We start from the raw sequence: 57,671 nt of genomic DNA, 5'->3' as shown, positions 1-57,671 counted from the left end.
CTCAATCGCTTTTGCTATAGCTCCCGGCATCCGTTCTGCTGCGGGCGTCAGCACAACATCCGCACCATAAGCCTTTAGAATATTGATTCGTTCCTTGGTCATATTATCAGGCATGACAAGAATCGCTTTATACCCTTTTGCCGCGGCATTCATCGCTAAGCCTATCCCTGTATTTCCACTAGTCGGCTCAATGATCGTCCCGCCCGGCTTCAGCAAACCTGCTAGCTCGGCTTGCAGGATTAGATTATAAGCTGCCCGGTCTTTTACACTGCCACTTGGATTAAAAAGCTCCAGCTTCACGTATAGTTCTGCATCTTGGGGGCTAGTCAGCCGATTTAATCTTACAACCGGTGTATTCCCAATCAGCTCTGTTATATTGTTAACCACTAAGGATGTCATTTTAGAGCCTCCTTCATTTCTGTACCTTCCATTATTGTAACGTGAGCAGCACCTCCTGTCGATTCAGAACCTTAGTTTCTGCAACCTGAAAACAACCGTCCCCCACGAAAGCGGGAGACGGCTGTTCAGTACTGGCAGCATTTATTTTTAAGGATTAACGTTAATCGTAAAAGTAGACGTATTATTTTTAATATTCGTTACCGTGTTGGTAATCTTCAGATTGTTAAAGGTGGCTGACCCTCTGGCAGGACCTTGCCCAGCCTCAGCCGCTTCATTTACCCAGATGCCCACTCCGGATTTGCTGTCAAAAGCATCTCCACTCTTTTGCGCACCGGAAATTGTGACATTCGTGAAGAGGGTATCTGTCACTGGGAATTGCGGCGTGGAGCCGACATAGTTGGTCTGGAACATGATGCCATGATAGGTTGGATCAATGATATCCACATCACTGACACGAATGCCTTGGAATACCTTAGAGGCTGAGAATACCCAGATTGCCGGGAAGGTCTGTGCACCCCAGAAATGTCCACCTGCACGAACAATGGAAATATTCTCAAAATTCGTTGTCGGTGAAGCGCCAAAGCCGTTCATTGGATACCCGAAGTCAAGTGAGCTGATCGTAATTCCAGAATAGCAAAGCGTGTCAGCAATATAAATGTTGCGGAAGGTATTGGCATATCCGCCATAGACGGCTACACCTGCTGCCCGCCAGGTCAAGATTGAAGTGAGATTCTCATAAATATTATCCTTCATATCTGCACCACCGGAATCAATAGCCGAAAACAATGCAAAGCTATCATCCCCTGTTGCCCGTGCCTCAATATTGGACACGAGATTATTCGTGCTGCCATTCGTCATATTGATGCCGTCAGCGAAGGTGTTGCGGATACGGGAGTTTTTGATCACCATGTAATCCGTATTAGCTCCCCAATACATACACACCTGATGTTCGGTCCAGATGTTATCGATCGTAATATTTGCCACATTGGAGAAATCAAATACTTTACCCGGGCCATCAATACGTGATGTGTAGTTCCCAAAGTAAGCAAAATTCGCAAAAGTAGAGCCGTTAGCGGTATCGCTTGCCCGGAAACCGATATCCGTATTCTCCTGATTCGTTGGAGCGTAAAATCTCGTATACCATGGGCCCGCACCAATGATCTTCACTGCTTTTCCATAGACCTGAAATTTACTGGAGGTCTGATAGTTACCGGCTGGTAAATACACACCTACGAGATTTCCGGTCGTATCCATGCGTACTTTATCTAGCGCATTTTGCACATCCTGATGTGTAAAGCCGGCTGGGACCGTATATTTGGCCGGATCTGGATTGGCAATCGGTGATACCTGCTCCAAACTGATGAAATCAATGGCATACTGCGAGGTATTTGCCACATCCTTTTGCAGTCGAATCGTACTACCTTTCGGAATCGTGCTGTCGAACATAATGTTAGCTTCATCATAAATATGCCGCGGAGAACCCGCGCTTGGTGAATTGCCGGGACTTATCTCTGAACCGTACAGCCATGCATATTTAGAGGTCAGATTAATCGCCTTGGTATAAACTCCGTTCACATAGATGTTCAGTGTAGCATTCGTACCGTCTCCACTCGCCGAATCTGGAATGGAGAAGCGGGTGACCAGTGTATTAGTGTCAGCCTTAGTAGTGAATTCTACATAACTGCCTGTAGTATTCAGTGTGACTGCTCTTCTGCCTGAAGCCTCACCCGCAAGATCTCCAATGGTCCGATTAGCAGTAAGCTTCACAGCCCCGCCACCAATCACACCCTCCTCAGCCTCATACATGTCGTAAGGCATATTGGCTCCACGACCTACAAAAAGAGACTGTGTTTGAATATTATTGGCCTGTTTAACTGGCAGCTCATTAGTGTCTACGGCAATTTCCGTCTTCACAGTATATTTGCCATTAGCTGCTGTCCAAGTGCCAAGACTAACAGGAGGCGCTGTTACTCCACTGCCAATCACGCCGTTATAGGTTCCAGTTAAGGTTTGGAGTACAGCATTCGTAGTAGCATCCAGAACCTTCAAGGTTATGTTATGCGCACCCCCTGCGGATGCTGCTGTCCCTTGATTCTTGATTGCCACCGAGAAGCTGACCACATTGCCGCCTGCTGGATTGCTTGGTGTCCAGCTAACAGGGGAAGCTACTAGATCAGAACTGGATACGGGAGCAATAATAAGAGAATTTGGGCTAGTGAAGCTGTTATTGCCTTCGTTCAATTCAATAACCGTATTATTCTCGTCAACCTTTGCAGTTAAAGTATAGGTAGCAGCATCCTTTGCGCCCATATTTAAAGTGACGTTCGTAGATGCGCCAGCCGCTAATGCCCCCACTGGGCTAGTGCCTACAAGTGTGCTGCCCAAGTAAAAATTCACATTAGTCGCTATGGAAGCTAACGTTCCAAGGTTTTTTACCGTTGCATTTAAAGTAATGGCATTGGTCTCTACTGGAGCTGAAGGTGACCATGTAAGACCGGTTATCGCCAAATCCGGATTAGCAGCTGGTGCACCCATCACTTGGAATTCAGCGATTTGTCCAGCGGTTGAACCAGTATTGGTGGTAATCTTCAACTGTACTTCACTAGCCGTGGCCGTTACCGGAATAGTGACCGTATTGCCAGTTGCCGGATTAAAAGTATACACGGTTGCTGGCACAAGACTAGTAAAGGCTGTTGTATTCTGATTATGCCCAAGCACTTGAATAGTCTGAGTACGTGTGGACCAGGCCGATGATGGATTCAGTTTGAGGACAATGGATGTAATATCGGCATTACTACCCAGGTTTACAGATAATGTATTGGGATAACCTCCTCCTGCTCCTTCCCAGTAAGTAGTTACATCACCGTCATTCGCATTTGTAGGAACAAAGGTAAAGACGGAAGAGGAAGCGTTGATGCTTTTGTTCAAAGCCAGATTGGAACCCGCCCCAGGCGTTGGTGTAACTGTTGGTGTCGGGGTCGGTGTTACCGTTGGAGTTGGTGTAGGTGTTACTGTCGGTGTTGGCGTAGGTGTTACTGTCGGTGTCGGTGTTACCGTCGGTGTCGGTGTTACCGTCGGCGTTGGGGTAGGTGTTGCCGTTGGTGTCGGAGTTGCCGTCGGCGTTGGCGTAGGTGTTGTCGCAGAAGCTGGAGTGACGTTCAAATTATCTAGATTCACATTTCCAGTGTCTCCTGCATCGTACTTATAAGTAATCGTGTTAGCACCAGCATTCAGAGCCAGCGTCTCAATCTTTGTTGACCAAGTATTCCAATTGGCCAGATTCGCAAGTGAGGTTTGCTTAATTTTAGTTCCATTCACATAAACACTAATGGTTTTTGTACTGCCTGATGCATTTGAAAATCTTAATGTAGCATCATAGTTACCAGCAGAAGCCACATTAACGCTAAATGCAGTCGCAGCACCTTGATTTAGGTAACCATCAACAAATCCTGTACCTGTATAACCTGTATGATCCGTGTTAACCTTGGCACCACCGGATAATGCGGCATTCTCCGCTTCATATCCTGAGGATGGAGTTGTAGTTGTATTACCATGAACCTCAAATTCCGCTAACTGTGCTGCTGGCCAGACCGTATTGGATGTGAAATTCAGTTTAACATATCTGATATTCGCAGTTGTAAAGCTGATGGTCACTGTATTGGAATCACTCGTTGGATTAAATGTATAATTGGCGGAATCTACTAAGTTATTGTAAGTTGCATCATCTGTACTTCCTTGCACCGCTAACGTTTGAGTTCTTGTTTCCCAATTCGTTGGCAGCTTTAGTACAACCTGATTCACGCTGCTTGCTGCCCCTAAATCCACTTTAATCCATTGCGGAAAAACACCGCTTGCGCTCTCCCAATACGTTCCTTGGCTGCCGTCATTAGCATTGGCTGCTACGTATACATCACCGAAGGAGCTTGAAGTAATAGTCTTCCCTTGGGCTAAATTCCCCGCGGCTAAACTCACCGAGGGATATAATCCTAACTGACCTACAAATAATATAACAATCAAACAATAAAGTACTGCCGTCTTCCCGGTAAATCTTTTAGAAGCTGCTATCATTGAATAACCACCTTCCAAAATTTTGTGGAGCTATGCAGCAGAAAGGATGCGCTTTCAAAACAGTAGTTTTATAGACATTCGCCTCCTACATTTGAAATGATGGATTACGGATACAAGCTAACTAATAACGCTAATAATATAAGTTATAGGTAGATGGCCGTCGATGGCGATTTCTATGCTTTGTATGTGGAATATTACGTTCAACCAAAAAAAGCCACAGAGAGGTCAAGGGGACTATATTGCCCCTTAACTCTCCGAAGCTTCGTGTTATACATTAAATCTAGCTACCAACCCTTGCAGTCCATGCGCCATTGTACTTAATTCACTTGCAGAGGATGCAATTTGTTCGACTGAAGCCATTTGCTCTTGTGAGGCTGCTGACACATGCTGAGTACTCGCAGCGGTTGTTTCCGAGATTTGCGTAACGTTACGAATTGACTCTACAATCTCATCCGCAGCCGCCGTAATCTCCTCCACGGCTCCAGATACTTCCTGAACCTGTTCGGCGAGTGAATCTATAGATAATCGAATCTCACCGAAGGAACGTCCCGCTTCCTCGATAATCTCCGTACCTCCCTTTACTTCACGCATGCTGCTCATCATCACCTTCATGGCATCATCTGCTTCACTTTGGATCCCAGTCGCCATTTCTGCAATTTGATTGGCGGATTCCGCGGACTGCTCTGCCAGCTTACGGACCTGATCGGCAACCACAGCGAAACCTCTACCTTGTTCACCAGCACGAGCTGCCTCAATCGTCGCATTTAGGGCCAGCATATTCGTCTGCGAAGCGATTCCTTTTATGACTCCTACAATACTGCCAATCTCCTGAGATCGATTCACAAAACCTTGGACTTGCTGTGATAAAGATTGTATGGAGTGATTAATCGATTCCATTTGCTGCCCAGCGGCCTGAAGGGATTCATCTCCTGTAATGGCAAATGCCGCAGAGCGATGGGAGGCTTCCGAAATGTCCTGGACACTGGCAGCAATTTGGCCGATTCCTAGTGATATTTCTGAGATTGTAATTGTATTGGTCTGCAAATCATTCATCTGTTTGGCTGTTCCGGAAGCGACTTCACCCATAATATCCGATATTCGTTCTGTGGCGCCTGCCGTCACTCCACTATCTGACCTAAGCTTTGTAGAGGAACTCGCGAGACTATTTGCTGATAACTTCACCTGTTCAATCATCGTGCCCAGATTATCTGTCATTTTATTAAAGTTAAACGCCAGTTCACCAATCTCATCTTTAGAACGAACACTTAACTTGCGCGTAAGATCGGCATCCCCATCTGCAATTTCCTTCAACTGAGTGTTCACATCACGAAGCGGTTTAATAATTCGTCCAGAAATTAGCAGCGCAAGGATCACCGCGAGCACTACCGACAATCCGGTCACACCAAAGCTAGTAATCAAACCGTTATTACGATGCGAATTTGCCAGGCTTTGTCCATTCTCTATTTCCTCCATGAGCATGTTCTGAAACACAATCTGAGATTCAATCATAGCGTCTAATGACAGGTTCGTGAATTTCTTCTGCGCTTCCGGGAAGTTGCCTTCCTTAGCTAAGGCAAAAGCTTCCTTCAGAACGATTAAATAATCATTCCATTTGCTCTTCAGCTCAGCTACACCCTTTAACTCAGCTTCACTTAATCGGGCATTCTCCAGCTCTGTAATAGCATTTTCAATCAATGGGAGCATTTCTTCATACTGCGCCAGATAGGAATTCCGCTCATCATCTGTGTTGCTCATCACATAACGAGCACCCAGCTCATCTGCGGTACGAATCTTATCCGTTAAGCCTTGAACAAGTGACAGCTTGTCCCAGTTACGATTAACCTGATCTGTCAATTGGGTAACCTTCCCCTGAAACAATGTGTTTCCGGCTATCGCCACTAGAAAGACTATGATCACAGCAGTAAATCCTAAGACTATTTTCCCACGGATACTTTTCACCATCGGTTTTCCTCATCTCTATATGTATGTAGGTCTATTTGGTACTTTTATCCTACTAGCTCTCCCTTAAGCCTCTCTGAATTTGAACTGAATGTTTGCTTAAAAAAACAAAAAGACCCCTATTTCCGGCCGAGGGCAGGAACTAATGGTCTTTTGAGATCTTTTTATTCGTATAAATTTCCGTTAGCCAGCTCTGCCAGCTTCGATTCATCCAGTACGCTTAAGCGTCCACGATTTCGTGTAATGATTCCTTCATCAATAAAACGCCGTACGATTCGATTAAGATGCCGATAGCTTGTACCAAGCAATTCTGCTGTCTCAATAAGACTTGAGGTCCGAATCTCCTCCACCCGCCGGTCACCATTTTTATCCGCGAACAAAGACATTAAATAACTGGCAAATCGATTCTCCACAGGATACAACAGGTTAAGTGCAGAGGCTTGACCGAGCGTATGCAATTTGTGACTAAGTTCTCCGACGAGAAAACGTAACAACGCTGTGTTTTCCTCAAGCTCTCTCAGGAGTAGTCTTCTCCCTGCAAAAAGAATCAAGCTCTCACCCACAGACTCCACTTGATTCTTAACAGGGAACCGGTGAAGCAGCTCTACATCCCCAATCACAGATATCGGATTTGTAAACCGCACCAGCATAGATTTGCCATTTGGCAGCAAGGTCTGGATTTTGAGCTTGCCCTCAACCAATATGAACATCCCATCCAATTGATCGCCAACCAGACACAGCTTTTCTTCATCCGCGTAACGTCTCAACTCCATTTTATGCGTTACCAGCGGGCTAAATATTCCGTCCAGACCGTTCTTCACTGCCAAGGCACGGACAGCCTCACGGTCATTTATCGTCTGCATGTAGTGCCCCCTCTATTGTTTGCTCCAGTGTAATTTAGAATACCCCACAAAAAAAGGACATATGTCCTTTTTAATGAGGTTTTCCTATGACACTTTACATTACAACAGAATCCACACAATAACGAATCATATCTACCTTCTGATCCTGCAGCCAAAATTCAATACTCCGATGGTTGATTTTATCCACGTATCCGATAATCTCAGCCCCTTGCTCCCCTCTTTTATAATAAGAAGTGCCATAAGCCTTGATCACTTCGTCTGCTGAAGCTCCAATATGAATATCTCTTGCCGTACTCATCGTATGATCGGAATAGACGCTAATTAGAATGATCTTATCATCACCACGTGCTGTGGCTATTGTTGTCTCGTGACCCAGATCATAATACTGATACCGCTCTATATCATTATTTGGCTTAGGTTCCCTAGCGATTGAATCAAGGCTTTGAAGCAGCTGAATGCCGCCCAGACTTTCCTGTTCAAGATGGGTGCTGGAAACACGCGAGTAATGATTTTGTTTGGGCGCATTGTATAAATAGATATGATAGATCCCGTAACTTAAACCTACCGTAATAAAAATAATGATAAATGACCAGCCTCTTTTAAATGGCTTTTTCCTCACTGACCTCACACCTTCTTCTTACCTTTACTGTGCAAAATATTCAGCCAGCTCACGCTGCGCCAGATATTGCGGGAAATTAAACGACTGCCATGCCTGCTCACGCTTATTGAGTTCTCTCCATTCATTCTTTAAAAAATCATCCAGCATCCCATCTTCCTGTTCACTAAACTTTATCAGAGAAGGGATGACCTCCGGAGATAAACGGACCAAATAATTGGCATCCAATTTACCACTTGCCGCATAACGATCCATATTTTTATTAGCGATAATAACATCCATCCCGATATAGTTCATGACGACGTAGGAGATCAAGCCCAGCACAATATAACATTTCGCCAATGGCACACGCTGAACAGCTATCCGTAAGGCTGCAACCACCAACAATAAGCCCATAAATATCATAAATGCATGCACTAAAAACCGAGTCGTGGTATAGCCATACACCTCTTCATAAAGAGTCAGACGGGTATAGGCGGAATATAGCATAACTGTCGAGCAACCAACCAGAATGTAGAGCAGAACATTAATAAATTTTTGCAGCCCTCCACTTCTTTTTCCTTCCGACACCAAAGCCAGCAGCAAAATCACGAAATTAATCGCAGCCACCATAATCAGCTCAAAAAATCCACTACGTGCGTAATCAGCATATGAGCTGCCCTCTGGTAAAATCCCTTCCCATGCTCCAAACAAGTAAGAAAACTGTACGAAAACAAACAATACATATACCGTGTTAATGGCTATAAGAATCGTCGTCATAATTATCGGATCCATTTTAAAGCTTACAGGCGCCAGCACTGGACCATATTCCTTAGGCTGCATATTCCAGTCATAGATTTTCGAATCCACATACCCCCACACTAAGCCGAACAAGCCCATGCCCAGCAGGATAATCCACAGCACCCGCACAAAACTTTCCCCAAATGAAATCCGATCCAGCACATTCGGCAGCGCCAGCAGTACATGATGAAACACTCCGTCCGCTGAGGACAGCAGAGTAACTACAACCAGCAATATTGGAAAAGAGATCGCAAGTCCTATCAGCACTTTCCCCATAACCTGCTTACGCTCGTCCTTCATTTTACTGCCGCCAGTCCTTTTAATGATCGTAAACACAGTGCTCCAATGGCGGAAATTCTGTGGAAGCACATGCTCCAGCGTGTTCCCCACTAATCCAAGCCGGCTCCAAGCCGGCCGTTTATCACTAAGCAAATAAGTCATATGTAATAAAATCAACACCGGGATCACCAGCAGGTTCAGCCCAAAGAAGAAAAAATTATGAAAGAATAAATAGGTTAATGAAAGTAGAAATATCGCTCCAAACCAGAAGTAACTGAATTTGTTGAGCTTGCGGATTTTAGCCTTGGCATAATAAAGCATGAACGCATAGAACAGACACACAAAGATTGGATACGATAGGCCCGCCAGCTTTCCATAAAATAAATACTGATGAACTATTGCCAGTAAGAACGCCGCAAGCAAAGCAGCAAGCGATCGATTAAGCCTAAGTCCCGTTCCCGTTTCCATTTCCATTTCCTCGGTCATGGTAATTACCCCCATTTTCTTACTTTCTGATCCTTATTTTACGTGATAAAATAAGAAAAAAAAGAGAAAGAATTTATTTATAATTTCCTATTTTCCGAGAGGAACCAAAACAATGAAGCTGCATAGCCAATTTTTAAAGCTGCAATCTCATTTTGGGGGAGCCACAGAAATCTCAGTGACGATGGATGAGTTGGCATTGATTTTCGGCTGTACACACCGCAATGCCCTGCATATTGTGAATAAAATGATGTTGCAGGAATGGATCAAATGGACGCCTAAGCGTGGGCGGGGAAGCCGCTCTTTGCTGCAATTTCTTGTTCCCTCCGAAGAAATTGCCCTTCAATCCATGATGCAGGCGATTAGCCGCAAAGATGTCCACAACGCTATAGAAGGCATCAAAACCCATGCCAGCTCCACCTCACTGCAGGATACACTGCAGGGTTGGCTGCTGACCTATTTTGGGCATCATTCTGAAATTCGTAGTGACAAACAAATTGATACTCTCCGGCTGCCTATTACCCAGCAGCTCCATACCTTCGATCCGCTCTATATGAATCTGCTGGCAGAGTCATTTGTTTCCAGCCATGTTTTCGACGGGTTAGTGAAACGAAGCGGTGAACGGGACAAAATTGTTCCCTGTCTGGCTCACGCCTGGGAAGTCGATGAGAGCCGGACGCTCTGGACTTTTTTTCTGCGCAAAGAGGTGTTATTCCATCATGGAAAAGTGCTGACAGCCAAGGATGTAGTCTATTCCCTGGGACGGTTGATGCAAACCTCTAAACGGACACTCTATAGCTATATTTTCAAAGAAATCCAGCGGGTCATCGCATTAAATCCATCCACCGTTCAAATTACGCTTAAGCAGCCTAATGAACTATTTCTGCCATTTTTGTGCACGAGCAGAGCCGCAATTGTACCGCGTGATTTAGAAGGAATGGATGAGCAGAGCTTTGGCCGTAGACCCGTGGGGACTGGCCCCTTTAAGGTTGTGGATATGACCGAGGACACTTGTGTGCTGGAGGTTTTTCCTTATTATTTTCAAGGACGGGCTCATTTAGATCGGGTTGAAATCCTTTATGTCCCGTGGGATACCGAAACGTCATCCTCTGATACGGGTTCTGCTTTTCACGTGATTCAGAATCCCTCATCCGCCAGTTCTTCGACCTGGAGCCGAATTCATTCGGAGTCTTCCATTCGGAAATTCGTCACCTGCAATACGCAAAAAAAGGGACCGCTAAGCGATCCCCTGCTTCGGGCAAAAATAGTCTCCTGTTTAAAAGACGATTCAGCGTCCATCGAGCAAGAAGCGATAAAAGATCAAGAAATCACGTTGCAAATCTCTACGATTCCACAATATGCTGGCGATGCTGATTTTATTGCCACTAGACTAGAGCAACAAGGTTATAAATGCAATGTCATTTCCGTGTCTCCAGAGGAATTTAAAGGTCCGATTCGGCTGGAATCAGACCTGATTGTTTTCTCATTATTCCGTGACGAGGATGAACAACTTCGTTTGTTTGATCTATACCTCACACTCTCTAAGCATATTGAACCGCATACTAGAGCGGATATTGAAGGCTGGCTGTATACCATCGCGCGTGAACCTAATCCGGTGGCCCGAGCGGAAAGTTTCAGTATCATCGAGAACCGTCTGATTGAAGAGCACCACCTACATATTTTGTATGAAAAACCTACTCAGACTGCTTATCTCCCTTCTGTCCGTGGAGTTAGCTTCAATAGCCAGGGTTGGGTTGATCTTCGTCATGTCTGGTTTCCGCCACTGCTCTCTAGCAGCACGAATTGATCTGCTTGAAATAAAAAATGCGGAAATCCAGAGCTTGCGCAGGATTTCCGCATTTGCGATAAAGCTAATTATAAAGCTGCTGTTTTAGTCGTAGCTGTAACTGTAGAAGTCCCTGCATCCCACTTCACATCCATGTTCAATCCCTCGGAAATAAATCTTACCGGAACCAGTGTCCGATTTCCGATAATTTGCGGAGGAACGTCGAGTGTGAGTGCTTTGCCATTGATGTAAGCAGTCTTGCTGCCAATGGCCATTACGATCGTTGTATTGTCTTTTACTGCGGTGATTTTCTTAGTCGTTTGATCCATGGTTACTGTAGCACCCAGAGCATTAAAGATTGCATTCACTGGCACCAGCACCCGGCCATCCTTATTCACAGGAAGCTGATCTGCAAAGCTGACCGCTGTTCCGTTTAAAAGTACGGATATTCCCTTAGTGCCCGTCGTGTTCGGATTCGTTGTTGATGGTGTTGTAGTTACAGAGGGAAGAGGTGTGACGTTAAGTCCTAGCTGGCCTTGCAGATTAGCGAGTCTGTTCAGCGCAAAGGTCATAATCGAACCTGCAGCCATTGTGCCCATACCTTGTCCCCCGCCTCCAGCGTTACCTGTTGGAGGTGTAGGATTACCATCAGTCGCAGTCGCTGTATTATCAGGACGTGCTGGCGGTGTCGTTCCATCCGGAGGTGTCATACCCTCCATCCCTTCAGGAGGAGTCATGCCTTCCATCCCAGCTGGCGGAGTCATTCCTCCACTACCACCCATTTCACCTGTTGCTGAATAAGTAACATTACTTTCAAATTGTTCCATGGTATAAAATTTGGTTGGGTCTGCTTGAACGTAAGGTTTGATTAAGGTAGCCAATTCAGTAATTCTGCTCTGAATTCCTTCCAAATAATCAACCAGCTCAGATACATATTTCAGGTATTTAGTCTTATATTCAGGCACTTCCAACAGATTAGCAATCATTGGGACCTGATCTAAACTTATCCCAAGCGTTGGATTATCAATTGATGCAGTTACTGCGTTGGTATTGGCTGCAAGGGTTGTTGCCGATGTAGAAGTTGTGCCCGCAGCAGCTGTTGTATCTGTTGTACCTGTTCTGCCGCCTCCGCCACCAGAATACCCGTTAAAGGACATGTTCATATCCCATGGAAGTACACTAAATTTACCGGATGCATCCCCGTACAACATATAATTATGACCTTTATCCCCGTTATAGCTGTCATAGTTACCCAATACAGCATTAGCGGCAATATACTTCAGTGCCGAATCCACATCTAGCACACTTTCAATAGAACCCTTCTCACCGGCAGGCATCTCATTCAGCACCTTGATGAAGTTCTTTAACGAAGCTTTATCATCTTCTTTACCTGTATCATAAGTTATCGTTTCGTAGTCACTGCCTTCTTTGTACTGCAGATAACTTTTTTCTTCTGTATCATACAGAACACCATCGTCATAATTTTCTCCATAGGTACGTTCTAGATAGCTATCATCTATCGCTTCCACACCTACATAAAAACCATATAATTCTCCGTTGATATACAGGTTGGTGAACACAGTCAAAGGTGCATCCACACCAACAGAACGAAGCGCTTCGTAATGTAAATATTCACGAATATACGAAGGGTCCGAGAAATTATTGTTCAATACCATTTTATCAAGACCAAGTAACGTTTGCTTCTTATCATATTTATCAAATTTCAGCCGGAAGCTGTATCTATCCGAGTCTGTCATACTGGCTACCGATTTTAACGTCAGATTCCCTTTAGTAGAAAATCCAACATTTTCAACAACATTCCCGTCAACTTCAACCTTAACTTTTTTGTATTCTTTTTCGAGGGGACTTGCTAATATACTTTTCCAATCCGCATCATCAATCGTTACTTTAACATCAATGATTCTGTCACCCGCGAACAGGGATTCATACGCTTTCGTTACACCTGCATCCGCCGCACTAACTACGGGCGTGTTTCCAGCAACACCAAACGCCGTTGAGACGATAGCAAGACTTAGTGTAGCTGCCATGAACTTTCTCAGCAAATTTTTCTTCTTCACCATGTGTAATCCTCCTTGAAGTACAGATTTATGTTTTCGCAGTTCAAGGAGATTGTAAAATATGAATCTGAATATACGCTGAATAGCTTGTCTATGCTTTGCCAGGTAGGCTGTTTATCAGCCCTTTGCCAATCAGATTAGCTGAAACTGGCGGTTTTCCGATCTCTCTAGCCCAGACCGATAATTGCCCGACATGATGAATCTCATGAGCAATCACATGGCGCATTACCTCACCCCAGGCATCAGTCACGATCCTGCCATCCGGAAGATGATCCTCAAAAATCCTCTGCTCCAGCCCCTCATGCCAAGCCGTTACAAAGGGTTCCACCTCTGTGTGGAATTTTGCATCCAATTCTCGTACTTGCTGCAAAGTCTTGTACCGCTCAAAATCCTCTTGGAAATCCGGCTTTCCTTGCAATACTTAAATCCAGCTCCACTCCACATCAACAATGTGAAAAAGCGTCTTAAGAATACTGCCTACACCACCTATACGTGTTGCGAGCAGCTCCTCCTCAGAAATATCTCCACACCACTCATACCATTGTTCACGGACCATCCAGTTATATTTAAAAAATGTATGCAGGTTAAAAACCTCCTAGAAAGTTGTGTGCTTTTTAATGGGAGCTTAAATGTTTTCGGTATCCCTCCACCTTTTCATCTCTATAACCTAACGATTCATAGAACACATGCGCTTCCTTCCGCTGCTCACCGGAGACTAAAATGATATAATAGCAGTCTCTTTCCCGGGCCGCTTGTTCAATGGCGTTCATAAGTTTTTTGCCAACGCCTTTACGGCGTGCCCGCACTGAAACCACCACATTCTCAATCACCATAAACGGTTTGCAGTCCCCCACTAAGTCCTGACACACGATCCCCATCAAAGACCCTAGTAACTCTCCTTCTACAAAAGCACCCAACAGGATGTAGCGGTTATCCGCCTTGACCCCTTTAAATACTTCTTCAAGCCTATTAAGGTCAGACGGTTTATTCATCAGCTCTTGATATAAATTCCCCAGTTCAGAAAGGGATTCCATTTCTATTTCTTTAATAACAACCATGATTGTTCATCCTGCTTTCTTTTAAATTAACAGCCCTGCTCATACACATACAGTCCACCATTCCGTGGATGAGATATACGCTTTCCATTATAACCTCTTTGGATCAACTGCTGCGCCAACACCTTCATAAAAGCTCCATGGGTAACTACTAACACATTTGCTGATCCAAAATCGCGTTCTAAGCGCTCGATAACTGCTTGTGTGCGGAGTAATGTTGCGGTTCTACTCTCTGACTGTGAGGAATGCCCATAATACCAAGCCATCCGCCCCAGCACTAACCACATAAAATGATGCAGTTTAATTCCCTTCAGCCAAGTTGCAGCAATCTCGATTTCTCTTAACTGCTCCATATATATAATATTACCAGAGTAGATCAGATTCGCGGTATGTATGGCTCTAGGCAGATCACTACTGAGACACACATCCCAAGCTTGCTCAGAGCTTCTAAACTGCCCGAACTTTATATCAGATTGATCATATGCTTCGACCCAAGCGTTAAAATTCTCCCCAGATATTCGTCCGCGCCTCGGTTGATTGTCCACTTTAAAGTGCCTCACTAAACCTATCTTCATTGAACTACACTCCTATTTGCTTAGACATTCAGAGCCCCTTTTAAATCTATGTATCGCTTATATCCATTTGTAAATATCTCAGCACGATCTCAACGCGCTCTCCAACCGATAAATCTTCCTCTATTCGTAAAATAGGACATTCCAGTGTGGACATCCATTCCTCATGCAGCACTTTGCTCCTGACTTCAACTCCAGCAACATCATATAATGCCGCCCACTCCATAAAGGTCTGATATGCTTCGTATTTACTTCCTCCAGGCAAAATATGATCACCATATCTCTCGTACTCTCTGGCTCTTAATCTATCTAAACGAATTTCCGGTGGAAGTCCTAGAAAAATAACCAAATCGAATAATGGTCGAAGGCCATCTCCCCAGCCACATACCGCACCGCTTAAAATCCAAGGCTCCTTATGGGTCAAATCGCTTGTAAGTTTCGCTAATCGCGCATTGACCTCACGCTGCTTAGTGAATTTATGCTCCCAAAAATAGTCGTCACTGTCTAACTGTACATGTGGCAACACTTTAGCTAATGCGTAACCTAATGTACTCGTTCCTACGCCTGAGGCTCCCATAATATGAATTCTTCTCATACATTCCCCCACCTTTAAGTGGATTTAAAGTTGCAATTCGGGCAATTTTCCTCCAAATATAAAAACAAATAGACTGCTCTCTAATGAAGCAAAGCAGTCCATTTATCGTATAGATCTTATTCCGTTATAGCTGCTACGTCTTTAGGAATCCGGCGTGCTGCATCCGTGGATATAGCTGCTTGGATTACTGCCAGGCGGACCTGTTCAACTACTTTTTCGTTAAAAATACTTGGGATGATATATTGCTCATTGAGTTCATCCGGATGAACGACCGATGCAATGGCTTTTGCCGCAGCCAGCTTCATTTCGAGATTCACAGTTCTAGCCCGGCAATCAAGTGCGCCACGGAAAATACCCGGAAAACATAACACATTGTTGATCTGGTTCGGATAATCACTTCTGCCTGTCGCTAGGACACGAACAAAAGGTTCTGCCAAATCCGGTTCAATCTCCGGTGTAGGATTAGCCATCGCAAAAACGATGTTATCACTGGCCATGCTTTTGAGATGATCCACGGTTAGAATCCCCCCACGGGACACCCCAATAAAGACATCTGCCCCTCGTATAACCTCCGTTATTCCACCCTCAATTCCCTCAGGATTGGTTGCGGCAGCAAGCTTCTGCCATTCCGGATTATCATACTGGAGATCTTTTCTGAGAACGCCTTCACGATCAACCGCATAAATATAACGCGCGCCCGCTGCCAGCAGCAGATTACATATGGACACCCCAGCCGCCCCAATACCCACAACAACAATCCGTGCATTTTCAATAGATTTATTTACAACTTTAAGCGCATTCAAAAGTCCTGCAAAAGCCACCACGGATGTTCCATGCTGATCATCATGAAATACCGGAATGTCCAGCTCTTCCGCAAGCCGGCGTTCGATTTCAAAGCAGCGTGGCGAGCTTATATCCTCTAAGTTTATCCCTCCAAAGCCAGGAGAAACTGCTTTTACGATATTGATAATTTCATCCGGATCTTTGGTATTTAAGCACAGCGGAAAAGCATCAATGTTCGCCAATTGCTTAAACAGCATCGCCTTACCTTCCATGACAGGCATAGCTGCTTCCGGGCCGATATCCCCTAGTCCAAGCACAGCAGTGCCGTCCGAAACGACTGCAACTGTATTTCTTTTCATCGTCAGAGAATAAGCTTTTCTGGGATCTTCAGCAATCGCCGTACATACTCGGGCTACCCCCGGCGTATACACTAAGGATAAATCCTCCCGATTTTTAATCGGCATTTTAGGTGTGATTTCAATTTTTCCGCCAAGATGAGCCAGAAAGGTCCGATCCGACACGTTGATTATTTTAATTCCCGGCATCTTCGATAATATTGAGATAATATCTCCATTAGCTGCGTCTTGCACATTCACTGTTATATCTCGGGTAGTGACATCCTTCCCTGCACGTATCACGTCAATAGCAACAATATCTCCGCCAGCTGCGGCAATTCCTGAAGCAACATCGCCAAAAGATGCAACCGATTTCCGAATTTCGAGCCTGATAATCATTGTAGTCGCAATCGACATGAATTAGCCTCTCTTTCTTCAATCCTATTATTTAAAAAATACTATACTTTCCCATTTAAACATATCTTCCGCCTATTAACTAGATCAACGAAAAATTTTTCTTCTTACAGTATTCCCATCCGCACCCGACCCAAATACATCAGGTATGACAGCTACGGGCACAGAGCCATTTTTCCCATAAAAATAAAATTCATCATAATCTTAAGTGTATGTAAGCATAAACAACCGTAAGCTCTTCTACTCTTCATTACCTTTTCTGCATGCTGTAGAGCATCCTGCCGATTCCTTTTCTCCACTAACCCTTTCTAGTTGTTCTCCTTCACTAAGGTCTGTACTGCTCTTCTAGCAAAACAACCTTACCTTCTACAAATGTCAGATGGAATAATCTATCCATTAGCTCTTCGCTAATAAAACTCGTATAGTCCACTTGCTGATGTCTCGCCCCGTTTAGTTCAGCTATAGTTACATCAGGCTCCAGCTTAACCCGCTTAATTTCTTCGCTTGCGTTTCGGATATAGAATCCATTAGGCAATGATTCGGGTTCTAGTACACCATCTTCTTTAGCTGCAATTTCTGCCGCCTCTCCACCGAACCATTCCACCTCATCCAGATCCAGATAAACCGTATTCCCTTCTGTGATAACGCCCTTTATAAAAGCTAATTTTTTCTCCACTTGCGGTAACTTATAAATAATTTTTTTCAGTTCCTCCACACTCTCACCCTGCACTCCGCTCTCAGAGTTAGATTGGATTGAAATCTCACCTATAGTTTGAACTAGCTCCTTGGTAGTTGGGTTAGTCTCTTTTGGTGGCTTGTTATAAAAAGAATATCCATTAAAACCAAGTGAGACTAATGTGATACCCACTAAGACTGTAACCCTTAAATTTTTCCATTTCATAAGCTTCACCCTCTATCACGTGATTTAACGGAACCTTAATAAACAATTGCGCTATATCATAGACAATCACTAGTTGACCGGGCAGAATAAATATTATATACATGTCTTACCTATAACGTAGTTGAAGGAGCTCACACTTATGACAGAATCATTTCAAGCGTTAGTTGTCGACAAAACAGAATCATCCTTCTCCGTAGCTGTTAAACCGGTTACCCTAGAGGATCTGCCAGCTGGAGAGGTTGTAATTAAGGTTGCTTACTCCAGTGTAAACTATAAAGATGGTTTAGCCAGTATTCCAAACGGTAAAATTCTAAGAACATATCCCTTTATTCCAGGGATAGATTTATCCGGTATTGTGGTATCTTCCACAGACGAACGGTTTCATAAAGGGCAGCAAGTCATTGCGACAGGATATGGTGTTGGCGTATCACACTTTGGTGGCTTTAGCGAATACGCTCGTATTCCCGCAGGTTGGATCACTCCTCTTCCCGAAGGCCTGACGCTTAAAGAAGCTATGATCTACGGTACTGCAGGACTGACAGCCGCCTTATCCATACTGGCCCTGGAAGATCATGACGTTTCCCCGGACAAAGGCAAAGTACTTGTAACAGGCGCTACCGGCGGTGTAGGTGGATCTGCTATTGCCATGCTTGGCGCAAAAGGGTATAGCGTAGTGGCAAGCACAGGTAACGCCGAAGCTACCGATTACCTTAGAGGTATAGGAGCCGAAGACGTGATTTCACGTGAAGAGGTCATTGGCGGCGCCAGCAAACCCTTGGACAAACAATTATGGCAAGGCGCAGTAGATTCGGTGGGTGGTGACACCCTTGCCGCAGTTTTGAGTAAAATCACCTACAGAGGTTCTGTAGCTGCAAGTGGCTTAACCGGAGGCACTTCAGTTCCAACTACAGTACTTCCGTTCATTCTTCGGGGTGTTAACCTTCTCGGCATAGATTCCGTTGAATGTCCTGCAGACCTTCGCCAGAAGGCTTGGAAACGGATGGCGAGCGATCTGAAGCCAAGTCAGCTGGAGAACCTCGTGGATCGTGAAGTCACGTTAACCGAGCTACCGCAAGCATTGGAAGATATTCTACAAGGAAACCTTAGAGGAAGAGTACTTGTCCGTTTATCCTAGGTTTAACAACGAAACCTCCCGGAATCTAGAGTTCCGGGAGGTTTTTTTAGTTTACTCTTGGTTATTCGGATATTGGTAATGCGGCTGCTGCTGTACATAGGGTTGTTGGCGATAATGCTGATCATAACCCTGCGTATAGTACCCTTGCATCGGGTATGGCTGATAATTAAAGGCTTGTGTAGCTGGAGGCATTTGTGAAGATATCGGGATGGGTTGTGCCTGCATATGAGCGTATGGATTCATATTTGGCTGCATATTAGGATGCATATTTGGTTTAACATTGGCTTGCATATTTGGAGCCATATTAGGGGCCATATTAGGAGCCATATTGCTGCTGCCCATTACTTTATCTTCTTCGCAGCAGTCAGCAGGAGGGCCGATGAAGGTTCCAGGCTTGATTGGAGCTAAAGCTTCTTTTACCTTAGCTTCATTTAAGCAGTAAGTATGGGCTAATACATTTGCCGGGGTTTTGCTAAGAATATCCGAACCTAAGATAACCTCAGGAATAGGTGCGTCAAAAATCGCGAGTAAATGTGTATTATCGACAGTAGCTATCTCATAATGCCACCAGCCTTGCGGCACATTTGCCACTTGACCCGGACAAATCGGAAAATGCAGAAGTTCATTTGTGAACGGATTGATTAAAGACACTACCGCTGAACCGCAGATACAATATACAAGCTCTGCAGCATTTTGATGATAATGAGGTTCAACCACATTTGATTTGCTAAGAAAAATATCCAGCAGTGATATGTTCTCGAGCGTATTCAATTGTTTAACCGACAGCAAGTTAATGAAGTTGTTGGCATCTTTTTTAAAAAGTGTATTAGTGTTCACATCAAAAGTAAACTCTGTATTGGGGGACGTATAGTCCATGTATGAAGTCACTTTTTTTCCTACCTTTCTGTTGCTATAAATTTTTGCTTTCCCTAAACACAAGATATGCGTTTGCCTATGCCTAGGTGCGGAGATTCACTACTCCTGATAAAAATTCATCTTTCTTTTCTAAACGGGGCATCCTCTAAGTATTACACTCTCACCCCACATAGGAGGCACAGTATGAAATCGATTCGCACAAAAATAGTGTTAGCTTTATGTATCACTGTCTTTACAATTATGGGTTTCCACCCTATGAATCTTAGCTCCACAGTTGAGGCCGCCAATAACAAAACAGCAGCGAAACAGGCGCCTCTTACATTCGTTCTAGTTCATGGGTCTTGGGCTACTGCTGGTTTTTGGGATCAAACGGCCGCCGCACTTCGCAGCTTAGGACACACCGTCTATACTCCGGAATATGCCGGACATGGCGGGGACAAAAACAATAATGTAACGCATGCGCAAATCACACAGTCTGTTGTCGACTATATCAAGCAAAAAGACTTAAAGGATATCATTCTGCTCGGACATAGCTTTGGTGGTTCGGTGATCCAAACCGTCTCTCAGGAAGTACCGGATCGGATCAAACGTCTGGTATTCTTCGACGCCTTCGTACCGCTGGATGGGCAAAGTGTGGCGGACCAATTTCCAGCTGATTCGCTGAAGTACTTTGAACAGCTGAGAGATACTTCCGGCAATAACACCATAACGCTCCCTTTCCCTCTTTTCCGGGATACATTCGTCAACACCGCCAGTCTTGCGGAAGCGCAAGCTTTTTATAAACAAGCTCCTCCTGAGCCAGCAAGTCCACTTTTCGAAAAGCTTGATCTCAAGAAATTTTACAGTCTCCAGATCCCTAAAAGTTACCTTTATCTAACGGAGGACACCGCGATACCGCAAGGTCCATACGGATTCCACCCTACACAATCCAGTCATTTAGGCGTCTTCCGCTTCATCGAGGGCAAAGGAGATCACATGACCACCGTTCGAACCGAACCCAAAATGCTGGCGGAATTAATGGTGAAGGCGGGAAGAGATTAGTCGCTTAACAGCTGGATAATCTAGGTAGCTGTTGTGGCTTGAGCTGGGGTTTTTGGCGCTGAGCTGGTGACGTATGCTACACTCTGTAATGCAAGCTGGGCTTTGTGATGCTGAGTTGGCCTTCCACTCTGGGTTGAACTTTGCGACTCTAAATACGCTAGAGCTTGGCGGGGATCGGACCGAGGAGCCCTTATTTTCATAATTCCGGCGATTTAGCCGTGCTATCGGACTCAGATGCAGCTATTCACCCAAATGTACTCCTATATTGCGTGATTTCAGGGGAATAAGAGCCATACAGTCCGAAACTCTCGCCAGAACGATCATAATGCCAAAATAGCTGCAATACGGTCCGTAACGATCTGTGAAGCGAGGTTTCTTAATTAATCACCAACTTAGGCTGATGATTTGTGACGCTGAGCAGGCATTGTCACTCTGGGCTGAACATTACCACGCTGAGCTGGCCTTGCCACTCTGAGCTGAACATTACCACGCTGAGTTAGCCTTGCCACTTTGAGCTGCACTGTCTCTCTGAGATAGCCTTGCTACTTTGAGCTGGCATTGTCACTCTGATTTGGTCTTCCACGCTGAACTGAACATTACGACTCTAAATACACTAGAGTTTGGCGGTGATCGGACCGAGGAGCTCTTATTTTCATAATTTCGGCGATTTAGCCTTGCTATCGGACTCAGATGCAGCTATTCGCCCAAATGTACTCCTATAATGCGTGATTTTAGGGGAATAAGAGCCATACTGAAGCTAGAATAAAAAGTGGACAGTAGTTAACAGACTGGCGATAATGAGTCCACGGAGGTGTGTTCACATGGGAGAACATCGACAACGGTATAACGAAGAATTTAAAAAACAGACAGTGCAGTTCATTCAAGAGCAAACAAAGACAGTGGGCGACTTGGCGGAAGAGCTCAACATCCCAAAAAGTACCCTGCATCAATGGATGAGCCAGTATCGAGAACTAAAGAATGAACCGGCGGCTAGCATGGATCGAGTACGGGAACTCGAGGCACAGTTGAAAGAAATGAGCCGTCAACTTCAAGAAAAAGATAACAAGATTGCCGATGTGGAAGAGGAATTAGCGATCGTAAAAAAAGCAGTGCACATCTTCAGCAAACCAAGGAACTGAGATTCCAGTTTATTGAAAAACATCGCTCCGAGTTTCTCTTGGAGAAGATGTGCATGACCCTACATGTGTCACGGAGCGGGTACTACAAGTGGCGGACAGAAAAAACCAGTACGCATATGCTTCGTAAGGCTGCGATAATGAAGCGAATTCAGTATCATTTTACAGACCATCAAAAGCGGTATGGGAGTCCGAAGATCACCCGCCTGTTACATCAAGAAGGTTATACCGTTACCGAACGCACGGTGAGTGTGTACATGCGACATATGAAACTTCGCTCCATTGTCTCCAAAACGTATCGGGTACAGACCACTGACTCCAATCATGACCATCCGATTGCCCCGAATACGCTGAACCAGCAATTTAAAATACGCAAACCCAATTCAGTATGGGTTACCGACATTACGTACATTCCTTGCCGGGGAGGGCGCTTGTACCTGGCTAGTGTGATGGACCTTTGCACGCGCGAAATCGTGGGGTGGCGTTTGGAGAACCATATGGAAACTAGCTTGATTTCGGGCGCTTTACAAGATGCCTACGAAGCTAAACAACCGGAAAAGGGTCTATTACATCACTCCGATAGAGGTTCTCAATATACTTCTCATGAATACACGAAGCAGTTGAAAGCGTATGGCATGGAGTCCAGCATGAGCCGCAGAGGTAACTGTTATGATAACGCCTGTATCGAGTCGTGGCACAGCATTTTGAAAAAGGAGCTCATTTATTGTAATCCGCGATTCAAAACTAAGGAGCAAGCCTACCAGACACTTTTTCAATATATTGAGTTTTACTATAACCGCAAGCGAATGCATGGCGCGCTGGGGTATCTTTCTCCAGTTCGTTTTGCTGAGCAATTGACTAGAATGTCTGTTGCGTGACTGTCCACTTTCTTGACAGAGGTCCATACAGTCCGAAACTCTCGCCAGAACGATCATAATGCCAAAATAGCTGCAATACGGTCCGTAACGATGTCTGAAGCGCTGTCTCTTAAGTAATCAGCAACGTAGGCTGATGATTTGTGACGCTAAGTTGGTATTGTCACTCTGGGCCGAACATTGTCACTGATGATTTGTGACGCTGAGTTGGCATTGCCACTCTGGGCTGAACATTGTCACTGATCATTTGTAGAAAAACAGACCACGTGGACTGAACGATGTGCTTTCGAATCAAAAAAAGAGCAAGCGTATGGGAACCCCCTACTACGCTTGCTCTTTTTCCTATCCATAACCAACCTACTTCCTAGGCAATCCGCCACGCGGCAGCTCGGGGTCCGATGTCACTCCGTTAATCACCCAGCTATTCTTCTCTTGCACAAGTGAGATTGTCAAAAGTATAGAAGGTGCTGGTCCACTTGAAGTCGCAGTATCCAAACGCATTTCTATGACCTCTGAGTTCTTGTTAATTATCGTTTCTTTAGTGACCTCGTAGTTCGTGATCCAAGGGCTGGAGACACCCGTCACCCAGTTTAGTTCGACAAACCGCGGATACATAATCTTTTTGAAATCTTTAGAGAAGATCGAATACTGAATCGAGGCATTCCGATGCTGTAATCCGAACCCGTATAGCTCTGATGCTTGAATTGCAGAAGGTAATATAATGCGCCTAGACTCCGGAGCTGGCTTGGGCATAGCCGATAACAGTTCTCCATTAACGTGAGTCATAGTAACGGGAGCTGATGCACCCATAGCCATTCCCGGCAGAAGCAACAATCCCGCAATTAGGGCAGTCGCCATTTTCATTTTGCTAATTAGAATCACCTCATTCGTAGCCTGTTCACTACATGTGAATTGAATCTAATTATTCCCCCACTTCACTCATAAATATGTACACTGTTTCCAAATCCACCAATAATGTATACCTCAATGAATTAAACTGGTAATATAAAATACAACGATACTACACAATCATTAATTCCATTAGATTTTTATAGGAGTGTTCCCATGAAAAAAATCTTAAACATTTGTCTAGCAGCAGGCCTGCTACTCACTCTATCCGTCGCTACCTTGAATACAGCTAGCGCAGAATCCAAGGTCAAAACCTACAAAAACTGCACGGAGCTAAACAAAGATTACAAAGGTGGAGTTGCCATTTCCAGCTCAACCAAGAACAAAGGCGGCAAAACGAAATACAAACCCTACGTATCGAAAGAACTCTATAATGCCAATAAAAAAAGCGACCGTGACAAAGACGGAATCGCTTGTGAGAAATAGGCTTAGCCTTGCTCCACTATTTGCTTGAGTCTTAGATCCGGCGTGAAAAAGAGTCGGTAGCTCAGTACACTGAGCAGCATACTCGTTATGGCAGCAGAGGCAGTGAACGAGAACACAATTAATATCTGATAACGAACAGCTACTACAGGATCAGCGCCCGCGATGATCATTCCGGTCATCATTCCAGGAAGTTGAACAAGCCCAACCGTCTTCATACCGTCGATGGTAGGAATCATGCTGAATTTTACAGATCTTTTTCTAACTTCCTGGACCGCCTGTGGGACCGTTGCTCCAAGAGACAACAACGTTTCAATCTCCCCTTTGCTCTGCTGAATTTCATGCTTGATATGGTTAATGAACAACCCTGAAACCACCATAGCACTGCCAATGGTCATGCCGCTAATCGGAATGATATATTGTGGCGTAGCCTCAATGATATGTAAGCTGAGCAGAATGCCCATCATGAGCAGTTCCATAGTAGCAATCGCCAGTCCAATTCTCCAGACTAATCCGCGCAAGCCTTTGCCTCTTTTGGCTGCATTCCATGCGGCTACACTGATCATAAAGAGTATTATCACAATTACATAAATGACCTGATCCGATTTAAAAATAAATTGCAGCACATACCCCACCGCAAGCAATTGAATGGCCGACCGCACTGTGCCTACAATGATATCTTTTTCCAGTCCGAGCTTTTGCCACACGGAGACCAACATTGTCCCTAATACAAACAGAAGCGTGAAACTTAGTGCTGTATAACTCATAACAACGACGCTCCTTCCGAAGGCCGAACGAACCTTTTAGCCAATTCTTCCGCAGATTCAGCAAAAAAAGACTCGCTCACATGCTGTTCCAACCTGCCTTTTCCCATAAACCATGTAGTTGTGCTTATTCTGCTCGCCTGCTTAAGATCATGAGTGACCCAAATCATCGAAGTGCCTTCTTCCTTATGCCAATCCTCTAGTAGCTTCTCAACCATTTGAGTGCTGTTAACATCGAGCGAAGCGGTGATTTCATCGAGCAATAATACCGTAGGTCGGAGCAGCAAGGATCGAATTAAAGAAATCCGCTGCTTTTCACCACCCGAACAATCTGCCGCTTTTTTGCTTAAATCCAAATGCTCCAGCCCCAATTGCCCAATTAGTCGCTGCACTAGTTTAAGATCATAAGGTTTGTCATGCAGTCTGCTGACAGTTCTTAAATTATCCTCCACACTGCCAGACAGCATGACCGCTTGTTGTGCTACAAACCCTATTTTCATCCTCCATAATCTCGCATCCATACTTTTATATGAAGTCCCATTTACCAACATATCTCCCTCATCCGGAGCATCCAAGAGAGCCAGGATTCTAAGGAGTGTACTTTTCCCTTGGCCAGAGGCACCAATCAATGCGATGCGGTCCGATTCAGCTATGTCTGCGGAGATCTCCGAGAAAAGATATTTCGAAGTTTGGTCGTTACTTTTCCAATTAAGTTTTGCAAGTCTCTGAATCTCAAAAATACTACTCAATCCCCTACCTCCTAATACCATCCGCTAAAATAGCATACCGTCTAGTATTATAGCATTTCAGCTATAAAAAAGAGAAAGACATCCAGTTTCAGGACGTCTTTCCCTATTCGAACTATTGCATTTTATTGATTAAAACGGGCCACAACAAACACCGCAGGTGAATTCCAATAGATCGTCACTTCATTCGTAGAATAGCTAAGCTCATGATCGACAAAGCACTGCGCAGCTGGTTTTCCTTGTAAATGCTCAACTACGTATTCATCATGCAGCCCACGATCTGGCCCCCCTGACACCAATCCCGGCACCGGATCAGCCACATGGTCACCTACAGAAGGGCGATGATGCGGATTCATCACGGCATGATCCCCAAACCCGGTAACATAGCTGATATCCAGAACGTTACGCCCCATCAGATAATGTAGATGATCTAAGGCACAGTCCGCAAAACCGGAGTCTCCACTAAAATATTCAGCCGCCAGCAGCAGCATTGCATTGTTCATTACTAGCATATTGCTGCCCCAGATATAGTCCTCCTCTTTTAAGGAGATCCTATAGCCCTCCTCACGACTCTGTTCCGCTAATCGTTGTGCCTCAGCAACAAGCCCTTCTTTTAACGAGGCATATAAAGCACGGTCTGCTTGCTCCTCACCATTTAACAGATAAGCAATAGTGCCATAGCCCCCCATATCACCCCAGCCTAAACTGTATTTTGGAAAAGCCAGCTGCACTAGCTGCAGAACAGCTTGATGATATTCCTCTTTCCCTGTCGTACGATACAGCTCCGCCGCTGCCCAATACCGCTCGTCCTTATCGACTCCATCCCCGTATTCTCCAGTGCTAATCTCAGGCGGATTCGTAAAACCGGGTACATCTGGATGCTGTACAAGCCATTCCCATGCTGCCCCCGCAGCATCCAGACATTTCCGCGCATAAGCAGCATCAAAAGGCTTGTACACTCTTGCAGCCATAGCCATAACACCAGCAAAATCCCCAGTTGCAGTAGCAGATATTGGTGAGAAGTACAGATCTGCTGTATCGTCCTCAGGCATAACATCCAGACCAGGAAAGCTTAACGTAGTCAATTTATGGTATACACCACCTGTTGCGGAGTCTTGCATTTTAAACAACCAATCGAGCTCCACCTTGCATTCCAGCAGCACATCTGGCGTAGATCCATCACTTTCAGGCAATGGGATAGCGCTTACAAAAGCCGAGGGATATAATTCATAGGCAAGCAGCATATCCGCGATAGCTTTCGCACCGGGACCGCTATATTTTCCATAATCACCTGCATCATGCCAGCCACCCGAACAGTCTAGTTGAAGATCCGGTTGCCCATATACAATCCCTTTTGCAGTATGGCACGCCTTGTGCTTCCAATCTCCAGCATATTCTTCAGTCAACTCAACGCCACAGCGATAATAATAGAAAGCTTTCAGCAAGCCCTGTTGAAGCTCATGATAAGGCTGATCTGAGATTGTAAAGGATGCCGAAGCTACACCCTCGCTCTGCTCAATCCGATATCTTCCCTCAGTATTGACCTCCGAGAAATCACCTGTGTGCAAAGTTACTCCACTGGCTTTATCAAATCTTCCAGCATCTGAACTACCTTTGAACACAATAGTCCCACTATCAACATCAACTACCTGAAAATCATGCTCAGTACCTGTAAATACTGCGATCTTTTGTCCATCCAGCGGATATCCGATTTGATTCACAGTAATGGTGCGAAGTGTACGCTCGCTCATCTTCATTCTCCTTTTATGTAAAAATGATGAAGCTAAAGTAACCATTCTCTTCTAGTTGAGAATACTCTATTCTAGTTATCTATGGCAATGATGTATACAAGAAAAAAACCTAGAGTCACCCGAAAGGAAACGGATAACTCTAGGCGGACAAAACAGCTTATTTGTCGTCAAGCAATTTAATAAAGTTAGCTGGAAGTGTGAACTGCTTATTATGAACCACTATACGGCGAAGCTCTTCCTCGAAGGAGCTAAGATCATCTTCATCATCGTCTTTAATTTCCTTTATATCCCGGTGCAGACGCTCCATTTGCAGATCAAGGGCATGAGCGGCATCCGCCGCATTTTTCAGTTCACGAGTCATACTCTCAGGTACTGATTTATTATATTTATAAAAGATTTTATGTTCGAGGCTTGCCCAGAAATCCATAGCAATGGTACGAATTTGAACTTCTACACAGACAAGCTCCTGACGATCGGACATAAAAACAGGGACTTGAATCAGCAAGTGAAGACTCTGATATCCGTTAGGTTTAGGGTTCTTAATATAATCCTTTACCTCAAGGACCGTTAGATCATCCTGCTTCTGAAGCATCTCACTAACATGATAGATATCAGAGATAAAAGAACAGGTGATCCGCAGACCAGCGATGTCTTTAATACAATTTTTCACTGAATCCAGCGATAATTCACCATTTTTGCGCAGCATCTTGTTCATGATACTTTCTGGAGACTTAATACGCGATTTGGTATGTTCAATTGGGCTGTAATCATGCAGAGACTGAAACTCCTGTTTTAGGATCTCAATCTTCGTTTCCATCTCATCCAATGCAAATTTATAAATTAACATGAAACGAGTGATATCGTGCTTAAGCTTCTTAAATTGTTCGATTTGATTCTCGGGGGTCATTATCTCATTTCTCCTCTTGTAGCGTTTCTCTATATTTATCATAGCCAATCCACTAGTGAATTTCAAATTCAGCGGTAATGTAGCCATAATCCAAACCTACACTTCGTTTGATTACGTACCTTTTGCGCCGTGAATCCGCTTGCGAAGTCGCTATAGGACCCAGTTGACCTTATACACAGTATAATCCCATAATCGGGATGCTATCGGACTCCATAATCGCTATTGGCAAAAAAAACACAAAATATGAACCTCTTCATAAGAAATAACGTCACTGGAGTCCGAAACCCTGCTCAAACGGAGATAAACCTAAGAACCAAACCCATGATGCCCAAGAAACTAAAGTAACCCAAATAACCAAACTAGCCAAAGACCCTCAATATGTTACGGACCGTATTGCAGCTATTTGCGCTTTTTGGTCATTTTTACAGAAGTATCGGACCGTATAGCTCTTATCACCATGTAACAGTGCTGAATCGGTGTGGTTATGAGTATATAGCTGCAATATAGTCCGATAGCTCGCCTAAAACGTTCGAAATGGAGAAATAAGGTCATCTGAGTCCGAGCGGTAAAGGTCATGCAGAAACTAATGCCTGATGTCGGTTGGTTTACGTCCAGGAACACAGTCTACCCGAGTACCCGATCATTAAACTGAAAGTTTCATTATTCAGTTGAGCTGTTTCCACTTTTGCTCAAGCGTTTGCGGAACATACTCCTTCAAAAGAGTCAAGAGTTCCAACGGCTCGTTGGATACGTTTAGCAGACTTAGATGCGAAGAATTAGAGAAGCCTTCTTGGATACTGTTATGTATCAGATTCATCAGAGGATCAAAATAATTCCTGATATTTAGAACCCCTACCGGCTTCTTGTGTATGCCAATTTGTGACCAGCACAAAACCTCAAAGAGCTCCTCATACGTTCCAAACCCTCCAGGCAAAGCAATAAAGCCATCTGCCAGCTCTCCCATTTTTGCTTTACGGCCATGCATATCCTCTACTTCTATCAACTGCGTTAACTCTCTATGTACCATTTCCCCATTAAATAATCCTCTAGGCATTACCCCGATTACCTCGCCTCCACCATTCAAAACAGCATTAGCGACTTCACCCATTAATCCGATTTTTGAACCACCGTAAATTAAACGATAATTATGCATAGCCATGTAGTTACCAAGTTCAACAGCTTTAGCTTTATAATCCTCATGCACCCCTAAATTCGATCCTGCGAAAACACATATTGATTTCAAAATCTCATCTCCAAACTATATATTGATAATGTCCGCTATCTAATATACTATATGTTGGAGTATAAATCATGTGATAGATTAAGGAGTGCTACATAATATGGAAATTAATGATGTGCAGAAATGGATTAATCATTTTTATGGAGAACGAGGCTGGACTACTTATGGTCCTTTTATAAGAGTCGGATTCTTAATGGAAGAGACCGGTGAAGTCGCTCGAGCTGTACGCTCCTATGAAATCGGCAGAGATCGACCGGATGAATCGACTCGTACTCCAGAGCAACTGAAAAACGACTTGATTGAGGAAATCGGGGATGTTCTCGGAAATATCGCATTGTTAGCCGACTTATATGGCATCACATTAGAAGAAGCTTTTACTGCACATAAAGAAAAATTAGTGAAACGATTTAATTCCTAGGGACGAAGTAATCCTAAAAAAATAGGACTACAATCGGCAAGACCGAATTGTAGCCCTTCTTTATTTTACTCTTTAAGCCCTGTTAAGCTTTACCGCCTAAAGTATGATTCGAAATGGCTTTGATTATTGTTTCCCAATCATCCGGGTGGACTTCGTGGCCCGTTCCTTCCAGGGTTAGAAGCGACGCATCAGGAATTTCCGCCGCAAGCGCCAAGCCATGCTCTATAGGAAGCACCGTGTCTTCTGTGCCGTGGATAACCAAGGTAGGAACCATGATATTTTTTGCCTTGCCCTCGTAGCCGTCATCCCCTGTAAGAAGAGAATGATTAAACATGCTAAGCAAGTTGTTGGCACGTTTTATTTCCAGCCTTACTTGTTTATACGCTCTTTTCTCATCGAATTTATGTTTTGAACCACAGAGTATGCCGGAACCTGAAACCAAATAATTGGCTACCTCTTCCTCATTAGACCAATCCAGTGTTGCTCCATTTGCATGGAATGCGAGGATCCGCTCATCCATAGGAGGCAAGTTCCGATCATTATCGTCAGATTCGAAAAAACTTGATGCGATCAAGGTTAAGGTTAGAACTTTTTGCGGATGACGTGTAGCAAGGACTTGCGCAATCATTCCGCCTAAGGACATTCCAACGATATTTGCCTGTTCTATATTATAGGCGTCTAGTAACCCAGCAGCATCATTTGCCATGTCCATCACGGTATAATTGGAACTCCCAGGCTCATAAACAACGGAACGTCCGACATCCCGGTTATCATAACGAATAACGTAACGTCCGGTATCTGCTAATCGCTGACAGAACTCTTCATCCCAATAAACCATAGAACAGGTGGCACCCATAATCAGCAATATCGCAGGATTGCTAGGATTTCCAAAACTTTCCGAACATATATCAATTCCGTTTACTTTTACTATTTTTTCGCTCATTGTTCATTCCTCATTTCATTCGAATTTTATCAATGAATGCACAGTTAAATAAGACTCAATACATTTTCAAAAAAATGGATGATGTCATCATTGAATTGCACCTCAAATTAACGTAAACGAATGAATTTGATAATCACGATAAGCACTCTCCTATTCCATATTGAAGGGTTTTTAACCCAATTTCGATTATAACACAAAAAAGCTATCCCCTGATTTTACGGATCAGTGAGATAGCCTCCTATTTATCGCCACAAAAATATTCGTTAAATAAATACTTCTTCAACAGTCAAATTACGCTCTTTAGATAAGTCTCTGAACGTAGTCTCATTTATTTTTACCAGAGGTTTGAAAATATCCAACGGATTATTCATAATAATCGTACCTTGCTCACCATTGCTAAGCTGAACGCTCTTACCCACAAAATTCGGCAATAAATGTCCGATCAGAGCTTGTACCGCATTTCCATTCAGCTTGCCAAATCCAAGCTCATGTACCTTGCGCAAAACGTTAATCAGGCCTTGTTTCGGTTGATTCGCTCTTCCTAAGGTCATGCCTACATAAGTATTTGCGACAGCAACAATCTGCGTATACGGGTGCAAGTCCTGTTTACGGAGATTGTTAGGATAACCTGTACCATCCTCGAATTCATGATGCTGAAGCGCCACTAGTGCGGTCTTTTCGTCATTCATCGATTTAAGGATAATGTCGTATCCATACGTAGTATGACGTTTTAGTTCTTCTGATTCTTCGGGAGTTAAGTTATCCGTCTTATTTAAGATATGTGGAGCAATCTGGCTTTTTCCGATATCGTGCAAATAACCGGCTCTACTAATCTCAAATCTTTCGGCTTTTGTATGACCTAACCAAGTCGCTATGTAAAACGATAACAGTCCGACCTGCAATGAATGATTGTATGTACTGATATCATCACGTTCCAGCAGCAATAATAAAGAAACGACATCCTTTTGTTCATCCAATTTCTCCAGCAATGGCTGCAGCGTATTATCAACATCCGACTGCGTAAAGCTACCCTTGCTGAGTGCTTCCAGAAATATAGATTCATAGTTTTGGATGGCTTGATCAAAATTACCATCTATCCCTTGTGCCACATTCATTTCTTCATTATCCAGCACCATCATGCGTGGTTCAATATCGACATAATCAATCTGATGCCTCATCAGGATGGTGATTTCTTCTCCGTAGACCACTGTCCCCTTCGGAAGCACGTGTAGGCCAACACTATTGAATGTATCTGTGATTAGACAATCGCCATGTTTGAGATCTGTGACATGAGCTTTCAAAATTCAGCACCCCTTACTATATGTAGGTATATTTTACCTTAAGGATAGCTAAATTCTTCCAAAGTAACAATATGGTTAAAGACTCATTAAAGCACTCGGTTAGTTCAAAAGACCCCCGCGACTTCAGCACCCCTAAATCTATTTTTAGAGATTAAGCCTTACATTTATCCGTCTTACACACTACCTAAAAGGGATTGCTAAATTCAGCGATTACTTTCCCAATCAACTTATCCTTCGACACAAATGGAGTATCCCACAGATGAGCATCATAGCTTATATTCCGGTTATCTCCGAGAAAAAAATAATGATCGGCGGGTACCGTAACCGGTCCAAAAGTGTAATCCATCTGTTCATTGAGGTAAGGTTCGTTAACCTTCGCTCCGTTTCGGTAAAGTGCGCCATCTTTAATTTCCAAGGTATCTCCAGGCAGCCCCATTAGCCTTTTTACATATCTTTTATTCTCATCACCAGCTACAGGTGGCGTAAATACAACAATATCTCCATGCTCCAGTGTGGTCATCCATAACATTTTCTCAACAATTAAGCGATCATTGATTTGAATCGTTGGGATCATAGAGCCCGTTGGAACTCTCATGGCTTCAGCAACATAGGTTCTAACAAACAAAGAAATAACCACTGCGATCACAATACTCGGCAACCATTGCTTCATAAATTTCAACATTATTGCTCACCTCACATTCATTTTATAGAGTCAAACTTTTTTTAGCTGGTTCATATTCAGTTCATATTGTCGTCATGTATAGTTCATCTTCATCGGGTAAGCTTTCTTTAGCAACTCATTAAGATAGCTAGAATAAAGCGATTAGAACAGGAGAAGATGCGATTGAAACCAGAAGAAGAGGTTATTAAAAAAAGGATGAATAAACCGCTGAAAATTATACTTATTTCCTTAGGGGCTTTAGCTACTGCAATAGTACTTTTTCTAGTGACTGTTTTTGTCGCTAATATTTTCCTCAATAAATCGGACCAAGCTAAAATAAAACCCTATGGTCAGTCTGTAAGCGTCGATGGTAAAAATATGAACGTTTTGATTCAAGGAAAGGGTGAAGAGACAGTCGTGCTCTTACCTGGTTATGGAACGGTGGCACCGGGACTTGATTTTAAGCTGTTAATAGATGAACTATCTCCATTTTACAAAGTTGTCGTGATTGAGCCTTTCGGTTATGGATTAAGTGATAGAACTGAAAAAGAGCGAACCACAGAAAACATTGTGAGTGAAATTCATGAAGCTGTAAAGCAGCTTAATATTGACCGTTATATTCTAATGGCACACTCTATTTCCGGTATGTACAGTTTGAATTATGTGAACAAATATCCAAACGAAGTGAGTGCATTTGTCGGGATTGATAATAGTATTGCAACGGAAGACAGAATAGGTGTTAAAATACCAACAGGAAAATTAAAACTACTTAGAGAATCAGGCTTGGGCAGATTGTTATTTAAATCAAGTGGAAATCCCTATGCTGAATTGCCGTTTGATGATGAAACTAAAGAACAATTGAGATTGCTTACGCTTAGAAACACTTATAATTACACTAACTTAAATGAAGTGGAACATATGTCTTCTAATTATAAAGGGGCTCTAAATTCAACTTTTCCAAAGGATCTCCCCCTTTTGCTCTTTGTTCAAGGGGATGATACTCTCTTAAAAGATTGGATATCATTGCATGAAGAGCAAGTCAAAAATTCCGTACAAGGAAAATTGGTAAAACTTGATGCAGGACATTATCTGCACCATACCAAATCAAAAGAAATCGCCGAAAATTTTAAGACATTTATGGAAGAAATAAAATAAAAAGCGTTTCTTCTATTCTCCATGCTGCGGTCATCATGTGCAAGTTTCCTTGCATTTCATGACGCAGCATTTTTTCCTTAGTATTTAAATCTCGAACCGCTCAATAATTCGATTCATTTCCCCATCAACATCAATTGAAGTATTCTTAGGAATATGAATGACGAACAAACCGCCAAAGATCAACTCACATTTGCCTTCATTCTCTATAATTCTATGTTTAAAAGCTGCAATGGCCGTTGAATCAACAGCTTCTTTACTAAGCAGCCAAGCGTATCTTTTGAAAGGAGATTTCTGAACAGTCTCTTGGTAATAATAGACTCCATTTTCTTCCTTCACCTGTATAATATCTCCCATTGTAACAGCCGGATTAAAAATCGGTGTCTCTTCAATTCGAAATTTATCTTTGCCAAATGGAGTAACATCGAGGATTTCTATTTCACGGCCATCTGCGTTGAAGCAGATATGGATTCCGGACGATTCTAGCATCGGCACACCTCTATCCTTGTTCAATATCTAATCTTGTTCATTCTAAATAACACAAAACAAAGTAAATACATTAGACTCGTAATCCCGAACAACCTAAAGATTCCGGGTGTTAATAACATATATAAACTGTAGGGAAAACTCCAGACAAATGCAAGCAGCATTAGCCGACTTCTGTTTAAAAAGACACCTATTGCTAATAACCCCGCCGGTAATAACAACATAATTATACTAATCACAAGAGTGGAGCGATTCGTAATCTCAGCATAAGGATTGATGAATATAAAAATTAGCCATAAAAAAACGGTCATCAAACTGGACACATAACCTATTAGTTTAATGATTGTTAAATTTATGGATGACTCCATCCTATCACCTCAATTCTTTCGCAATAATTCTCTCCAGCCACTTCCATGGAAGCAGCGTTTTGCCTAAGATTAAGATTCGCGTACCTTTGCCGATAGGATAACGTAGCCGTGGTGCCTTCATTTCGGTAATACGACCGATAAGATTAGCTACTTGACTAGGGTCAGGCGCTGTCTCAGCAGTATGTTTGGAATATCGTAGCACAGCGTCAAGACGCGCTTTATACGGAGAATCCTCCTTACGTCGAATTTGCTCCATGCCTTTTCCCCATATCGGTGTTCGGAAGGAGCCCGGTTCAATTAATACCACCCTTATTCCATAAGGGGACATTTCATGACGCAGGCTTTCGCTGAAGCCTTCAACAGCAAATTTAGAAGCTGCATAAGGCGCATAACCTGGAAATCCGGATAATCCACTTACACTTCCCACATTAATAATCGTGCCGCTCTGCTGTTCTCGCATAATGGGCAGCACAGCTGTTGTCACAGCCACTAATCCAAAAAAGTTCGTCTCCATTTGCCGCCGCCATTCCTCCATAGATATTTCTTCTATGAAACCACCAATGGCAAAACCTGCATTATTGACTAGAACATCAATTCTTCCAAATGTTTCGTGTACTGAAGATATTGCTGTCTCTATAGAATCGCTGTCAGTTACATCCATGGTCATTAAATGAAGCTGCTTTAAAATTCCTGCCTGTTCTGCCTGCTGCACCAGCTCGCCTTTACGGCTTAAATCACGCATGGTTGCTATCACCTTAAACCCCTGTCCAGCTAATTTGAGCGCCGTCAGCAGTCCAAATCCACTGGAGGTTCCGGTAATCAGGGCCACACGATCGTGCCCATACTCTAGATGTGAACTCATATTTACTCCCCTTTGTATTTCACAATTACAAAAACAAGCACAAATGTTCTATTATTCATTGACTATCCATTAATTTCAAGTTATAGTAAGAGCATCTTTTATATTTCTGTGCGGGAGAAGCACCTCGCAAGACAGGCGTCAATGCCTATCTTGGAGGTGCTTTTTTGCGTATATTAACTAATTCATTAAGGAGCTGAGAGGAATGTTTAAGCCAAAAAACACCGTCAGATGTAGAACGAACATTTTCAGAATTAGGGGTTTAAAATGGATGGCTCAAGTAGTGCTGGTAGCAGCTTTCTTAACCTGTAACCTCACACTTGTGTCTGCTGCTACTGGCTGGGATTCCGCGCTGGATGACATTAACAGTCTTCATGGTAATTATACCGCGCTTCAAGCCACCCTCAAGACAGATAACTCAAAAATTCAGAAGTTACGCAAACAGAATAATGACGCTCTGAAATCTATTCGTACCGTCATACAGTCAACAGATCAAGCACTGTTAAGCCGCTTATCTTCAGAAGCTAGCTCAGTTCAGAAGAAACATGCTCCCCTTCTGGAACAATACAGCACACTCAGTAAACAGTCTACCGCAGCCAAGAAAGCTAAAGACTTGAAAACAGTCACATTGCTGGACCTGAAGCGTAATAAACTAAAGGCTGCTGTAACCCTCGCCCGAGCCGAAATTAAGACAAAGACAACCGCTTTGGCAGCCGCTCGCAAGCAAACCGCTGCTAAGCTTAAACCCGTCAAAGATGCGTTGGCACCCATCACTGCTTTAAAGAAACAAATAACTGCCGAGAGTAAGAATCTCGCTGCCACGCAGAAAGTACGCGCGGAAGCTGACAAACAATATAAAGCAGCTGTTAAGCAAGGAGATGCAGTTAGAGCCGCCACAGAATTGAAATCATCCTATGAGCAAATGAAACGAATTCATTCCATGCAGCAGAATATTTACAGCTGGGAACAGAAGACTTCGCCAGCACTACGAGCAGCAGAATCTAAACTTCCCTAATGATTATGATTCGACCCCACCGGCTCAAATCAGCTTCACTAACATACTAATTAATTGGGCTGCAGGCACAATTAGGAGCTGAGCAAATATAGTGCCTACAAATCGTGAACCCATCAATACCACATATATTTTTCCTAGCTGATCACGGTATTCTACATTTTCAGTAGCCTTATGGGTAATAAGACCAAGCTGTGGGTCGATAAATATGGTCAGCAGAATAGTCGCCATACCGTTAATCAGTCCGGAAGCTTGAGAAGCAGTCGTGCTATATTGAGGCATTAGATGAGCAGCGTACAAAGATGATATAACACCTACGGTGTAAAAGGCTGTAACAAAAACATTCATCACAATAAAACGTTTAGGAATCCCCAGGTATCTGAAGTTATATAAGTTCACTTTTGGTTTTCTTATGTATTTTCTTGTGTTCTTAAGTTGCCCGATCGTCACACTGGTAAGCAGTTTTGGGATAGAACCTTCGATTTCAAGCTTAGAGATGATTCTCCCAAACAAGCCTACAAAGGTAGGGAACACAGCAATGGCAATTAAAGTCCCTAATGAAGAAGCCAATAATATAATTCTCAAGTAATTAAGAAGTGGAAAATCGGAATGTATTTTGGCATAATCTACGAATTTAGCCGTCAGTGGAGCTTGGATCATATTTGCAGTTCTTGAGACGAGAACAATAATGCCTGTGAGAGATAACGCAATGGCTATCTTGTTCAGCTTCACTCCGGCGTATCGTACCGAATACGATAAGGTTTCTGCCGTGTGAATAATCATCGTAAGCAAGCATACCACAATCAAACTATTTACCATTTAAAGGTTCCTCTCCAATAAACACTATTTATTATTTCGGTGCACCTTTTGGTGAAAGTATTGATCCAATCCATAACAAAGGGCAATGCCCACTAAATATCTAACAAGGTCGATCCACAGGAATCCTTTTCCGAGAATTAGACCACCCAATACTGTAGAACGGATGCTGTTGATCCACTCCGCTTGATACAGCTGGCTAAATTCTATGCCGAAGCTAAACACCAAACTCCATACAAAGGCGAGCCTTAGCTTTTGATTTACCAGTAGAACCCGAAACATAAAATAAACCATACTGCCCCAAAGCGCATCTCCGAAATGTCTAGATACAAACAAAGGCAGCTGATCCGTGAATACTCTAGTGCTTAACCCCAATACAATAACAACGAGGCAGATACAAATATAAAAAAGTCTTTCTTTCAGATCATTGATCCTCATTTCCAACCTCTATCCAGCTTCTGACTTAAAATTGATGCTTGCGATAATACTAATCATTGCGATATAAAACGGATAAATAATCATGGCCCCTATTATGATCAGTCCTGTTACCGGTGCAGGTTTATCTGCAGGTTCTGTAATTGGGAACCAGGTTGCGAATAAACTAATGAACAGAATCAAATAGGGAAACCATAGGATCGTAGTGAAATACATGGATTTTTTTCCGCTCAAATATTTTTTTGTAAGCCAAATAAATACTATAGAAGATAATAAAAATAAAACAAGCTTGAAGATAAACAGCAAGGTATCTACTTTTCCCAGCTCCAAGCCGGAAATTCTGCTGATTCGATAAATATTCAATGGCAGCTCTATTACAACAAACAACATAAAGGCATAAAGTACGCTTAATGCATTCAGCTTTATAAAATATTTCATCTGTTCAGCACTTCGGAGTCCCACAGCCGCTCCACATGGGTAAGCTCCAATTCTTCAAATTCCAGCTTATAAATATCCGGCTTGGACGTCTGTTCAAAGAACTCATATCCATACTTCTTATCGAAGTAATTCAGGATAATGGTCATGATATTCCCATGCGTACCTAATGCGATTTTTCCGCCTTTATGCTGTTGAATTAATTGCTTGATGACAGGAATTGCACGCTCTTGTGCTTCCTGGGTACTCTCTCCATCCGGCATTTTATATTGCTTGTCGTTGAACGATGTCCGAATGCCCTGCAGAAAATCATCTTCACTGATTTCAATCTCGACACTTCCGATTGCTCGTTCTCTGAGTTCTTCATACAGTTCAATCTCTTGGTTCGAAGCTTCTGCCAAATATTTAATTGTCTCTACGGCTCGTCTATATGGGCTGGATACAAAATATGTAATTTTCTCCTCCGCCAAAAGTTCTTTGATTCTATAAGCGTCTGCGTGTCCTTTTTCGGATAATCCCCGTTCCCGCTCGTTCCCTAATACAAAAGGTGACACTGCATGTCTAACCATATAAATGTATGTCTTCATGAGGCACTCCTCTCAGTCACTCAAATATCGTTGCAGTCTTCTCTCGGTCTTTTATAAAAATCTCTCTAGGATAAAGAATTGCAATCTCTGGCAGCTCGTTCTCTTTGAAAAATTTAAATTCTTCGATCTCCCCATCTATAGCTCTAAGCGTTCCTCTGATGATAGAGCACTCAAATACAATAACCGTATATTCTACCTGATCGCCATTACTATATTCGTATCTATATTTCGCTCCACCAAAAACTCCTAAAATCGACGTAGGATGAACCATCAACCCTGTCTCTTCATATACCTCTCTGCGTAAGGTTCTTCCGGGACGCTCCCCTGGCTCAATCGCTCCCGCAGGCAATCCCCACAAAGATTCTCCTGGCTTGCGGATGAACAGAATCTCATCCTCTTTATTTCTTACTACTGCAGCTACGGAAGGCATCATTAATAATTCTGAGCCCACTTTCCCACGAATCCCTTGATAGTACTCAGACATCGGCATATTGATCATCCATCCTCTCCGTAAATGGGTTTATAATCTTTCTTTTAAAAAGCTGATCACGTTTATTTTCTCACCGTCTGGCTGAACATTACATTGAGATAACTCGACATTAAACCGCTCACCTGTCTCTATTAGTTCAATCGCTTGGCATACATATTCGATCTTCCCAGGACTACTACTCCATGCATCTCTTGTATCATCCTTTACCCAATGAAGCTCTTTACCATTAGAATAGAAATCATGAATTAACCGTCCACTATCCGTGGTTGGCTCAATCAACATCAGGTTATCTCCTTTACCTTCACTAAACCTTTGAACGGTTTCTTTCATCCTGTTTAAATCTTTTTGATCAAAATGTATTAAAATATCATCATGTTTAGACTCATCTGAGCCTGTCTCACCTAGATCGGCCGCCAACACGCCTACAAGCACAGCAATCATAAATAACTGCACAATGATTATCCATGTTCTAAATTTCATAGTTCCCCCTAATTTCTTTCCTTGGACTTCCCAAAAACCCACTATATGTATATTAGACATCACTATGAAGGAATCCTTTAGATTTCACAATATGCATAGCCGTGGACAAAAAAAGCTTCCGAACTCAAAAAATGCTGAGCTCCGGAAGCAGTTACAATGAGGTGAGACTTAGTGTTTACCTTTTGTGCCAGCAAGCTGTACGATCATAATGACAAGAACGAGCAAAGCAATGAGCTGATCAATACTCATCTGCGTCCGCCTCCTATCCCAAATGAAGGATGGCTCATCGGACGGCATTTCCTCTCCCAAGGACACTGCTTCGTTCCCCTTATACACACTATGTATCCTACAGCCTATTTATTACTTAAAGAATGCCCTGCCCGTCCGTACGTGCGAGTTCCTGCTCGACTTCATCCAGCTGATCTTCGCCAAATACTTTAAACCCATTTTTCCTCAACAGCTCCGTAGTGGTGCCCTCTCCCGGTGCTTTCGTATCCTTAAAGGTTCCATCATAAATATACAGGCTTCCGCATGAAGGACTGTCTTGTTTTAAAATAGCTAATGCAACCTGATGCTCCCTAGCCAGCTTTAGTGTGGCTTGAGCCCCCTTCATAAATGGCTCCGTAACATCGACGCCTGCCCCCGTCACTACCCGATCTCCTTGCCGCTGTGCGTCAGGACGAGGGGTTGGCAAACCTCCCACTACCTCTGGACAAATATGGACAAAACGCCCTTCCTCATACCACTTTAGGAATCGGGCATCGAGACACGGAACATCGCCATTATCATAACGTACTTTATGCCCTAACAGACATGCGCTCACTAGAATCTTCCCTGTCATCGTTATCGCCACCAGTCCGTCTAGTATTTAATATATTGCTATATTATTTATGACTAGAAACGGATATGCAATATCGAAATGCCTGTCCACGAAATGTTTGTGCTTGATACACAAAAGAAGACTCGTAGTACACATATAGAAAACCATTATTTCTGATATTGAGGGGTTTTCTCCATCCGATACCGGCTCCAGCAGGTCCATAATAAATCCGCCATAAAGTAGAACCCCACGATCGGAAGCACGAATTTCCAAATAGGCTGAACACCCGAATATAAAAGCTCCATAAGCGGCTGAATTACATACACACTAGCTACTGAAAGCCCCCACCAATATAGAGAAAAACGCAGGCAAATATGCCCTTGCAGTTGATAAGACATTCCTGAGTAATCCCACCATTGCTTATGGAATACCGTTTTTAACAGCCAACCGCTTATAAATTCAACAGCAGAAGGAATGATTAGCGCAAGAAATAGGAAAAGCGGAAGTGGCAGCGTCAAATCTCTAGCAATCAATAGCAATAGTGGAGCAAAGCCATACATCGGCTTAAATGGACCTTTTAGAAATCCTTCTTTGCGAAAGCTTCCATTACTGTATAAATTATAGGTCCCTTCCAATACCCAACCTAAAAAGGAATAGACCATAAAATAAAAAAAGTATTGGCCCACCACAGTAACTGCTATATCTCCACTTAACGAAAATATAGGAATAATCATGACCTAATCTCGCCTCCCGTTGTCATTATTTTCTTAGTTGTCCATCCGGCCCTATTATGTCTTGATCGTTCTGGAAATATGCGCACAAAAAAAGACATAACCCAAAAGGTTATGCCTCCATTCCAGAATTCCAGGAGTAAAAGTCTCCCACTTGTTACCTTCTAATTATTTATGCTCTTCTTCATGAGGTGTCGTCAGCAACTGATCGTCGTTTGGTTTCTTCAGTGCATCCATCTTAAGCTCACTGCGTACGCCAAAGTTTGAACCGTACTTTTTCTCAAAGTTTCCTGCGAGAGCCTCACCACGTTTTTGCCGGTAACGGCTGTTCTCATTCCGACTACGCATTCCATTTCCTCCCTGTTGGCAAAGATCTGTGAAATTTGCGAAAAGCTAAGACGAACTTGGAGAAAACACTCTGATGAGGTTGTACTTTTATTTATTATACAATACTTAAGTATATCATCAACAAAAACAGACTGTCCCCTAAAGGACAGCCTGTCTTCCGAATCATTTACTCCAAATTATCGGGAAGCGGATCTGGGTGTGAGGATTCAGCAGGTTTGGCTACCCACTCATCTGCCTCTGGCTCGATGTCTACACCGTTCTCCATCTTCTTAATTTCAGCTAATGAATCGCCTTCTTTATTTCCCTTGTTGCGGATTTCCGCTTCATCTTGTGTGTGATTGGACATGTGAAATCCTCCTCAGGTGCTTTGCTTTTTTTGTTCCTTAGTTATAGTTACCCGATGGAGTGTTTTGCAAACATAGTCCAATTAAAAGAATAATTTAAGGGTACATCATCCACGCTACAAGTGGGCCGATACAAGAGCCAACTATGGCGCAAACAGTCATCGCAACCGAGCTCATCGAAACGGATTGTTCACCATATTCCAAGGCCTTTGCTGTTCCTAGAGCATGAGAAGCGGTTCCTAGACCAATTCCGATTCCAACCTCACTACGAATTCTAAACAGTTTGATGATAAAAGGTCCGCCAATCGCACCTGTAAATCCAGCAATCATAACAAATACAGAGGTTAAAGAAGAGTCCCCACCTAAGCTGTTCGAGATCTGTATCGCTACAGGTGTAGTGATCGATTTAGGTAATAAAGATAAAACATATAATTTAGAGAAGCCTAGACCTGCCGCCAAAAGCAGTCCACTAAACATCCCTATAAGCAGACCTACAATGGCTCCGCCCAGAATTGCCGGGAGATTCTCAATCAACACATTACGTTGTTTATATAATGGGTAGGCTAACGATACTACAGCAGGACCGAGCAGCTGATTAATCCATTGGCCGCCTATCATATATGTATCATACGGAATATGAAAATATAGTAGTAAAGTTACAACAATCACTGTTGCTGTAAGCGCGGGAATAAGTACAGGAATACGAAATCGTCTATATACTACTGACATCATCAAATAAATAGCTACGTTAAGCAGTACAATACCTGTTGCGATAAAAAACATTATATTTCCTTCCCCTTTTCGCTTAGTCTCTTGCCGCTCCATCCCGCTTTCAGCTTGTTGTTTACGCTAGTAAGCCATTGGCTAGAATGTGCAGCTGCGGCAATCGTGAGAACACTGCTAACGATAAGGATTAGGATTAATAGTAAACCTCTACCACTAAAGATATCCATATGATTCACGATCCCAGCTGTCGCTGGAATAAAAAATAACGGAAGATAAGCTAATATCGTTGTAGCACCCTCTTCAATCCACTTCACAGGCACGACCCTGAATAGCAATAGAACAAAAAGTAACAGTAATCCTACGATACTCCCGGAAACGGGGAGATGCAGTTGCTTTTGCAGATAGTCCCCAGCCAAGTAGAACAAATATAGCAGGAACACTTGGATAATAATGCGAATGATTTTCATGATGCAGGATCCCTTCATTATTAAGTTAAAGCGATAGCGCTAATATGGAGTCACCTTCATAAGGGTATCAGAGTTTTCATGAAACTTTCAATTACTTTTTGAATCTTATAAGAAATATCGCAAAAAAACCTGCAAAATCCTCAGAATACAGAGACTTTACAGGCTCAAAGATTAAGATTCAATTTCGTTAAACCCACTGAATTACTTGCTCTGCACCTTGACGCGTCTTACCACGTGGTTCGTTCAGCCGATATCCGAAAGCTGCCATACAGGAGATTCCAAAATGCTCAGCGTCCAAAATCCCTTCTTCTTCCAGAATCTGCTCAACCTTAGCTTTATCAAAACCTTCCATTGGGCAGGAGTCGATCCCGATTAACGCAGCTGAAGTCAGCATATTCCCAAGCGCCAGATAAGTCTGCCGGCAGCTCCATTCGAACATTGCCCGCTCATTCTCCATCAGTCCGAAATCAACCTTCAAAAACTTATCAAAAACTTTACGTTTTCCTTCCATTCCTTGCGGAGGCAACTCCTGCACATTCTCCATGATCCCTTTAATATAATCGGAGTCAGCAGCCATATCTTTAGGAAGACGTGAGAGAATAAGCACAAAATGGCTTGCGGTTGCCAATTGCTTTTGTGCGCCCCAGGCATAAGGACGTAATTTTTCACGTACTTCCGGACTTTGTACTACCACAAAACGCCAAGGCTCGAATCCGAATGAACTTGGTGACAATCGTCCAGTTTCCAGAATAAATTGAAAGTCCGATTCACTAATTTTTTTATGGCTATCGAATTCTTTAGTTGCATGTCTGAACTGATATGCAGACAGGATTTCATTCTTGTTTAACGATAAAGTATCCATGAGTAACACTCCCTTTACTTGATTAGCATCGACGAGCATTTGACTGTTTGCCGATCACATGCTTAATATTAGTGTATATATCACTTCTTTAAAAGTACGCACAATAATGTTATGTAGTATACAAAATGATACCATGGGAGTTGAACAGCTATGCGTGACCGAAAAGGTGGCTTCGGAAATTTCCCGGAAAGCAACAAAGAAGCTTGCCCTGTAGAATTCACACTGGACGTTATAGGAGGCAAATGGAAAGGAATTCTCATCTATCACTTGATTGATGGCACGAAACGTTTTAACGAATTCCGCCGGATCTGCCCGGGCATTACCCAACGTATGCTGACCCTGCAACTAAGAGAGTTGGAAGAGGATGGGGTTGTACACCGTGAGGTCTACCATCAGGTTCCCCCAAAAGTCGAATACTCTTTAACTGAATTCGGCAAGACACTGATTCCTATTATTAAACTCATGAAAGATTGGGGCGAGGTGTACAAAACAAAACAGCTTTCCGCAGAAAGCTGTCCTGAAGGTACAGATATTACGGTGTAGCTCAATGCTGCACCTTTTATTTTTCCCCATTAAAAAACGCTGCAGCTTTTTCCTTATGTTCGTTGGTTACCTGACCGGATATCGCTTTAATGCCTGCTGCGATAATCGCTGCATCATCTGTAAATCCAAGGCCTAGAATCGCATCGGGTATAGCATCTATAGGAGAAATAAAATAAGCCAATGCACCGAAAGCAATTCCTTTCGCCCATAAAGGTGTTTTAGCGTCGACGGCACAATAATACATTGCGATAGCATCTTTAGTAAATGGAATTTTGCCTGCGAACTTTTTAGTTTTCGTCCAAAAATTTTGCGTTACCATTTCCTCATTTTCTTTGCTATATGGAAATTCCTCTGCAGTGAGCTCCATGCTATTCTTGACCTTATCCTTCTTCATTGCCGGTTCCCTCCGAAAGGTTCATATGACGTACATACCTAAAGTATTCCCTCAATTGAGGTTTATATCTTTAAGATAAACTAAAGTCCGTATCCTGAACCTACTTACGATTAATTGATCGCTTTGATTTTCGTTAAATCGCTGCTGCATAACACTTCAAGATTCTTAAAGATTCGCTCAGCATCCCAATCCCACCACTTCAGCGCTTCAAGATATTCGATCATTTCATCATCAAAACGTTGTCTGATCACTTTGCAGGGATTTCCTCCAGCTACACTATACGCCGGAATATCCTTTACAACTGTAGAATTGGCTGCGATAACTGCTCCGTTTCCAATATGCACACCTGGCATAACCGTAACATTTTGTCCAATCCAAACATCGTTTCCGATGACTGTATCACCTTTTAGCGGCAGATCTTTTAAATCCGGGACCGCCTGTTCCCAGCCATGGGCCATGATATTAAACGGATAGGTCGAAACCGAATTCATCCGGTGGTTGGCACCATTCATGACAAATTCAATGCCTTTGGCAATCGCGCAGAATTTTCCAATAATAAGCTTATCGCCAATAAAATCATAATGATGAGTCACACGTTCCTCAAACTTCTCTGCACCGTTTATATCATCATAATAGGTATAATCGCCAACAATGATATTGTCTCTTGTAATCGCATTTTTTATATAGCAGATACTTTTAATTTGTTCATTGGGATAGAGCGTATTCGGGTTCGGTCCATATTGTTTCATAGTTTGCGCCTCGCTCTCTTTTGGATAAAACATAGCAGAGATCAGAGCTGAATTCAAATCATGTACGATTCATAAACATAAAAAAGCGGCTACCTGCCGGTAACCGCCTATCTTTTATCTACTTATATTGTTAAAGTTCGTTCTACTTCACTTCTACTTCTACCTCTATCTTTTCGATAAAACCTCAGCCTCATACTGTTTCACTTCATTTAGCCAGCTTTCCCGGACCGGTACGCCATTCTTCGCACAATAATAATCCCAAATGGCTCCAAACGGATACGATTTAAATTCCTCGACCAAGGCAAGCCTTGAAGTGTAATCTCCATCCAGCTCAATTTGCTTCAATTGCTCGATTGGCTCCAGCATGGCACGAAGCAAAGCTTTTAATGTATTTCGTGTTCCGATCACCCAAGCAGCAACATGATTGATACTTCCATCAAAAAAATCTAATCCAATATGCGTTCTGTCCAGAAACTGACCACGAACCAGTTCACGGGCAATCTCGAGCAGCTCATCGTCCATAGTTACCACATGATCACTATCCCAGCGTACTGGACGGCTAACATGCAGCAGTAATTGATCCCCAAACAGCAACCAGGAAGACAGCTTATTCGAAATCGTCTCGGTTGGATGGAAATGCCCAGCATCGAAGCACACCGCCTTACCCCGGCTTAGCGCATAACCCATATAGAATTCATGTGAGCCAACCACGTAACTTTCCGAACCAATACCAAACAGCTTACTTTCTACAGCATCAATGTTATATTGCTGATCGATTTCCTCGCTGAAGATTTCATCGAGTGACTGCTGAAGCCGTACCCTTGGTGACAAGCGGTCGATCGGCGTATCTTTATAACCATCTGGAACCCAAAAATTAGTGACACAAGGCTGACCTAATGCTTGACCAAAGGACTCGGCGATTCGACGTGAAGCCTTGCAATGAGCGATCCAGAAGTTGCGGATCTCAGGATCTGGGTGACTCAGTGTAAAGCCATCATTTGCTTTTTCATGAGAAAAACAGGTAGGATTGAAATCCAATCCGAGTCCCTGCTCTTTGGCCCAGCTCACCCAGCGCTCAAAATGCTTAGGCTCTAACGCGTCGAGATCTACAGTCTCTTCTGTATCCGCATAAATAGCATGTAAATTTATTTTATGTTGCCCTGGGATGAGTGCTAGAGCCTGTTCCAAATCCCGGCGCAGCTCCTCCGGATTCCCGGCCCGCCCCGGGTAACTTCCGGTGACTGCGATCCCGCCGCTCAGTTCTTTTTCCTTATTCAAAAAACCCTTCACATCATCACCTTGCCAACAATGCAAAGAAATCTTAATTTCCGCTAGCTGCTCCAACACTTTATCTACGTCGATCCCATGCTGTGCGTAAAGCTTTTTCGCTTCATTGTAGCTGTTCTGAATGCTCTGTAAGCTCTCTTTACTCTGCTCCATGTTTGAGCCTCCTGATTTTTAACTTAGTGTGTTTTAGATGAGGCACTTTTGCCTCTCTTTCGCTCGTGTTCCGCGTATTGCGCTCGATGAGAGGCATTTTTGCCTCTCTTTAGCTCACTTTCCGCATACGCCGCACGATGAGAGGCACTTTTGCCTCTCTTTAGCTCGTGTTCCGCGTATCGCGCACGATGAGAGGCACTTTTGCCTCTCTTTGGCTCGTTTTCCGCGTACTCCGCTCAAAGAGAGGCACTTTTGCCTCTCTTTAGCTCGTTTTCCGCGTATTGCGCTCGATGAGAGGCATTTTGGCCTCTCTTTCGCTCGTTTTCCGCGTATTGCGCTCGATGAGAGGCACTTTTGCCTCTCTTTAGCTCGCGTACCGCGTATCGCACTCGATGAGAGGCATTTTGGCCTCTCTTTGGCTCGTTTTCCGCGTATCGCGCTCGATGTGAGGCACTTTTGCCTCTCTTTAGCTCACTTTCCGCATACGCCGCACGATGAGAGGCACTTTTGCCTCTCTTTAGCTCGTGTTCCGCGTATTGCGCTCGATGAGAGGCACTTTTGCCTCTCTTTCGCTCGTTTTCCACTAAACTTAGCTACTAATTAACGACCTGCAGCCGGGCGAACTGTGCCAAAGCCGCTTCTTTGGTCGTGGGGTCCATCCCCTTCGGTATATAAGATGTTACTTGGAATGAACGACTTATAATTTCTCTCGCCTCTTGAAGATCAGTTACAGCACCCGTGCTGATCATCTGCACAACCAGATTGCCTAAAGCCGTAGATTCTGTTGGTCCGGCGTGAATTTCCATCTCCAGCAGATCTGCCGTAATCTGGCACAACAGACCGTTATTCGCACCTCCGCCAACGATATGCAACCTCTCTAAGTTGTCACCCGTCAATTGCTGGAGATCCTGAATGTAGAAATAATAAGATAAAGCAAGACTATCAAAAACACATCGAGCTATTTCCCCAGGCGTTTGAGGGACCAGCTGTCCTGCTTCCACACAATAGCTGCGGATCTCGTCAATCATGCTCTGTGGATTCATAAATCGTTCATCATTGCAATAAATGATCGATCTAAAGGGGATTTCTTGTGCTGCCAGCTCTACCAGCTCGCCGAAGCTGTATTGTCCGCCGTACTCCTCACGAACCTTTTGAATCAACCACATGCCCATAATGTTTTTAAGAAACCGGAATGAGCCGTAGGCTCCCCATTCATTCGTATAGTTGCGTAACATTGCCTCTTTACTTGTGATGGCTGAACCCCGTTCCACCCCGATGAGTGACCAAGTACCACTACTGAGAAATCCCCATTTCTCGCTGTTTGCCGGAACCCCTAATACAGCTGATGCTGTATCATGAGAGGCTACTGCTATGAACTCGCAATCTGGAAGATCACCGCGAGCCGCCAAGTCCTCCGTCAACCTCCCAACGGGTTCCCCAGGTTCTGTTAAGGGAGGGAATTGCTCTTTTGAAATACCAAGCACCGACAGAAGATCCTCATCGTAATCACGAGTGTGAAGATTCAGCATCCCAGAGGTGGAACCTATCGTCACTTCACTAATCTTGCGACCCGTAAGCCGATAATAAAGATAATCAGGGACCAGCAGGATGGAATGTGCTGCTTCCAGCTCCGCCTGATCATGCACAAACAGTTGATACAACGTATTTATCGGGAGATATTGTATCCCCACTTTTCCGTAAACGCTTTCAGTTGAGATGTTACGATGCAGCCTCTCTATCGCTCCATCCGTTCGGGAGTCACGATAAGAAAAAACCTCATGGATCCGCGCTCCCTCCTGATCGAGAAGTACATAATCGACACCCCAAGTATCGATGCCCACGGTGCAGCGCTCGATCCCTCTAGCCTTGGCCTGCTGTAAGCCCTTGACGATTTCAGCAACTAAATAATCTATATCCCAATATAGATTACCATTTTGTTCAGCGAATCCATTACTGAAGCGATGAATTTCTTCTATAGACAGGGTTCTTCCCGGCTGCTGCAAGGTTCCACAGACCACTCTCCCACTAGAGGCTCCGATATCAACAGCAATATGATTCTGAATTTGATTATGAGCTTGTGTATTCATCCCTATACAACACTCCTTATCTCCTATCAGCCTACTAGCAAAGCGAATACGATTCCTGGACCATGCACGCCTATCGTCAGATCATTCTCAATATCCGCTGAACGGCTAGGTCCGGAGATAAAATGGATGCCCGCCGGCAGCCCCGATGGCCCAGCTTCATCAAAATCAATAAGCACCTCACCGAGACGAGTCTTCAGCCGCTCCAATGGAACGATGGCAACTAATGCGGTAGGTAATAAGCTGACTGAACGGCCTTTATTCTCAGAGGACAGCACAGTAATGGAGCCTGTATAGGCAACTGCATAATCCGCAATCACAATTCCAATATCAGCCTCGGCCGCCCTAGCTTTCCATGCCTCCTGATCATCTGTATTCCAGACAGACACCCGTGTATCAGTGAGTTCCTCCTCTAGTCGAAGTGCTGCTAGCTCGGTGACATTTTGCCGGAGAATATACCGTGCGAGCATCTCATTGACTTTGCTGACGATGAAAGCTTTGGCTTCATCCATATCCTTCACACGAAATACATGACCACCGGCGCTTTGAAAATTCGCCGTAAATTGTTCAATCCTTTCCTCCGGACTCCACTGGAATTGCTGCCAATACTGCGGTGCGCCGCGAAAAGGATGTGCAGGAGCTTCAGTAATTCTCGGCCGCTTCAGGCGGCGAGCGATATCATTCATGAATGTCTGCTGCTTTTCACGTGAATCCTGCTCCATACGTTCCAACCAGTTACTGTGCGTCTCTTCAGTCATGTCCGGCCCCTCCTTCCAGCTCTTCCCGCTTCCGCTTCGCTAGTAAATCTTCCATTCGCTTCTGTATCGCCGGGTCCATTTCGCGACTGTTCTTGTCTAGCTCCTGTTGCAGCCCCTTCCAGCTCTCACGGAAGGATTGATCTGCCAGCTTCGGGGCGATCCGATAATTGTTCCAGCCTTTCAGCGGCCCCAGTTTCGACGGAATTCCTCCGTCTCGCACGAGCAGCTTTTGCCCGATTCTACCTACCTTCATCACATTACTAAATCGCTGTGACTTCGCCATAATCGCCCCAAAACCCTTCATGCCGAGACCTTCTGCCTTATCCCCATAACCACGTTCTACCTTCCGCCGGCGTAAATAGATGAGCATATCATGCAGAGGGATTTTGACCGGACAGGCTTCATAACATGCTCCGCACAGGCTAGAGGCTGAGGCGATGTCATCCCATTGATCTACATTTTTATTCAACGCCGGGGTCAACACCGCTCCTATAGGTCCGCTATACGTTCCCCCATATGCATGACCGCCAATATGACGGTAGACAGGACAAGCATTCAGACAAGCTCCACAGCGGATGCAGTTCAGCAGCTCCTGAAACTCAGGATCACCTAGCTGCTCAGATCGGCCATTATCAAGAATAATAATATGCTGCTCTTCCGACCCATCACCGTCATTATCCCTGCGGGGGCCAGAAATACCCGACATATATACCGTTAACTTCTGCCCTGTTGCCGAACGAGGCAATAATGTAGCCATCACTTCAAGATCACTCCACGAAGGAATAATCCGCTCCATCCCCATCAGGGTAATTTGTGTTTTCGGTAAAGTGGTGACCATACGAGCGTTGCCTTCATTCTCGAACAGCACCATCGAACCCGTCTCTGCAATAGCAAAGTTACAGCCAGTCATTCCGATATCCGCATCAAGGAACTTCTCTCTCAGCTTTCGCCGTACAAATCCAGCAAGGATAGTAGTTTCTGGCAAAAGCTCCTCTCCTGCCTCTTTGGACAACAGCTCGGCAATCTGGTAGCGGTTCTTATGAATCGCCGGAATAATGATATGTGACGGGGTTTCCCCGGCAAGCTGGATAATATACTCCCCCAGATCCGTCTCTATGGTCTCCACACCAATGGATTCCAGCGCCTTATTTAAATGCAGCTCCTCAGTAACCATTGATTTGGATTTGACCACAGAAGCTGCCTGTTTTCGCTGCGCGATTTCAAGGGCAATCTTCACAGCCTCTTCACCCGTTGCTGCAAAATGAATATGTGTGCCGTTTGCTCTTGCCTTGTCAGCAAAAAGGTTCAAATAGTAATCAAGATGGGCGATCGTGTGTAGACGAATTTGCCGCCCACGTTCACGCCACTCTTCCCAGTGACCGTGATCGTTAGCCGCTTTTTGTTTTCCATCACGCAGTCTCTCCGTGGTAAAACGAACAGCCTTTCGTAAAAAGTCATTATTCAGTGCCAAGTCTGCACGCTCTTTTACTGTTGCTGGCTTTCCATTCTCTGAACTCGCCGTGGAATTGGTGGTAGCTTGGCTCATTTATCAATCACCCCTTCATACAGCAGTTCTGCTAAATGCATAACTCGAACGGGTTCGCGGCGGTAACGCAGATTCCCGGCAATATTCATCAGACAACCCATATCCAGACCCGTTAGGATTTCTGCTTCCGTCTCCAGCACATGATCTGATTTCTCAGTGACCATCGCCCCTGAGATATCAGACATTTTCACGGCAAAGGTTCCACCAAACCCACAGCAGTCCTCAGCAAAAGGCAGTGGTACCAGCTCCATCGCCTTCACATTTTGCATAAGCTGCATAGGTTCGTCGCGAATCCCTAGAATCCTTGTGCCATGACAGGAAGGATGATAGGTAACCTTATGCGGAAACACTGCTCCTAGATCAGTTACGCCAAGCACCTGCACCATAAACTGGCTGAATTCATAGGATTTACGTTGCAAATTCTGCGCCTTGACCAGATTAACCGGATCATCCTGAAACAGCTTAGGGTAATGATGAAGCATCCCCGTACAGGATCCGGAAGGTGCAATGACAAAATCACTGTCATCGAAGGCCTGCAGAATCGTAAGTGCAGCTTGCCGCGCTTCATTCCAATATCCACTGTTGTACGCAGGCTGTCCGCAGCAGGTCTGCACCTCCGGGAACTCCAGCTGTACGCCATATCTGGCCAGCAGACGAGCCATGGCTTCCCCGACCTTCGGGAACACGGCATCGCTGACGCAAGTTATAAACATCGATACCTTCATGCCTTCACCTCCTGCACAACTATTTACTACACCGTCGTTATTGCGATGTTCAGCTTCTGCAACTGCTTCATTTGTTCTTCAACAGGGCTGTAATCCGTTATTAGAACATCCACATCACTAGGAGCCGCAAAATGTGTGAACGCTTGAATTCCGAATTTACTGGAATCGCATAATAAGATCACTTGCTCCGCAATAGAAATCATCTTTCGTTTCACCATAGCTTGCAGCTCATTTGATTCACTAGCGCCACGTTCGAGATGAAATCCTTTGCAGGAAAAAAACATTTTATCCACGTGATACAATTCAAGCGAACGTTCTGCTAAATGACCAACATAGGACATTGATCTGCGGCTCAGTTGCCCGCCTGTAGAAAAGACCTCGATCCGCTCCTTCCCGCTTAACTCTGCTGCCACTCTAGTAGAATTGGTCAACACAGTGAGCGGCATATCCGGCAAATGCGAAGCCATATACCAAGCCGTTGTACTGGCATCCAGTAGAATCCGATCGCCCGGCTTAATCATCATTACCGCCTCACGGGCAATCCGCTGTTTCTCCGCTGCATTCATGATTTCTCGTTCAGCATAAGGGGTCTCCGGTTGCCGGTCACGCAGGCTAACTGCTCCGCCATGCGAACGCAGCAGCCGCCCCGCTTTTTCCAATCGATCCAGATCGCGGCGAATGGTTTCTTCCGTCACTTGGCATAATGTACTCAATTCTGAGACACGGATACTGCCGCGTTCATTCACTAGTTCTACGATTCGTTCATATCTGTCTGCAATCAGCATGATTTCCCTCCGTTATCCCTATCTATATTCAAGCTACCTCTTATCTAGTAAAAGCTGCTGGCACTCCACCATCGATTGTCAGCATACAACCCGTAGTTTTCTCTGACTTGGAAGAAGCAAAAAAAGCAACGCCTTCGGCAATATCACGTGGATAAATATTAACTAGCAGCGTCGTGCGTTTACGGTAATGCTCCTCTAATTGATCCGGCTCAATCCCGTAAGCAGCCGCCCGTTCATTACGCCAGTTCGAATTCCAGATAGCTGATCCTTGTAGAATTGCATCGGGCAGAATCGTATTGGCACGGATGCCAAACTCTCCACCTTCAGCTGCTATGCAGCGGGCCAGATGGGCTTCGAGCGCCTTGGCAGAACTGTAAGCCGAGACGCTTTTACCTGCAAAAATAGAATTTTTGGAGCCGATGAATACCATGCTGCCTCCGATTTTTTGCTCCTTCATCACTTTAAAAGCTTCGCGTGCAACGAGAAAATATCCTGTGCCCAGCACAGAAATATTCAAATTCCACTCTTTCAATGAAGTCTCATCAAACGGACTGGAGGTTGCAAGCCCAGCATTATTAACAATAATATCGACCCCGCCATAAAAAAGGGCTGTCTCCGCATAAGCTGCGGTTACCTGCTCTTCCTGAGTTACGTCCATTTTAACGGCGAATGCACGATTTTCACCAAACTTAGCGTTAATCTCTTCCGCTACTTTTTGTGCACCCTCCAGATTGAGATCTGCCAATACAACATGCGCTCCTTCTGATACTAAACGACGAGCCGTCTCACTCCCAATTCCCCCGGCACCACCTGTAATAAAGGCAACTTTACGGGAGAACTCCGCTTCTGCCGGAGCCAATGATAATTTATATAATTCCAGGGGCCAATATTCCACATTGTACGATTCATTCTCACTTAGAGAGACGAAATCTCCCAGCGCAGTAGCTCCGCGCATAACAGCAATCGCCCGGTGATACAAGGCTCCGCTGATCTTAGAATTGCTCCAGCTTTTACCTGTGTTGATCATGCCCACGCCAGGGATCAGGATCACACGTGGCGCAGCCTCGAACATTACATCGCCTTCATGTTTATTACGGTCGAAGTACGCTTTGTACTGCTCCTTATAATCGCTAATCGCTTCGCTCAGCTTCGCCTTCAAGCCATCGATATCATTGGTATTTGGCTCCCACGCAACAAAAAGCGGCTTCATTTTGGTATGTACCAAATGATCTGGACAAGCTGCGCCTACACCGGATAACTTCTCCGAGTCAGCCCCTCCTACAAAACGCAGCACATCCTCCGCATCGTCGAAGGTCAAAATCATTTTACGCTCATCGCTGACCGCGCCTCTGATCAGTGGCATCACTGCCGCCGCTACAGCCCGCCGCTCTGCTTCTGGAAGTGCTTCTGATTTGCGGCCGCCAAATAGGTTCTGATCTTCAATTCTTTCTTCAATATAACTTTCCGCTTCGTTAATTATGGAGATTGTTTTGGCATAACAAGATTCAGGTGTATCCCCCCAAGTCACGAGACCGTGTTTCTCCATCAGCACTAATTCAGCTTTCGGGTTTGCGAGCACACCTTCGGCAATCATTTTGGATAAAGTGAAGCCTGGACGGATGTATGGCACCCATACGAAACGATCCCCATAAATCTCACGGGCAATTTCCTTACCGTTATGAGCGCAGCATAAACTGATAATGGCATCTGGATGCGTATGATCCACATGCTTGAAAGGTAAAAATGCATGCAGTAACGTTTCGATAGAAGCACGCGGATGTTTAGGATCAATCATACAATTTGCGAGATAAGCTACCATCTCTTCATCTGGCATTTCATCACGTTCAAATAACGGGGCAATATCCTGAAGCCTTAGTCCGGTAAAGTTGCCTGCTTTCATCGTAGCAAGGTCAGAGCCGCTGCCCTTCACCCACATTACTTCTACCTCACGCCCGCGAAAATCCAATTCTATCGTTTTGCTGGATGTATTCCCTCCGCCAAAGTTACAGACTCTGCGATCTTCGCCCAGCAGATTAGAGCGGAACACTAATGCATCCAATCCCCCGTTTAATTTCGTTTTCCGAGATGAATCCCATAAGTTTTGTACCATTTGTGAATACCTCCGTTTTTGAATGTTTGTTTTTTTGTTTATTTTTGTTTGTTTTGATTTTAAACTATTTGTTTGTGTTTGAATAGAGCGCTTTCAACAAAATTTTAAATTTTTTTCACATTTTAGACGAATCTCCATTGGATGAACTACAATAACATCGCGAATAACAAAAAAGAGCTGCCTCTTGGCAACTCCTCCCCTATTTTTCACACCAGCTTAAAGGGTGATCCAGTAGTTACATTTTTCATTCTCAATGCCATGTAGTATTCCTTTGTTCGCTTCAATAACCTTTCTCGAAGATATATTATCCGGCTCACAAGTCAGCATGACCTTATCAATCCCCATGTCCGCAGCTTTTTTTAACAGCTCTGCCAAAAAAATCGTACCATAACCCTTTCCTCTTTCACTGGGTCTGATACTATAACCGATGTGTCCACCGGACTTCCTCAATTGATCATTTAAGGAATGTCTTAGTTTTCCGACACCAACAGGATAAGCGTCAATCAGTAGCCAGTAGTTGGTTTGTGCTACATACTGTGGCGGAAGATTATCACCTTGTGAAAGTGCTATCCGATCCCGGATGAAATCAGGAAATTGACTGTAAGCCAGATCAAATCCGTTATTGACGAATCCATTTTCCCCCGGACCTATCTCCACAATCAGCTCAAAAATATCGCGTCCATCTGAAACACTAGCTTCCTTTAGCTCAACGAGCATAATCATCCCCACCTAGAACGTTATTAATAACTTCCCTATCAAAATTTACCGCAAAAGAGACCGGCATGCATTATTTAATTGCACATTCTACAACTAAAATGATCTTCAATGCTCACGCCTAATGTGTTAAGTGTACTTTGTGCAATTAACTTCGCCCAATTTAGCTGAATCAGCTAAATACGAGAGAAATAGTTGTACGAAGTACATCTATTTCACCGTAGTGAGAGTAAAGTAGCAATTTAGTTGTATGAAATACACTTATCTGGTCTGCACCCCTCTTTTCACAGGAATGTTCCTATTGCGCGCTCCTCCTTCCGCACTCTCGTAGTATACTTATTGGAATAAGATACAGATGTTGTATTTTCACTAAGGAGGTTTGTGATGGTAAATAGCTTTAAGAATGCCAAGGTGCAAGAACGAGTGTGGCAATCCTACCAACAGCTAGTTGATCAGTGGCCTATTCCTCTTGAAGAGCTCGATCTCCCAACCACATATGGGCTGACGCATTGTATCCTTACCGGGCAAAAGAGTAATCCCCCTTTATTTCTGTTTCATGGCGTTGGTGATAACTCGGCGGTCATGTGGCTCCTTAACATCGAGGAATTATCGCGGCATTTTTACTGCGTTGCTATTGATACTCTGGGCGGACCCGGAAAAAGCATTCCTAATGCGCACTTTAATAAACAAAAGTTTGAGCAGGTGGAATGGATTAATGAAATAGCCAAACATCTGAGCATAGACATCTTTAATATTGCAGGGGTGTCAAATGGAGCCTATATTGCTTTTAATTATGCAACCAAGCAACCGGACAAAGTGAACCGTGTGATTTGTTTGGAAGGCGGAATGGTCACCACACCCATCAAAGCCATGCTGCAAACGCTAATGATGATGTTCCCAGAGATTCTGATTCCCACGGATCGCAATTTACTGAAAGTGCTGAAGAAGTTAAGTGCGCCTGACTCCCCTTTATTTAACAATCACCCAGAAGTAGCTGCTCATCTAATTCTTTTAATGCGAGCTCATAATCAGCAAGCTATGTTTGTTCATAAGCTTCAAAAATATGATAAAAACGCCGCAGTTGCCGTCAGAGATAAGCTTTATTTTTTAGTAGGAGAACACGCGTTAAAACAATCAAAGGATTTCATAGATATTTTAGAGGATGGAAAGTTTCATTACCAAGTGATTCCCCGTGCGGGACACGGCATTAATCATGAGCAACCGGATAGAGTCAACACTGAAATCATCAATTTCCTGACCCGCGATAATGATAAATCACTTGCATCCTTATGAAAGCGTTACTATTATGAAGG

Annotated in this window: 59 protein-coding genes and 1 pseudogene (1 of these 60 running past the window's edge); 11 read left to right on the top strand and 49 right to left on the bottom strand. The window is 43.9% G+C overall.

The window, feature by feature from the left end; genetic code table 11:
- From cysK to NST94_RS11135, 6 genes are all read right to left on the bottom strand, one after another.
- On the bottom strand, nucleotides 1-399 hold the 5' portion of the coding sequence (gene cysK, locus NST94_RS11160) for a cysteine synthase A (protein ID WP_076193883.1). Its footprint begins 522 nt before the window's first position; the window shows 399 of its 921 coding nt (coding positions 1-399); the start codon lies at nucleotides 397-399; the stop codon falls past the left edge of the window.
- A gap of 147 nt (nucleotides 400-546) precedes the next feature.
- Nucleotides 547-4,467, bottom strand: a complete 3,921-nt coding sequence (locus NST94_RS11155) for a discoidin domain-containing protein (RefSeq protein WP_339281963.1) — start codon at nucleotides 4,465-4,467, stop codon at nucleotides 547-549.
- Nucleotides 4,468-4,734: 267 nt separating this feature from the next.
- Nucleotides 4,735-6,429 carry a methyl-accepting chemotaxis protein gene (locus NST94_RS11150; protein WP_076193881.1) on the bottom strand — a complete coding sequence of 565 codons (1,695 nt, stop codon included), beginning with the start codon at nucleotides 6,427-6,429 and terminating at the stop codon, nucleotides 4,735-4,737.
- Nucleotides 6,430-6,590: 161 nt separating this feature from the next.
- On the bottom strand, nucleotides 6,591-7,289 hold the full coding sequence (locus tag NST94_RS11145) for a cyclic nucleotide-binding domain-containing protein (RefSeq protein WP_036683474.1): 699 nt from the start codon (nucleotides 7,287-7,289) through the stop codon (nucleotides 6,591-6,593).
- Between the two features lie 94 nt (nucleotides 7,290-7,383).
- Nucleotides 7,384-7,908 carry a hypothetical protein gene (locus tag NST94_RS11140; RefSeq protein ID WP_076130648.1) on the bottom strand — a complete coding sequence of 175 codons (525 nt, stop codon included), beginning with the start codon at nucleotides 7,906-7,908 and terminating at the stop codon, nucleotides 7,384-7,386.
- A 24-nt stretch (nucleotides 7,909-7,932) separates the two neighbouring features.
- Entirely contained in the window at nucleotides 7,933-9,450 is a 1,518-nt protein-coding gene (locus NST94_RS11135) for a DUF4173 domain-containing protein (protein ID WP_339281962.1), read from the bottom strand.
- 112 nt (nucleotides 9,451-9,562) lie between these two features.
- Here NST94_RS11135 and NST94_RS11130 point away from each other — a divergent pair, with 112 nt between their 5' ends.
- Nucleotides 9,563-11,254 carry an ABC transporter substrate-binding protein gene (locus NST94_RS11130; protein WP_076303024.1) on the top strand — a complete coding sequence of 564 codons (1,692 nt, stop codon included), beginning with the start codon at nucleotides 9,563-9,565 and terminating at the stop codon, nucleotides 11,252-11,254.
- 68 nt (nucleotides 11,255-11,322) lie between these two features.
- Here NST94_RS11130 and NST94_RS11125 read toward each other — a convergent pair whose 3' ends face one another.
- From NST94_RS11125 to NST94_RS11095, 7 genes and pseudogenes are all read right to left on the bottom strand, one after another.
- Entirely contained in the window at nucleotides 11,323-13,314 is a 1,992-nt protein-coding gene (locus NST94_RS11125) for a CotH kinase family protein (RefSeq protein ID WP_076187352.1), read from the bottom strand.
- Nucleotides 13,315-13,402: 88 nt separating this feature from the next.
- A pseudogene (locus tag NST94_RS11120) lies at nucleotides 13,403-13,894 on the bottom strand (DinB family protein).
- A 31-nt stretch (nucleotides 13,895-13,925) separates the two neighbouring features.
- Nucleotides 13,926-14,369, bottom strand: a complete 444-nt coding sequence (locus NST94_RS11115; RefSeq protein WP_076303025.1) for a GNAT family N-acetyltransferase — start codon at nucleotides 14,367-14,369, stop codon at nucleotides 13,926-13,928.
- Between the two features lie 26 nt (nucleotides 14,370-14,395).
- Nucleotides 14,396-14,941 (bottom strand): histidine phosphatase family protein, encoded by a 546-nt coding sequence (locus NST94_RS11110; RefSeq protein ID WP_076187345.1) that lies wholly within the window; start codon nucleotides 14,939-14,941, stop codon nucleotides 14,396-14,398.
- Nucleotides 14,942-14,987: 46 nt separating this feature from the next.
- Nucleotides 14,988-15,533, bottom strand: coding sequence for an AAA family ATPase (locus NST94_RS11105; RefSeq protein WP_076303026.1), 546 nt, complete (start codon nucleotides 15,531-15,533; stop codon nucleotides 14,988-14,990).
- A gap of 116 nt (nucleotides 15,534-15,649) precedes the next feature.
- Nucleotides 15,650-17,068, bottom strand: a complete 1,419-nt coding sequence (locus tag NST94_RS11100) for an NAD-dependent malic enzyme (RefSeq protein WP_076130640.1) — start codon at nucleotides 17,066-17,068, stop codon at nucleotides 15,650-15,652.
- A 322-nt stretch (nucleotides 17,069-17,390) separates the two neighbouring features.
- Nucleotides 17,391-17,933 carry a hypothetical protein gene (locus NST94_RS11095; RefSeq protein WP_339281961.1) on the bottom strand — a complete coding sequence of 181 codons (543 nt, stop codon included), beginning with the start codon at nucleotides 17,931-17,933 and terminating at the stop codon, nucleotides 17,391-17,393.
- 172 nt (nucleotides 17,934-18,105) lie between these two features.
- Here NST94_RS11095 and NST94_RS11090 point away from each other — a divergent pair, with 172 nt between their 5' ends.
- On the top strand, nucleotides 18,106-19,101 hold the full coding sequence (locus NST94_RS11090; protein WP_076187339.1) for an acryloyl-CoA reductase: 996 nt from the start codon (nucleotides 18,106-18,108) through the stop codon (nucleotides 19,099-19,101).
- Nucleotides 19,102-19,152: 51 nt separating this feature from the next.
- Here NST94_RS11090 and NST94_RS11085 read toward each other — a convergent pair whose 3' ends face one another.
- On the bottom strand, nucleotides 19,153-19,989 hold the full coding sequence (locus tag NST94_RS11085) for a cupin domain-containing protein (protein ID WP_081383448.1): 837 nt from the start codon (nucleotides 19,987-19,989) through the stop codon (nucleotides 19,153-19,155).
- 171 nt (nucleotides 19,990-20,160) lie between these two features.
- Here NST94_RS11085 and NST94_RS11080 point away from each other — a divergent pair, with 171 nt between their 5' ends.
- From NST94_RS11080 to NST94_RS11070, 3 genes are all read left to right on the top strand, one after another.
- Entirely contained in the window at nucleotides 20,161-21,018 is an 858-nt protein-coding gene (locus NST94_RS11080) for an alpha/beta hydrolase (RefSeq protein WP_076187335.1), read from the top strand.
- Nucleotides 21,019-21,839: 821 nt separating this feature from the next.
- Nucleotides 21,840-22,157 (top strand): transposase, encoded by a 318-nt coding sequence (locus NST94_RS11075; RefSeq protein ID WP_076301905.1) that lies wholly within the window; start codon nucleotides 21,840-21,842, stop codon nucleotides 22,155-22,157.
- Entirely contained in the window at nucleotides 22,106-23,032 is a 927-nt protein-coding gene (locus NST94_RS11070) for an IS3 family transposase (RefSeq protein ID WP_143766422.1), read from the top strand. Before NST94_RS11075 ends, NST94_RS11070 begins: the two co-directional genes overlap by 52 nt.
- A 354-nt stretch (nucleotides 23,033-23,386) precedes the next feature.
- On the opposite strand, the gene NST94_RS11065 is transcribed toward NST94_RS11070, so the two are convergent.
- On the bottom strand, nucleotides 23,387-23,887 hold the full coding sequence (locus NST94_RS11065; RefSeq protein WP_179089453.1) for a hypothetical protein: 501 nt from the start codon (nucleotides 23,885-23,887) through the stop codon (nucleotides 23,387-23,389).
- A gap of 207 nt (nucleotides 23,888-24,094) precedes the next feature.
- Here NST94_RS11065 and NST94_RS11060 point away from each other — a divergent pair, with 207 nt between their 5' ends.
- Nucleotides 24,095-24,364, top strand: coding sequence for an excalibur calcium-binding domain-containing protein (locus NST94_RS11060; protein ID WP_076187014.1), 270 nt, complete (start codon nucleotides 24,095-24,097; stop codon nucleotides 24,362-24,364).
- Between the two features lie 2 nt (nucleotides 24,365-24,366).
- On the opposite strand, the gene fetB is transcribed toward NST94_RS11060, so the two are convergent.
- From fetB to NST94_RS11035, 5 genes are all read right to left on the bottom strand, one after another.
- Nucleotides 24,367-25,128 carry an iron export ABC transporter permease subunit FetB gene (gene fetB / locus NST94_RS11055; RefSeq protein ID WP_076187012.1) on the bottom strand — a complete coding sequence of 254 codons (762 nt, stop codon included), beginning with the start codon at nucleotides 25,126-25,128 and terminating at the stop codon, nucleotides 24,367-24,369.
- On the bottom strand, nucleotides 25,125-25,874 hold the full coding sequence (locus tag NST94_RS11050; RefSeq protein WP_179089454.1) for an ATP-binding cassette domain-containing protein: 750 nt from the start codon (nucleotides 25,872-25,874) through the stop codon (nucleotides 25,125-25,127). The genes fetB and NST94_RS11050 overlap by 4 nt, the downstream gene beginning before the upstream one ends.
- A 122-nt stretch (nucleotides 25,875-25,996) precedes the next feature.
- Entirely contained in the window at nucleotides 25,997-27,622 is a 1,626-nt protein-coding gene (locus tag NST94_RS11045; protein WP_076303030.1) for a glycoside hydrolase family 9 protein, read from the bottom strand.
- A gap of 157 nt (nucleotides 27,623-27,779) precedes the next feature.
- Nucleotides 27,780-28,529 (bottom strand): GTP pyrophosphokinase family protein, encoded by a 750-nt coding sequence (locus NST94_RS11040; RefSeq protein WP_076130330.1) that lies wholly within the window; start codon nucleotides 28,527-28,529, stop codon nucleotides 27,780-27,782.
- 664 nt (nucleotides 28,530-29,193) lie between these two features.
- Entirely contained in the window at nucleotides 29,194-29,772 is a 579-nt protein-coding gene (locus tag NST94_RS11035; RefSeq protein ID WP_076193859.1) for a TIGR00730 family Rossman fold protein, read from the bottom strand.
- A 97-nt stretch (nucleotides 29,773-29,869) separates the two neighbouring features.
- Here NST94_RS11035 and NST94_RS11030 point away from each other — a divergent pair, with 97 nt between their 5' ends.
- Complete coding sequence (locus NST94_RS11030; protein ID WP_076130332.1) at nucleotides 29,870-30,187, top strand: MazG-like family protein; 318 nt, start codon at nucleotides 29,870-29,872, stop codon at nucleotides 30,185-30,187.
- Between the two features lie 82 nt (nucleotides 30,188-30,269).
- Here the strand turns inward: NST94_RS11030 and NST94_RS11025 are convergent, their stop codons facing one another.
- The 3 genes from NST94_RS11025 to lepB all read right to left on the bottom strand — a co-directional run bounded on the left by NST94_RS11025 (nucleotide 30,270) and on the right by lepB (nucleotide 33,113).
- Nucleotides 30,270-31,130: an alpha/beta hydrolase gene (locus NST94_RS11025; protein ID WP_076303031.1), complete on the bottom strand. Its 861-nt coding sequence runs from the start codon at nucleotides 31,128-31,130 to the stop codon at nucleotides 30,270-30,272.
- A 263-nt stretch (nucleotides 31,131-31,393) separates the two neighbouring features.
- The gene (locus NST94_RS11020; RefSeq protein WP_076130334.1) at nucleotides 31,394-32,431 is read right to left on the bottom strand and encodes an HD domain-containing phosphohydrolase; all 1,038 of its coding nucleotides are present in this window, start codon (nucleotides 32,429-32,431) and stop codon (nucleotides 31,394-31,396) included.
- Nucleotides 32,432-32,615: 184 nt separating this feature from the next.
- The gene (gene lepB, locus NST94_RS11015; protein ID WP_076130335.1) at nucleotides 32,616-33,113 is read right to left on the bottom strand and encodes a signal peptidase I; all 498 of its coding nucleotides are present in this window, start codon (nucleotides 33,111-33,113) and stop codon (nucleotides 32,616-32,618) included.
- Between the two features lie 156 nt (nucleotides 33,114-33,269).
- Here lepB and NST94_RS11010 point away from each other — a divergent pair, with 156 nt between their 5' ends.
- A complete protein-coding gene (locus tag NST94_RS11010; protein WP_076187003.1) occupies nucleotides 33,270-34,247 on the top strand; it encodes an alpha/beta hydrolase in 978 nt (325 codons plus the stop codon).
- 84 nt (nucleotides 34,248-34,331) lie between these two features.
- On the opposite strand, the gene NST94_RS11005 is transcribed toward NST94_RS11010, so the two are convergent.
- Both NST94_RS11005 and NST94_RS11000 read right to left on the bottom strand, forming a co-directional pair.
- Nucleotides 34,332-34,733 carry a DUF4265 domain-containing protein gene (locus NST94_RS11005; protein WP_076130337.1) on the bottom strand — a complete coding sequence of 134 codons (402 nt, stop codon included), beginning with the start codon at nucleotides 34,731-34,733 and terminating at the stop codon, nucleotides 34,332-34,334.
- 369 nt (nucleotides 34,734-35,102) lie between these two features.
- Nucleotides 35,103-35,960: an SDR family oxidoreductase gene (locus tag NST94_RS11000; protein ID WP_076130339.1), complete on the bottom strand. Its 858-nt coding sequence runs from the start codon at nucleotides 35,958-35,960 to the stop codon at nucleotides 35,103-35,105.
- A 268-nt stretch (nucleotides 35,961-36,228) separates the two neighbouring features.
- Here NST94_RS11000 and NST94_RS10995 point away from each other — a divergent pair, with 268 nt between their 5' ends.
- Nucleotides 36,229-36,972 (top strand): hypothetical protein, encoded by a 744-nt coding sequence (locus NST94_RS10995; RefSeq protein ID WP_339281960.1) that lies wholly within the window; start codon nucleotides 36,229-36,231, stop codon nucleotides 36,970-36,972.
- A gap of 24 nt (nucleotides 36,973-36,996) precedes the next feature.
- Here NST94_RS10995 and NST94_RS10990 read toward each other — a convergent pair whose 3' ends face one another.
- From NST94_RS10990 to NST94_RS10925, 14 genes are all read right to left on the bottom strand, one after another.
- Nucleotides 36,997-37,788 carry a lipid II flippase Amj family protein gene (locus NST94_RS10990; RefSeq protein ID WP_036689792.1) on the bottom strand — a complete coding sequence of 264 codons (792 nt, stop codon included), beginning with the start codon at nucleotides 37,786-37,788 and terminating at the stop codon, nucleotides 36,997-36,999.
- A gap of 24 nt (nucleotides 37,789-37,812) precedes the next feature.
- Entirely contained in the window at nucleotides 37,813-38,223 is a 411-nt protein-coding gene (locus tag NST94_RS10985) for a DUF2809 domain-containing protein (RefSeq protein WP_076218742.1), read from the bottom strand.
- Between the two features lie 9 nt (nucleotides 38,224-38,232).
- Nucleotides 38,233-38,682, bottom strand: a complete 450-nt coding sequence (locus NST94_RS10980) for a hypothetical protein (RefSeq protein WP_339281959.1) — start codon at nucleotides 38,680-38,682, stop codon at nucleotides 38,233-38,235.
- Entirely contained in the window at nucleotides 38,655-39,242 is a 588-nt protein-coding gene (locus tag NST94_RS10975) for a histidine phosphatase family protein (protein WP_076130342.1), read from the bottom strand. The genes NST94_RS10980 and NST94_RS10975 overlap by 28 nt, the downstream gene beginning before the upstream one ends.
- 16 nt (nucleotides 39,243-39,258) lie before the next feature.
- The gene (locus NST94_RS10970) at nucleotides 39,259-39,732 is read right to left on the bottom strand and encodes an NUDIX domain-containing protein (protein ID WP_076130372.1); all 474 of its coding nucleotides are present in this window, start codon (nucleotides 39,730-39,732) and stop codon (nucleotides 39,259-39,261) included.
- Between the two features lie 30 nt (nucleotides 39,733-39,762).
- Nucleotides 39,763-40,212 (bottom strand): DUF4362 domain-containing protein, encoded by a 450-nt coding sequence (locus NST94_RS10965; protein ID WP_076130343.1) that lies wholly within the window; start codon nucleotides 40,210-40,212, stop codon nucleotides 39,763-39,765.
- A gap of 168 nt (nucleotides 40,213-40,380) precedes the next feature.
- Nucleotides 40,381-40,527, bottom strand: a complete 147-nt coding sequence (locus tag NST94_RS10960; RefSeq protein WP_155288116.1) for a hypothetical protein — start codon at nucleotides 40,525-40,527, stop codon at nucleotides 40,381-40,383.
- Nucleotides 40,528-40,576: 49 nt separating this feature from the next.
- The gene (locus tag NST94_RS10955; protein ID WP_076218746.1) at nucleotides 40,577-41,053 is read right to left on the bottom strand and encodes a DUF523 domain-containing protein; all 477 of its coding nucleotides are present in this window, start codon (nucleotides 41,051-41,053) and stop codon (nucleotides 40,577-40,579) included.
- Between the two features lie 146 nt (nucleotides 41,054-41,199).
- Nucleotides 41,200-41,766 (bottom strand): putative ABC transporter permease, encoded by a 567-nt coding sequence (locus NST94_RS10950; protein ID WP_036689784.1) that lies wholly within the window; start codon nucleotides 41,764-41,766, stop codon nucleotides 41,200-41,202.
- A 165-nt stretch (nucleotides 41,767-41,931) separates the two neighbouring features.
- Nucleotides 41,932-42,111, bottom strand: a complete 180-nt coding sequence (locus NST94_RS10945; RefSeq protein WP_076218748.1) for a hypothetical protein — start codon at nucleotides 42,109-42,111, stop codon at nucleotides 41,932-41,934.
- A gap of 166 nt (nucleotides 42,112-42,277) precedes the next feature.
- On the bottom strand, nucleotides 42,278-42,457 hold the full coding sequence (locus NST94_RS10940) for a hypothetical protein (protein WP_280752761.1): 180 nt from the start codon (nucleotides 42,455-42,457) through the stop codon (nucleotides 42,278-42,280).
- Between the two features lie 94 nt (nucleotides 42,458-42,551).
- Entirely contained in the window at nucleotides 42,552-43,238 is a 687-nt protein-coding gene (locus tag NST94_RS10935) for an LrgB family protein (protein WP_036689780.1), read from the bottom strand.
- Complete coding sequence (locus NST94_RS10930) at nucleotides 43,238-43,666, bottom strand: CidA/LrgA family holin-like protein (protein WP_256716148.1); 429 nt, start codon at nucleotides 43,664-43,666, stop codon at nucleotides 43,238-43,240. The genes NST94_RS10935 and NST94_RS10930 overlap by 1 nt, the downstream gene beginning before the upstream one ends.
- A gap of 169 nt (nucleotides 43,667-43,835) precedes the next feature.
- Nucleotides 43,836-44,510, bottom strand: a complete 675-nt coding sequence (locus NST94_RS10925; RefSeq protein ID WP_076130347.1) for an NAD(P)H-dependent oxidoreductase — start codon at nucleotides 44,508-44,510, stop codon at nucleotides 43,836-43,838.
- Between the two features lie 150 nt (nucleotides 44,511-44,660).
- On the opposite strand from NST94_RS10925, the gene NST94_RS10920 reads away from it, so the two are divergent.
- Nucleotides 44,661-45,053 carry a helix-turn-helix domain-containing protein gene (locus NST94_RS10920; RefSeq protein ID WP_076130348.1) on the top strand — a complete coding sequence of 131 codons (393 nt, stop codon included), beginning with the start codon at nucleotides 44,661-44,663 and terminating at the stop codon, nucleotides 45,051-45,053.
- Between the two features lie 16 nt (nucleotides 45,054-45,069).
- Here NST94_RS10920 and NST94_RS10915 read toward each other — a convergent pair whose 3' ends face one another.
- From NST94_RS10915 to NST94_RS10870, 10 genes are all read right to left on the bottom strand, one after another.
- Complete coding sequence (locus NST94_RS10915) at nucleotides 45,070-45,447, bottom strand: YkvA family protein (RefSeq protein WP_081383451.1); 378 nt, start codon at nucleotides 45,445-45,447, stop codon at nucleotides 45,070-45,072.
- Nucleotides 45,448-45,557: 110 nt separating this feature from the next.
- On the bottom strand, nucleotides 45,558-46,196 hold the full coding sequence (locus tag NST94_RS10910) for a Vat family streptogramin A O-acetyltransferase (protein WP_076130349.1): 639 nt from the start codon (nucleotides 46,194-46,196) through the stop codon (nucleotides 45,558-45,560).
- Between the two features lie 165 nt (nucleotides 46,197-46,361).
- Nucleotides 46,362-47,636, bottom strand: a complete 1,275-nt coding sequence (gene rhaA / locus NST94_RS10905; RefSeq protein ID WP_280752759.1) for an L-rhamnose isomerase — start codon at nucleotides 47,634-47,636, stop codon at nucleotides 46,362-46,364.
- A 596-nt stretch (nucleotides 47,637-48,232) separates the two neighbouring features.
- Nucleotides 48,233-49,723: a rhamnulokinase gene (gene rhaB, locus NST94_RS10900; RefSeq protein ID WP_280752758.1), complete on the bottom strand. Its 1,491-nt coding sequence runs from the start codon at nucleotides 49,721-49,723 to the stop codon at nucleotides 48,233-48,235.
- A 26-nt stretch (nucleotides 49,724-49,749) separates the two neighbouring features.
- Entirely contained in the window at nucleotides 49,750-50,478 is a 729-nt protein-coding gene (locus NST94_RS10895; protein WP_248548013.1) for a lactate utilization protein, read from the bottom strand.
- Nucleotides 50,471-52,024, bottom strand: a complete 1,554-nt coding sequence (locus tag NST94_RS10890) for a LutB/LldF family L-lactate oxidation iron-sulfur protein (protein ID WP_248548012.1) — start codon at nucleotides 52,022-52,024, stop codon at nucleotides 50,471-50,473. The genes NST94_RS10895 and NST94_RS10890 overlap by 8 nt, the downstream gene beginning before the upstream one ends.
- A complete protein-coding gene (locus tag NST94_RS10885; protein WP_076193835.1) occupies nucleotides 52,021-52,749 on the bottom strand; it encodes a (Fe-S)-binding protein in 729 nt (242 codons plus the stop codon). Before NST94_RS10885 ends, NST94_RS10890 begins: the two co-directional genes overlap by 4 nt.
- Before the next feature lie 26 nt (nucleotides 52,750-52,775).
- Nucleotides 52,776-53,534, bottom strand: a complete 759-nt coding sequence (locus NST94_RS10880; protein WP_036689767.1) for a DeoR/GlpR family DNA-binding transcription regulator — start codon at nucleotides 53,532-53,534, stop codon at nucleotides 52,776-52,778.
- A gap of 40 nt (nucleotides 53,535-53,574) precedes the next feature.
- On the bottom strand, nucleotides 53,575-55,644 hold the full coding sequence (locus NST94_RS10875) for a bifunctional aldolase/short-chain dehydrogenase (protein ID WP_280752757.1): 2,070 nt from the start codon (nucleotides 55,642-55,644) through the stop codon (nucleotides 53,575-53,577).
- Nucleotides 55,645-55,860: 216 nt separating this feature from the next.
- The gene (locus NST94_RS10870; RefSeq protein ID WP_076130357.1) at nucleotides 55,861-56,361 is read right to left on the bottom strand and encodes a GNAT family N-acetyltransferase; all 501 of its coding nucleotides are present in this window, start codon (nucleotides 56,359-56,361) and stop codon (nucleotides 55,861-55,863) included.
- A gap of 381 nt (nucleotides 56,362-56,742) precedes the next feature.
- Between NST94_RS10870 and NST94_RS10865 the strand changes: the two genes are divergently transcribed.
- Entirely contained in the window at nucleotides 56,743-57,651 is a 909-nt protein-coding gene (locus NST94_RS10865) for an alpha/beta hydrolase (protein WP_076309909.1), read from the top strand.
- The last annotated feature ends 20 nt before the right edge of the window (nucleotides 57,652-57,671 follow it).

Source organism: Paenibacillus sp. FSL H8-0282, assembly GCF_037963825.1.
GTDB classification, from domain to species: domain Bacteria; phylum Bacillota; class Bacilli; order Paenibacillales; family Paenibacillaceae; genus Paenibacillus_AQ; species Paenibacillus_AQ odorifer.
The sequence above is the reverse complement of the archived record's forward strand: the minus strand, read 5'-3'. Positions and strand labels throughout refer to the sequence as shown.

Excerpts from the sequence above, each read along its gene's own strand:
- NST94_RS11155 (WP_339281963.1), bottom strand. The coding sequence starts at position 4,467 with ATGATAGCAGCTTCTAAAAGATTTACCGGGAAGACGGCAGTACTTTAT.
- NST94_RS11150 (WP_076193881.1), bottom strand. The coding sequence starts at position 6,429 with ATGGTGAAAAGTATCCGTGGGAAAATAGTCTTAGGATTTACTGCTGTG.
- NST94_RS11145 (WP_036683474.1), bottom strand. The coding sequence starts at position 7,289 with ATGCAGACGATAAATGACCGTGAGGCTGTCCGTGCCTTGGCAGTGAAG.
- NST94_RS11135 (WP_339281962.1), bottom strand. The coding sequence starts at position 9,450 with ATGACCGAGGAAATGGAAATGGAAACGGGAACGGGACTTAGGCTTAAT.
- NST94_RS11130 (WP_076303024.1), top strand. The coding sequence starts at position 9,563 with ATGAAGCTGCATAGCCAATTTTTAAAGCTGCAATCTCATTTTGGGGGA.
- NST94_RS11125 (WP_076187352.1), bottom strand. The coding sequence starts at position 13,314 with ATGGTGAAGAAGAAAAATTTGCTGAGAAAGTTCATGGCAGCTACACTA.
- NST94_RS11115 (WP_076303025.1), bottom strand. The coding sequence starts at position 14,369 with ATGGTTGTTATTAAAGAAATAGAAATGGAATCCCTTTCTGAACTGGGG.
- NST94_RS11110 (WP_076187345.1), bottom strand. The coding sequence starts at position 14,941 with ATGAAGATAGGTTTAGTGAGGCACTTTAAAGTGGACAATCAACCGAGG.
- NST94_RS11105 (WP_076303026.1), bottom strand. The coding sequence starts at position 15,533 with ATGAGAAGAATTCATATTATGGGAGCCTCAGGCGTAGGAACGAGTACA.
- NST94_RS11100 (WP_076130640.1), bottom strand. The coding sequence starts at position 17,068 with ATGTCGATTGCGACTACAATGATTATCAGGCTCGAAATTCGGAAATCG.
- NST94_RS11090 (WP_076187339.1), top strand. The coding sequence starts at position 18,106 with ATGACAGAATCATTTCAAGCGTTAGTTGTCGACAAAACAGAATCATCC.
- NST94_RS11080 (WP_076187335.1), top strand. The coding sequence starts at position 20,161 with ATGAAATCGATTCGCACAAAAATAGTGTTAGCTTTATGTATCACTGTC.
- NST94_RS11075 (WP_076301905.1), top strand. The coding sequence starts at position 21,840 with ATGGGAGAACATCGACAACGGTATAACGAAGAATTTAAAAAACAGACA.
- NST94_RS11065 (WP_179089453.1), bottom strand. The coding sequence starts at position 23,887 with ATGGCGACTGCCCTAATTGCGGGATTGTTGCTTCTGCCGGGAATGGCT.
- NST94_RS11060 (WP_076187014.1), top strand. The coding sequence starts at position 24,095 with ATGAAAAAAATCTTAAACATTTGTCTAGCAGCAGGCCTGCTACTCACT.
- fetB (WP_076187012.1), bottom strand. The coding sequence starts at position 25,128 with ATGAGTTATACAGCACTAAGTTTCACGCTTCTGTTTGTATTAGGGACA.
- NST94_RS11045 (WP_076303030.1), bottom strand. The coding sequence starts at position 27,622 with ATGAGCGAGCGTACACTTCGCACCATTACTGTGAATCAAATCGGATAT.
- NST94_RS11040 (WP_076130330.1), bottom strand. The coding sequence starts at position 28,529 with ATGACCCCCGAGAATCAAATCGAACAATTTAAGAAGCTTAAGCACGAT.
- NST94_RS11030 (WP_076130332.1), top strand. The coding sequence starts at position 29,870 with ATGGAAATTAATGATGTGCAGAAATGGATTAATCATTTTTATGGAGAA.
- NST94_RS11025 (WP_076303031.1), bottom strand. The coding sequence starts at position 31,130 with ATGAGCGAAAAAATAGTAAAAGTAAACGGAATTGATATATGTTCGGAA.
- lepB (WP_076130335.1), bottom strand. The coding sequence starts at position 33,113 with ATGTTGAAATTTATGAAGCAATGGTTGCCGAGTATTGTGATCGCAGTG.
- NST94_RS11010 (WP_076187003.1), top strand. The coding sequence starts at position 33,270 with ATGCGATTGAAACCAGAAGAAGAGGTTATTAAAAAAAGGATGAATAAA.
- NST94_RS11005 (WP_076130337.1), bottom strand. The coding sequence starts at position 34,733 with ATGCTAGAATCGTCCGGAATCCATATCTGCTTCAACGCAGATGGCCGT.
- NST94_RS11000 (WP_076130339.1), bottom strand. The coding sequence starts at position 35,960 with ATGAGTTCACATCTAGAGTATGGGCACGATCGTGTGGCCCTGATTACC.
- NST94_RS10995 (WP_339281960.1), top strand. The coding sequence starts at position 36,229 with ATGGCTCAAGTAGTGCTGGTAGCAGCTTTCTTAACCTGTAACCTCACA.
- NST94_RS10990 (WP_036689792.1), bottom strand. The coding sequence starts at position 37,788 with ATGGTAAATAGTTTGATTGTGGTATGCTTGCTTACGATGATTATTCAC.
- NST94_RS10985 (WP_076218742.1), bottom strand. The coding sequence starts at position 38,223 with ATGAGGATCAATGATCTGAAAGAAAGACTTTTTTATATTTGTATCTGC.
- NST94_RS10975 (WP_076130342.1), bottom strand. The coding sequence starts at position 39,242 with ATGAAGACATACATTTATATGGTTAGACATGCAGTGTCACCTTTTGTA.
- NST94_RS10970 (WP_076130372.1), bottom strand. The coding sequence starts at position 39,732 with ATGCCGATGTCTGAGTACTATCAAGGGATTCGTGGGAAAGTGGGCTCA.
- NST94_RS10965 (WP_076130343.1), bottom strand. The coding sequence starts at position 40,212 with ATGAAATTTAGAACATGGATAATCATTGTGCAGTTATTTATGATTGCT.
- NST94_RS10955 (WP_076218746.1), bottom strand. The coding sequence starts at position 41,053 with ATGACAGGGAAGATTCTAGTGAGCGCATGTCTGTTAGGGCATAAAGTA.
- NST94_RS10950 (WP_036689784.1), bottom strand. The coding sequence starts at position 41,766 with ATGATTATTCCTATATTTTCGTTAAGTGGAGATATAGCAGTTACTGTG.
- NST94_RS10945 (WP_076218748.1), bottom strand. The coding sequence starts at position 42,111 with ATGCGTAGTCGGAATGAGAACAGCCGTTACCGGCAAAAACGTGGTGAG.
- NST94_RS10940 (WP_280752761.1), bottom strand. The coding sequence starts at position 42,457 with ATGTCCAATCACACACAAGATGAAGCGGAAATCCGCAACAAGGGAAAT.
- NST94_RS10935 (WP_036689780.1), bottom strand. The coding sequence starts at position 43,238 with ATGTTTTTTATCGCAACAGGTATTGTACTGCTTAACGTAGCTATTTAT.
- NST94_RS10930 (WP_256716148.1), bottom strand. The coding sequence starts at position 43,666 with ATGAAGGGATCCTGCATCATGAAAATCATTCGCATTATTATCCAAGTG.
- NST94_RS10925 (WP_076130347.1), bottom strand. The coding sequence starts at position 44,510 with ATGGATACTTTATCGTTAAACAAGAATGAAATCCTGTCTGCATATCAG.
- NST94_RS10920 (WP_076130348.1), top strand. The coding sequence starts at position 44,661 with ATGCGTGACCGAAAAGGTGGCTTCGGAAATTTCCCGGAAAGCAACAAA.
- NST94_RS10915 (WP_081383451.1), bottom strand. The coding sequence starts at position 45,447 with ATGAAGAAGGATAAGGTCAAGAATAGCATGGAGCTCACTGCAGAGGAA.
- NST94_RS10910 (WP_076130349.1), bottom strand. The coding sequence starts at position 46,196 with ATGAAACAATATGGACCGAACCCGAATACGCTCTATCCCAATGAACAA.
- rhaA (WP_280752759.1), bottom strand. The coding sequence starts at position 47,636 with ATGGAGCAGAGTAAAGAGAGCTTACAGAGCATTCAGAACAGCTACAAT.
- rhaB (WP_280752758.1), bottom strand. The coding sequence starts at position 49,723 with ATGAATACACAAGCTCATAATCAAATTCAGAATCATATTGCTGTTGAT.
- NST94_RS10895 (WP_248548013.1), bottom strand. The coding sequence starts at position 50,478 with ATGACTGAAGAGACGCACAGTAACTGGTTGGAACGTATGGAGCAGGAT.
- NST94_RS10890 (WP_248548012.1), bottom strand. The coding sequence starts at position 52,024 with ATGAGCCAAGCTACCACCAATTCCACGGCGAGTTCAGAGAATGGAAAG.
- NST94_RS10885 (WP_076193835.1), bottom strand. The coding sequence starts at position 52,749 with ATGAAGGTATCGATGTTTATAACTTGCGTCAGCGATGCCGTGTTCCCG.
- NST94_RS10880 (WP_036689767.1), bottom strand. The coding sequence starts at position 53,534 with ATGCTGATTGCAGACAGATATGAACGAATCGTAGAACTAGTGAATGAA.
- NST94_RS10875 (WP_280752757.1), bottom strand. The coding sequence starts at position 55,644 with ATGGTACAAAACTTATGGGATTCATCTCGGAAAACGAAATTAAACGGG.
- NST94_RS10870 (WP_076130357.1), bottom strand. The coding sequence starts at position 56,361 with ATGCTCGTTGAGCTAAAGGAAGCTAGTGTTTCAGATGGACGCGATATT.
- NST94_RS10865 (WP_076309909.1), top strand. The coding sequence starts at position 56,743 with ATGGTAAATAGCTTTAAGAATGCCAAGGTGCAAGAACGAGTGTGGCAA.